The sequence below is a fragment of the Bacillus sp. AFS037270 genome, from assembly GCF_002585305.1.
Window position 1 is genome coordinate 173015 of the sequence record NZ_NUNF01000032.1, and the last position, 40473, is coordinate 213487.

Sequence of the window (40473 nt, forward strand, 5' to 3'; positions counted from 1 at the left end):
TGCTGCCGCTTGGAGAATCTTTTTCGACAGTAACGTGATTTCAAAGTAAGCGGTTAACGCCTCTTTTAATGGAAGTGTTTCTCCTTGCTTATTAATGGTTACTGCGGTTTTTTCATCCCAATGCATTTCTTCTAGAAGTGAAGCTACAAGTTCTGGATCATTCTTTGGGACAACACCAAGGGCATCACCTGGGATATAAGAAAGACCTGACCCTTCCAATGATAGCTCAATATGTCTTGTTTCTTTACTAGAGCCAGCACCATTTAGATTGACGTTTTTAAGAACCTTCGCTTGAAAAGGATTAGTTCTTGAATAAGCGGTCGGAACCTTTTTGTCTCCATTTTTGTTTACAGTAAGTTGCATCATCTTCACCTCATAATTGTAATATTTACTAGTTATTGGCTTGATTAGTTGTGTTTTTTTCTCTTTTACATCTTCCATTATATCTAAATAATATTAAATTTCCCTTAAAAAAGGCTTATAAAATTTTTTAATTATTAAGATAAAATTAAGAATTTAATTTTATCATAAAATCTATCCTGAAAAACAGGAAATTAATAAAATTTTGGAGAGTTTTAGATGAAAAAATTTACAATTGTTGATAGAGAGACATGTATTGCTTGCGGAGCTTGTTTTGTGACCGCTCCGGAGGTTTTTGATTACGATGACAATGGAATTTCATTTGTATATTTTGATAAAAATCAAGGGAATGTCGAAATACCTGGTGAGTTAGTAGACGATGTATTAGAAGCGAATGATGGATGCCCTTCAGGTTCAATAAAAGTATCGAACATGCCTTTTAATGGTAATCCAACAAAATTTGAATAATTTTAATGTTTTTGTCTTAATAAGTAAACTTCGTACAAATAATACAGGTAGAAACTAAATCCGATATCAAAAGCATTTTTGTCCAGAAAATCAGTTCCTTATCACGGAGCTGATTTTTTTATTATTTATTTGTGGTCAATGATTACTCAGTATTTGGTTTGCTCGATCGACAAAGTAGTTATTACATGTGAATTGTGTTTAGTCAATTTAACCAAAATCATTTTTATCTTTAGACAGAATACCAATGACTCGTTTGAATTTTCTCATTATAATAATTTATAAAACATAGAGTCGTGGAGGTAAGGTATGAATGAGCATTGGAATGCCTTTATGGATAACAATTTGAAGATGAGTCCGACTGGTTCTGGTAGTTTAAATGGACGGACATTTGCGGTTAAGGATGTATTTGATCTCAAAAATTATCATTCTAGTGCCGGAAATCCAGATTGGCTGAGAACCCATGATCCTGCAACACAAAATGCGCCCGTGGTGGATCTGTTATTGGAACAGGGGGCATATCTGAGGGGAACGACCCATACAGATGAATTAATGTACAGTTTGAATGGGGAAAATTCCCACTATGGTACACCCATAAATCCGCGTGGAGAGGACCGGATTCCAGGTGGTTCCTCAAGTGGTTCTGCGGTAGCAGTTGCTGCAGGACTAGTCGACTTTGCTCTCGGAACGGATACAGGAGGATCAATTCGCATTCCATCTTCCTATTGCGGGCTATTTGGAATTAGGCCAACACATGGGCTTGTGAATATCAAGGGCGTGATACCACTCGCTAAATCCTTTGATACGGTAGGGTGGATGACCAAAAATCCAGAACTTTTGCTGGCGGTCGGTGAAATTCTTATTAACCAGGAAGAGACATCTGAAAGCTTTGAATTTCTTCTTTTTGAAAAAGAAGCATGGTCTTTTGTAGAAGGAGAAACAAAGGAATGCTTATTACAAGTTGCTTCGATTTTACAAGCGTTATTTACCAACACCAACTCGGACTACATATCAGTGGAAGGGCTGTCAAAATGGGCAGAGCTTTTTCGATCCATCCAAGGCATAGAGATTTGGAAGGAACATGGTGCCTGGATTGAAGCGGTGAAGCCAACCTTTGGACCAGGGATTAGCGAACGATTTGAATGGGCGAGTACCCTGAATGCAGATGAGCTCGGTCCTCTAAATAACAGAAGAGAAAAAATAAAACAAAGTCTGTCGGGTTTATTAAAAACAAATGGATTATTGGTCATTCCAACTGCTCCGGGTGAAGCTCCCTTACGCCAGTTATCAATGGAGGAAATGGAGTTGTATCGTACAAGAACGATGCAGCTTACGTGCATCGCAGGATTAACTGGCTTTCCGCAAGTGACCATTCCTTTGATGAAAAGGAATGGAATCCCAGTCGGCCTGTCGTTTATTGCGAATCAATCTCAAGATATAAAGTTACTAAAATTCATCCAGCGTCTGTCGGCGATATTGGTCGAAACAAATGTGAAAATTGCAAATTAAATAATTTATGGAAGGAGGTAAGGTCATGAATAATCAAGCATTTTGGTCATACCGCCCAACCACTATGGCTCCCAATGTGATGATTACAACTCCACATTATTTGGCCTCGCAAGCCGGTATGAAGGTTTTGCAGGAAGGAGGAAATGCCGTTGAGGCGGCGATTGCGGCAGCGTCAACAATTGGGGTGGTCTATCCCCATATGAATGGAATTGGCGGCGATAATTTTTGGTTAATCTACAATTCTAATGATAAAGAGTTAAAGGGGTTAAATAGCAGCGGCCGATCTGGAGAATACGCAACGATTGACTTTTACAAAAAACAGGGGCTTGGAACAATCCCAGCTCGGGGGCCGCTTGGGGCAAATACCGTTCCCGGGGCCGTCGCCGGTTGGGAAATGGCCTATGACTACTCAGTCGAAAGGATGAAGGGAAATATTACATGGGAGCACTTATTACAATCGTCTATCCATTATGCAAAAGAGGGCTTCCCGGTTACCCCGAGTCAAGAATATTGGACCAATATAAACTTAGATGAAACAAACAATCAGTTTCGAAATTTACAACGATTTTCGGAATTTAAAAAGATTTTCACAAAAACTTCTGGCTTTTCCTATCATTCTGGTGAAATAATGAAACAGAAAGATTTAGCTATTACTCTAGAAGGACTGTCAAAAGAAGGAAGCCGCCTATTTTATCAAGGGGAGGTCGCAAAGGTCATTTCGGAAGATCTCCAATACAATGGAGGCTTATTAACATATGATGATTTTGTTTCCCACCGTTCAGACTGGGTTAAGCCTCTTTCGGTCGACTACCGGGGTTATGGCGTTTACAACTTACCTCCGAATACTCAAGGATTTGCTTCCCTATCCATTTTAAATATATTGAATCAGTTTGATGTCCCGGAGATTGAGGAAGGGTCTGCTGATTATTATCATCTATTGATCGAGGCTACTAAACTAGCATTCGAGGATCGTGATCAGTATTTAACTGATCCTGATGTTTCCCATATTCCTCTAGATGAGCTACTATCTCTAAAAAGAGGAATGGAGTTAGCGGCCCAAATCGACGTTACCAAGCCGATCAATCTTCAAAAACAATTGGATCCAAAAGGAGATACGGTTTGGTTAGGGGTAGTCGACCAGTATGGGAATGCGGTTTCGCTTATCCAAAGTATTTATCATGAGTTTGGGTCTGGGTTCATCCCAAAAGATACAGGGATTGTGCTGCAAAATCGGGGCAGTTTTTTTTCGCTTGACGAGAACCATGTAAATTGTCTGCTGCCTAAAAAACGAACCTATCATACGTTGAATCCTGCGATGATCTTTAAGGGCGGTGAGCCTTATTTGGTGTATGGTACAATGGGAGGAGAGGGGCAGCCGCAAACTCAGGCAGCTCTTGTGACAAGAATACTTGATTACCATATGCCGATCCAGGCAGCGATAGAGGCGCCAAGGTGGTTATATGGCCGAACTTGGGGTGCTGAATCCAATAGCGTTAAAATCGAAGGAAGAGTACCGAATGAGATTACCGAATCGCTCCGAAAAAGAGGACATCAAGTGGAAATTGTCGAAGATTTCACGGATGTGATGGGCCATGCCGGGGTCATCAAAATTGATCCTGATAGCAACATTAAATTTGGCGGTGCAGATCCAAGAGGTGATGGGGCAGCGCTAGGATTCTAGTTTTTTAATCTTGGTTCTGTTTAAAGATATTGGTGCTTTTTATAATCTGTTGATTGGATTGCAATGCGCTCGACTCCTGCGGGAGTACGGGGCCGGGGAGATCCCACAGGTGCTAAAGCGCCGAGGAGGCTCCGCGGCACGCCCGCGGAAAGCGCGCTTCTTTCGCTGCAATCAACAGCCAAAATTATCAGAGCCTTAATCTAAAAAAGGCAAACATGAAAAAAGGTGAATATACGTGAAACTTCAACGAGATTTATTTATTGGATTTTTCAGGTCCGGGCTATTAGGCTTTGGAGGTGGACCATCCGCTATTCCACTCGTACATAAAGAAGTAGTGGGTACGTTTAAATGGATGAATGATCAAGAATTTAGTGATATTTTGGCCCTCGCCAACACGCTGCCCGGACCTATCGCAACAAAGATGGCTGGGTATATCGGCTACCGGCTAGGTGGGATACTAGGCATGATAAATGCTATATTGGCTACTGTTTTACCAACCATTCTAATGATGCTCGTCTTATTAACTTCATTTAATCAGTTTAAGGATAACCCAAGAGTTCAAGGGATGACTGGTGCAGTGGTGCCAATAGTGGGTGTAATGATGGGAACCTTAACATGGGAGTTTTTGAAAAAATCAAAGAATGGCTGGGGCTGGAAGAAAGGGATTCTCCTCTTGGCTGGTAGTTTTGTAGTGATGGAGATTTTCCATGTACATCCAGGTATTGTCGTAGGAATTCTACTGGTTGCGGCATTAGTGATTCCTGATAAAAAAGAAAAGATCGAAATGACCATGAAGGAAAAAAGTGAGAGCCTATGATTTATATTCAAATATTTATCGCATTTTTTATTCCGAGTATTGTTGGATATGGGGGCGGCCCGGCATCTATTCCGTTAATCGAACATGAGGTAGTCAGCCGCTACGGCTGGGTCACTACTGGTGAATTTAGTGAGATTTTGGCGTTAGGAAATGCTTTGCCAGGACCAATCGCCACCAAAATGGCCGGCTACATTGGTTTTGAAGTGGGCGGGGTGTTAGGAGCTGTCATTGCTGAATTTGCAACGATCGCCCCGTCCTTAATCTTAATGATTGTTCTTTTACAGTTAATCTTCAAATATAAAGATTCACCAAGAGTAAAAAGATTGTCCAAGATCGTAGTGCCAACTGTGGCGATTTTAATGGCAGGTCTTACTTATGACTTTATTAAAACATCCTATACCTCTAATGGATTAGTACAAACCATGATAATCGCTATTGTAAGTTTATTATTATTGGAAAAATGGAAGGTACATCCGGCCTTTGTAATTGTAGGCGGCTTGGCCTATGGTGCATTATTTTTAGGGTAGCTCATAAAAAACGTCATTCTATCACAGAAAACAGATAGAATGGCGTTTTTTAATAGTCCCGTTTTTAATAGTCCAGGAAATTATAGAATTACTACTTGTGTACAACTTTTTACAGCTTTAGACACGTCCAGCTCCANNCCTAGCCCCTCGAGGTCTTATGCTTGTCAGGCTGTTCAAGGCGCTTGGGCTTTTGTTCTTAACTTCCCCTGTAGATTTGATAGCCGTAAGGGGAAATAAGCAATGGGACATGATAATGACTGTTTAAGTTTGAAATACCAAACCGAACCGGAACTTGGTCTAAAAAAAGAGGATCCGGGAGCGGCATGTCCTTACTTCGAAAATAATCTCCGATATGGAAGTTAAGTTCATAGGTGCCCATTTTCATTTCTTCTGCTGAAAGAATCGGCCGATATAGTCGTCCGTCAGAATTGGTTATTGCGGTCTTTATTAAATACCATTCCTTGTTTGATAAGTAATATAGCTCAATAGTCACATTTCCCGCAGGCTGACCATGTGTTAAATCGAGAATATGTGTAGTTAAACCAGACATTGCGGCCACTCTCCATTAAGTAAAATAAAAGCACCACCGAGAGCTAGCAGGGGCTAGCTCTCAATGGCAGTTAAATCGGCGATAAATTCCTGCTCTTGGTAATTAAAGTATTCATTAAGAATTTCTTCACGATTATCCAAAAAAAGTTGATCTGCTACGGCTGAAACCAGTTTTGGAATCCCAAATCTCATCCCTGAAAGTGCAGAGGCTAAAATCCCGCAGCTGATTAAAGCGGAGTAGTTGTAAGCAAACAGGCCGTATAAGCGTTTTTTGCCTATCTCATCCCGGCTTTGGAGAGCAAAACCTGGGCTGAGATAGGGGTGCGAATCAATCAAAGGATTGGCTATGTCAATTGGAGCGTTATAACGGTCACTCCAGCGGGCAATGTGTTTTTCAACTAACTTAAGCTCTGGCCGTAAAGCGGGATCCGTCACTAGACCTGTGCTAATAATTAAGAAATCAAAGGAGAATTTTCCTTGAGGTGTTGTCACTACAACCTCATCACTTGCAGCCTCTACTTCGAGCCATGGAGAACCTAAGTGCAGTTGAAAACCAGGCCGCGAGGATGCGCGTTCAAACGTATCATTGGTGGGGGGCTGACTATGTCTAAAGAAATGAGACATCACCTTATATTTATTTTCGTCTGATAAAGTCTGAAAGCGTTCAATCAGTCCAGAACCCTCCATCTGGCGGATGGGGTTAATTCTCTGCATCTCATTACGTCGAACAAAGACATGGGCTTCTGCCACTCCTTCTGATAAAGCAAAATGCGCATTATCAAAGGCGGAAGCACCTCCTCCTAAAATAGCAATCTTTTTACCTTTTAAGGCCGGAAAATCGATTTTCTTTGAAGTGTGCGCATAGAGATGGGCGGGTAGTTTTTCAGAAATTATTTTAGGGACGTGCCACTCACCGCCGCCTTGGATACCTGTAGCTAAAATGACTTTACGGGCTAAAAGTGTTGAGGTCTCAGGGTTATTCAGGTGCAGTTTGTAAATACCCGCTTCTACAGGCTCAAGCAGATTTAGTTTTACCTCATTTCTAACTGGAAGCCTGAGGACCTCCCGATACCAGCGAAGGTAGTTCATCCAGTCGCCGCGTGGAATTTTATCAATGGCTTCCCAGCTCTTTTCGCCAAATTGGGCCTCCCACCAAGAACGAAAGGTGAGGGAGGGGATGCCAAGGTCGATTGAAGTTAGATGTTTTGGTGTTCTTAACGTCACCATCCGGGCATAGGTTTCCCAGGGTCCTTCAAACCCCTCGCGGTTTTCGTCAAGAACAAGGATATTTGTAACACGATCACGCATAAGTCCAAAAGCGGCGGCTAAACCGCTTTGTCCGCCGCCGATAATAACTACATCATATACATGTCCTTCAGGATGTTGGAGAGGGCGCACCCAGCTTGAACCGCCGAATGAAAGATAGGAAAGATCTTTTTTAACTTGTTTATTTAATGCCTCTAGGCTCATAAAATATCATCTCTTTCATTTGTTTATTCTCTTTTTAAAAATAAAGACCCGTTTTTTACATAACAGTAATGTCAGTAATTTTCTCCCCTAAACGAAGTAAGGCAATTTTATAAATCTCAGTAAGGGCTGTTTCAAATTCTATTTCAATTGACTGATGAATCCTTTCTTTCATCACTTCGTAAATCTGCTCCTTGTTTTTTCCGCGGACAGCTAAGATAAAAGGAAAACCGAATTTCTCCATATACTGTTGATTCATTGAGATAAATTGGTTGTATTCCTCAGGTGTAAGGTTCTGTAGACCGGCTCCTTGTTGTTCCTGAACCGAATCAGACGTCATCGCTGCCCGGTCTCCTAAGTTAGGGTGGGCTTTAATCAGGGCTAATTTCTGTTCAAGTGATGAGTTTTCAACAATTTTAACCATTGCTTGATGTAACTGATAAAGAGAACTGAATGGTTTTAGTCGTTCCGCTTGTTCTGCGATCCAAGGTGAATGCTCAAAGATACCGCCTGTAATTTCGATAAATTGTTCATAAGTGGTATCGTTTAAATTCGTAATTGTGTACATAGTGCTCCAATCCTTTCCTTATAAGCCTTTTGCATCGGGTGCTAATGGTGAATCTGGTACAACGTTTAAGGAAGCTTTCGTTCGCTTTGTTAGCACTAAATTTAGAAGGATTGCACATATACTGCCTGTAATTATTCCATCACCTACAAGAATTCTGAGGGTTTCTGGAAGCACTTTAAACAACTCAGGAACCACTGTGGATCCTAGGCCTAATGAAATGGAGCAGGCAATAATTAATAGATTGTTATTATCAGAAAAGTCCACACGGCTCAGCATTTTAATCCCAGAAGACACCACCATGCCAAACATAATAACTGTTGCTCCACCGAGGACGGCAGTAGGAATAATCGTTGCTAAGGCGGCAATCTTAGGAACAAGGCCTAAACCGATTAAAATAATACCTGCTGCAATGGTGACACTTCTATTTTTGATGCCTGAAAGCTGAACAAGACCGACATTTTGTGCAAAAGTACTGTAGGGGAAGGCATTAAATAAACCGCCAAGGGTAAAGGCAATTCCTTCCGTTCGGTAGCCGCGGATAATGTCTTTTTCAGAAAGTTCTTTACCAGTAATTTTACTTAAAGCAAGGAATGCGCCTGTTGATTCAACGAGGATGACGGTTCCGACAATAATTATTGTTAACATAGGGACAATCTCAAAAGTTGGAACACCAAAATAGAATGGAGTCGGGATACGGAACCAAGCAGCATCTACGACAGCTTGCAGGTTCACTTTTCCCATAAAAGCAGCAACAATCGTTCCAGCGATAATTCCGAGCAATACCGAAATGGCACGCATGAAGCCTTGAAAGAAACGATTCATCAATAATATGAAGGCTAAGACACCAAAGGAAAGGATCAAGTTTTCGGAAGAGCCAAATTCAGGGCTTGAAGCGCCGCCGCCCATATTCCTAATCCCAGTAGGTATGAGGGATAGGCCGATAATGATAACCACTGTTCCGGTTACAACAGGCGGGAAGAGTTTTAATAGTTTTCCATATACATTGGCGAATAGAATAATGAATATTCCAGCAGCGATGATCGATCCATAAATGGCTGTAATCCCATAATTGGTGCCAATCGTAATCATTGGAGATACAGCAACAAATGAAGTTCCTAACACAACCGGAAGGCCAACTCCAATATATTTATTGTTGATGGATTGCAGCAAGGTTGCGAGTCCACAAGTCAGCAAGTCAATGGCAATCAGGAATGCTTGCTGATGAGGTGTGAATTTTAATGCGCCTCCAACGATAAGTGGTACAAGAATGGCTCCTGCATACATAGCAAGTACATGCTGTAAACCCAATGAGAAAATTTTTGGCTTTCCGATTTTTTCGTTCATGAGTAAATCCTCCCTTAAATAAGTTTAATCTTTAATGTTATAAAATCTAACATCATATGTAATGATTAGTTACATAATAATCAATTAACCAATAACTGTCATTGTGTAAACTAACTAAAAATTCAGATTTGCACTATACATTTTGTACAATATAAATAAAAAACCCAAGCCGCTCTAATTGACATGTCGGCTTGGGTTTTTATAAAATTCATTAGTTTTCTAATAAAGACTTGATTCTTAAGGCGAGTCTGAGTTGCAGGGTTGTTTCGGAATCCTTTAAGCTTTTCCCTAGAATCTCCTCGCATTTTTCAATTCGATAAACCACTGTATTGCGATGAACAAACAATCTTTTCGCTGTTTCCGAAATCTGACAGTGTGTTTCTAAAAAGACGGATAATGTTTCTAGTAAGGATTGTTCTTCTTCTATCTTTGTCGCGCTAAAACCGTTGAGGGTGAAGGAATAAAAATTTTTTAAGTCCTCAAGAGGGATCTGCCTCAGTAACTCCATAATGTCTTTTGTATGATAGGTTTGTATATATTCTGTTTTCTTTGAAAGTTTACCTTGTGATAGAGCGTCTGCGGCCTCGGTATAGCCGTCTTTAGTGTGTAAGAAATTCTGACATAAAGTACTTACACCAAAAGAAATCGTATTGCCTAAATATTTAGATACCTTTTCTTGAAGTTGTATTAAGCAGGTCTCCACATAAACAATCGGGGAAAGGTCATGATCTTGAACTTCAAATAACAGGATGCAAGAATCACCTTTCTTGAAAAAGTGAATCTTTTGTGTGTAAGCTGATAATTCGCCTTCAATAAAATCAAAAACATCATCCTCCTTCTCATGGCGCTGAGTGTAAGTAGGGTGGAGGAGATTCCCGTCAATTTTGCCGACTGCACAAATATACATCTGGTTATGATGTAATGAAAATTCCTCAGCTCGGCCAATGATTTCCTCCTGGGAGGCGAAGGTACCGTTTAAAAAGTGTAGAAAGAAGTCATTGCGGATACTTCGATCGTGTTGTTTAAGAGCATTTTCCTTCATTAATGCAAAAGAAATAACATTAGCAGCTTGTTCTATTGTTAAAAGGGTTAATTGATCATTTCTTTCTATTTCTCCGATAATCATTAGAAATCCGTTTTTCTTTTCACTGATGTTGACGGGGAATAAGGTACAATTTTGTTTTGTGGATAAGAAAGAAAAAGTAATCGGAAATGAACTGGCTGCAGGAATCGAAATCCCGTCAAATAATGAAGAAAAGTCCATGTTCATGATTGGCTGGGAAATAGGTTTGAAATGCTGGTCGATTAATTGAACTGGCCGCTTGATCATGTGGGATAAATCCTGAAGTAAGGATTGGACTCCTTTTCCCTGCATAATGATATTTGTGAATTGCTTATGGGTTTCGAGCACTAATTTTAACTCCGCAGCTCTTTTATCAAGGATCGTATGAAAGGTTAGATTTACGATTTGTCCAAGAGAGAGATCTAAGGGAAGTTCTATGATTGGTAAGGATAACTCATTAGCAAGGGAAATCACTTCATCTGGGATTTTGTCTAAGAAACGTTTAGTCTTGATGCCCAAACCTGCGCAGCTTTGTTCAGACATTGCTTTTACTAGTTCGGATAGCAGGTGAGGGTGATCTTTGAGATGATAAGCGGTGGTGATTAGAAATTCGTTTTGATTTAAAAATTGAATGATATCAGGTGCATCCATCATATTGACTGATTCCACTTCGTTCTCTTTTCCGGACTCTCCTGCAATGATTTGCATTCCTTCTAAATGAGGAATGGTCAAAAGTTCATATACTTTCATCGAAAGCACTCCTTATGATAGAAAATATAACACTTGAAGTTATGTAATTGGTTTTTATTGTAACAAACTTTTTAGTTATTTTGCATAAAAGATTTAGAAAATTTTTACGAATTAGCTAATGTAGTTCATTTGTTCTGATTGTAAACTATTATTATAACTATATATGTTATTAAATGTAACATTTGAAGGGGAGAAGAAGATGGCCATTCAAGTAAACAAACAGTTTTTAGATAAAGACCAGGTTGGAAACATGATTGAATGGCTTGCTGCATTTGGGCAAACCGAACATGGAGGAGTAACAAGACTTTTGTATTCACGTCCTTGGCTGGAGGCACAGCACGCATTAAAAAATAAAATGGACCAAATGAAATTACAAACGCATTTTGACAGTGTTGGAAATTTATTTGGAAGAATGCCAGGAACGGATACAAGCGAGAAAACCATTCTGACAGGCTCGCATATTGATACTGTCGTAGACGGAGGCAAATATGATGGGGCATATGGTATTATTGCTAGCTTTGTAGCTGTCTTAAGGTTATTTGAAACATATGGATACCCCAAAAAATCCATTGAGGTTGTCTCTTTATGTGAAGAGGAGGGAAGTCGTTTCCCGTTAACCTTTTGGGGATCAAGGAATATTTGTGGGGAATATACTCTTGACCGAGTAAAGGATATAAAGGATGCTGAGGGTATAGAATTTTTAGATGCCATGAAATTTGCTGGCTTTCATCCACATGCCTATACATCCCCAGTTCGGGGAGATATCGAAAGTTTTATTGAGATTCATATCGAACAAGGAATGGTTTTGGAAAAAAATCAGAACCAGGTTGGGATTGTCAGCCATATTGTCGGACAACGCCGCTATACCATCAGTATTAAAGGAGAAAGTAACCACGCTGGTACAACACCCATGCAGTATCGGAAGGATGCGGTGACGGCTGCATCCCGGTTGATTTCTTTTTTAACTGAAAAAACAAACGAAGTGCACTCAGGATTGGTCGCAACGGTTGGCAGGCTGCAGGTTAAACCTAATGTTCCAAATGTAGTGGCTGGTGAGGTGGAGTTCAGCTTGGATATTCGACATCATCAGGAAAGTGTCATTGATCAATATTGCGGTGAGATTTTTGCCGAGTTTGAACGAGTTACAAAAAACCAGGAAATGGAACTTTCGATTTCTCAGTGGATGGATGTGAAGCCGGTTCAGATGGACGTACAGATGGGAGAGCTGGCACGAAAAATAGCGAAAAAAAAAAATATCCGTTATCAACCCATAATCAGCGGTGCAGGACATGATGCCCAAGTTTTCGGTGATGTCTGCCCGACCACTTTATTATTTGTACCAAGTCAGCAGGGAATTAGTCATTCCCCAAGTGAATTTACGAGTCTAGATGATTTAGAAGTAGGAATTGATTTATTAACCGAGGTTTTATATAAATTAGCTTATTAAAGGGAGATGGAAGATATGTTATTTTCGGAGTTACATACACCAAAACGGACGATTATGACCCCCGGGCCGGTTGAAGTGGATCCGCGTGTATTACGTGCGATGAGTACACCTATTTTAGGACAATTTGACCCTGCTTTTACAAATATTATGAACGAAGTCATGGAAATGCTCCGCCAGGTTTTTCAAACGAAGAATCGTTGGGCCTTTCCGATTGACGGGACATCACGTTCTGGTAATGAAGCGATTTTATGCAGTATTATTGAACCGGGTGATAAGGTGCTTGTCCCCATTTATGGCAGGTTTGGACATTTATTAGTAGAAATTTGTGAGCGATATGGTGCCGAGGTGCATACGTTGGAATGTCCTTGGGGAGAGGTTTTTGAACCACAAATTGTGATTGCTGAAATCAAGAAAGTTAACCCAAAAATAGTCGCCATTGTTCATGGTGAAACCTCAACGGGGAGAATACAGCCGCTTGCAGAAATCGGTAAGGCTTGCCGAGAACGTGATATTTTGTTCGTGGTCGATGCGGTTGCCTCTATTGGGGGAGTGGAAGTCAAAACGGATGATTGGTACATTGACGGTTTAATTGGCGGTACACAAAAGTGCTTATCCGTTCCTTCTGGGATGGCGCCCATCACGTATAATGACCGGATTGAAACTATTTTGTTTGCTCGTAAAAAAGTCGAGCGCGGGATTGCGACGGAAGAAGATTTGCGTTTTACCCGCAGTAAACATGCGATTAGCAGCAATTATTTTGATTTAAGTATGCTCCAAGATTATTGGGGTCCTAGAAGACTCAATCATCACACAGAAGCAACTTCGATGATTTATGCTCTACACGAGGGCTTGAGGCTTGTTTTAATAGAAGGGCTTCAGCAGCGATTTGATCGCCATATGCTGCATGAAAAAGCTTTAATTGCTGGACTCGAGGCGATGGGGTTAAGACTATTCGGCGATTCAAAACATAAGCTGCCATGTGTTACTTGTGTTGAAATTCCAAATGGGGTTGATGGTGAATCTGTTCGAAAAATGCTGCTTGATGAATTTAGTATAGAAATAGCCTCCTCATTTGGACCTTTACACGGAAAAATCTGGCGGATTGGGACGATGGGATATAGCTGCCGAAAAGAAAATATCCTTGCAGTATTAGGGGCTTTGGAAGCGGTTTTGATACGTCACGGTGTGAATGTTATTCGCGGAGAAGCATTGCAAGCGGCTCTTGATGAATATAAAGTACCACGTCCAGCAAGCATGGCGGTGGAAAAGTCATCCTAAATTTACCTTCTTGAATAGGGTGATGATACACATACAAGAGAAGCTTCATGAAGATAATACTTTTGTTACAGAAAAACAAAAGGGAGTGTTATCCATGCCATTCGGTGCACATGAAGCAATGGAAGTCCATGAAATATTAACTGAAAAAATAAATATTATTAATCATTTTAATCTGTATGCACAACAAGCGAAAAACCCTCAGTTAAAAGAAATGATTCACCGTCATTTACAGGAAGAGATTAAATCTTATGATGCGATCGTTTCTTATACACATGATTACCAAAATTTCACTCCTATGTCGCCTAATACGAATATTGGTTCTGTTAAACCGAATCAAATCCAATATGGACTTGATAATCCAAGTATGTTAGCTCCTGAGTCTAATACAACCTTCAATGATTATGAAATCGCAAGTGCCTTGCTCATCTGTCATAAAAATGGCGCCGCGAATGGAGTAAAAGCTACTTTAGAAATTGCCGACCCAAATCTTCGTCAAGTTCTTTTAAACGGTGCTGTTAATTGTGTAAATCAGGCATATGAAGTATTTTTATTTATGAATCAGCAGGGGCAATATCAAATCCCAACGATGAGGGATCATACTGCGAAAACATATTTACACACTTTTCAACCTGTCAGTGAATCTTTAAAAGCTCAATACGTTGTAAATCCTATTCAAGCTCAGGGCGCTGACCAAGGGAGGATGTTAAATGCGATGGGTGGTACTCAAATGAACCAGCCAACACATGTTTCAAGATCAGGTCAAAATATAATGCCTATGGGTCAAACGATGCAATCTCTTAGCGGTATGGCAGGTAGTGGGAACATGCAACAGCAACAGCCGCAGCATGTTCAAAACCCAATGTATGGTCAGATGTTGGGAAATCAATCCAATATGCAGCAAGGCACTCAGCATTATAATCATTAAGCATTTATTAGTGGACGTGGATAAAACCATGTCCACTTTTGTTCTAGCAATATTTTCAATCTTAGAGCTTTGTCCCATTCCATTTCTCCGCCAGCGAATATGATTAATTAAGGCAGGTGAGAGAGATGTATTTAGTTGGTTTTTATTCGCCAAAGGCAAAATCAGGGGTTACCGAATTGTCTGTTTCAATTTATCATTGGTTAAAAACAAACACTACTTTATCTGTTGCATTCATTTCCTATGGCTCCTTAGAAAGAGAAAACACATCAAATGAACTAATCCATGAATTTTCTAAGTTGTCGGTTACCGAACAAAAGCGGAAAGTGAAACAAATGAAAAAAGCCCATGACATCACCATTTATGATGCTTCGAGTCAGTTATCAGAAGGGGTATTAAAGCTGTTACCGATCGTTGACCGTTTGTTTGTAGTTGGGGAAGAACATAATGAATTTGCGTACAAGCTTCAGCAAATCATCCAATTTGATAAAATCTTTGATAAAAACGTAAAAAGTTTTATTGCTCATTTACGGGGAAATAAAACGTTTATTCTTCAGGAAAATAAGGACAACCATGTGATCGGATTTAATTATTCCAAGCAGGAGACAAATGATATCGGACAAATGATCTATACTGATTATGTAACACATTACTTAAATGAGAAGTTAATTGATAATAATGAAAAGGTCTTTAGAAAGATCAAGAAGATCCCAAAAGAAGATTTATTTAATGGCCTCTATGAACTAGGGATTGATTTCGAGAAGGCTATGCTTTATGAAAGATACGTAAAATTACGAGAACTCATGGGGCAAGCCTACGAAGACGCGCTAGAAGACCTCTTCCCACACTTCATGCACACCCCCTTCCCACAAATTCTAGACAAACTCCAAGCCGAACTCTATGTGATTTCCAAACTCAATTTCTAACTTTCGGTGCCTGTCACCATTAGTACTGCCAGGATGTTAGAATATGTCTTGGCAGTATTTATCTTAAGTAAGAGAATTAATGGAAAATTTGGCTGCAATAGGTTACCATTTGAGTAAGATGCAAATTATATGTAATGTCTCATTACAAAGTTTAACCATCTATTCGACGACGAAGGGTGATATTTATGAAATACAATTTTGATGAAATTGTTAATCGGAGAGGGACTTATTCCATCAAATGGGATGGAGGTGACATGATTAAAAAGATGGGGCTTACGGAAAGGTATGACGAAGAGACCATTCCGTTGTTTACGGCAGATATGGATTTACCTGTACCTCAACCCTTAATAGATGCCTTACATAAGACGGTTGATCATCGAATTTTCGGTTACTCCATTTTTCCGGATGAATATTTTGAAGCCATCCAACATTGGTTTAAAAAGAGACATGATTGGGACATCAAGAAGGAAGAAATTATATATAGCCCTGGTACTGTCCATGCCTTAAACATAGCAGTCAGAGCATTTACTAATCCAGGTGAAGGAATCATTATTCAACGGCCTGTCTATCCTCCGTTTACGGCAGCGATTAAAGCTAACGGCAGGGAACTCCTAAATAATGCTCTTAAATGTGATGAAGAGGGATATTATCATATTGATTTTCCGGATTTTGAGGAAAAAGCTAAAGATGATAACACAAAAATGTTCATTTTATGTAATCCTCATAACCCAACCGGAAGGATATTTACCGAAGAAGAACTACATAAATTATCCGATATTTGTGCCGCCAATAATGTCCTAATTGTTGCGGATGAAATCCATGGAGATTTAATTCGTCAGAATCAAACTTTCCTGCCAATCGCAAAAATAGTAGATAATGCAGACCATATTATCTCGTTTACAGCTATCAACAAAACGTTTAACCTTGCTGGTCTTCACTGTACCAATGTGATTATCTCAAATCCTAAACATCGAAATACGTTCATTCGTGTAATGGGCAACCATTTACCGTCGCCGTTCACCGTATCAGCCTTAATATCCGTCTATCATGATGGTGAAGAATGGCTCGAGCAGTTAAAAGAATATATCGACGGTACAATGGAATGGGCGGTCCAGTTCTTAGCGGAAAGGATGCCGAAAGTAAAAGTGAGAATACCTGAGGGTACTTATATTTTGTGGATGGATTTTAGCGGATATGGCTTAAACCCAGAAGAGGTTCATGACCGTATCTATAATAAAGCGAATGTCATTCTTGAAGACGGAAAACTGTTTGGTGAAGAAGGACTCCACTATCAAAGAATTTGTATTCCATCTCCTCGTCCAATAATCAAAGAAGCATTTGAGAGGATTGCCAGGGAATTTGAAGGTTTAAGTTAAAGCAGCTAAAAAAATTGTCCGATTATAAAGCAAAAAGCAATGCCATAACCCTAGTTAAAGGGAATGAAGTGCACCCCAAAAGTTAGAGTGAAAATCTAACTTTTGGGGTGTTTTTTATGGCTAAATATAGTGAAGAATTTAAATTAATTCATTTAAAAGAATATCAAGAAGGGAAATTGGGATATAAGCAGTTAGCAAAGAAGCATGGTATGAGAGACAGTACACCAATTTTGAGATGGGTAAAAACTTACGAGAAATTCGGGGAAAAAGGATTAAGAAGGAAGAAAAATAGGGTAACTTATTCTGTTCAATTCAAGCTGGATGTATTAAGCTTTATGAAGAAAACAGGTTCTTCAGAAACGGAAACAGCCCTCATTTTGAGTTAACAAATCCTCCTATGATAGCTTCATGGAAGAAAGCTTTTCATGAGGGGGGTGTTGAAGGCCTGAATAAACATAAAGGGCGGCCTCCTATGTCTAATAAAGATAAGAACAAAAGAAACACGGAAGAAAAGGAAATGACGTACGAACAAAAGTTGGAAAGAGAAAACGAACTCCTACGTTTGGAGGTAGAATACTTAAAAAAGTTGCGAGCTTTTCAAATGGATCCGGAGGGCTATCTCGAAAAGCACAAGCAGCGTTATCATTCGAACTCAAAGAAACCTTCAAATTAAAAGATGTGTTACGCATAGTCGGTATTCCGGAATCTTCCTATCACTATCATATAAAAATGATGAAGAAGGAAAATCCAGATAGCGAACTTGAAACTTGTATTCAATCCATTTTTGATGAATATAACGGCAATTACGGTTATCGTCGTATCCAGCTGGAATTGAAAAACCGTGGTACTAAAGTGAATCATAAAAGTGCAACGCATCATGAATAAAATCGGAATCAAAGGAGAAAAGTTCAGAAGAAAATCACGTAAATACAGTTCTTACAAAGGAACTACAGGAACTGTTGCCAAGAACCGCATAAATCGTCGTTTTCACACAAATGTGTGTCATCAAAAATTAACAACGGATATCACAGAATTTAAGTGTTCAAACAGTCTAAAACTGTATCTGAGTCCCATTATGGACATGTTCAACGGTGAAGTCCTTTCGTATGGGATAAGTATGCGCCCGACCTTAGAATCAGCGCTCACCCTGCTGGAGGAAGCTCTTGAAATTGTGAAAGGTCAAAGTACAGAACCACTATACATTCTGATCAAGGCTGGCATTATCAACATAATAAATGGGTAAAAACACTCGAAGAAAACAAGGTGTTCCAGAGTATGTCACGAAAAGGAAACTGTTTAGATAATTCGCCAATGGAAAACTTTTTCGGTTTAATGAAACAAGAGATGTATTACGGAGAAGCACTGTGCTCATATGAGGAATTAAAAAATAGAATAGAAGATTATATCGATTATTATAATAACAAGCGTATAAAGAAAAAATTAGCAGGTATGAGTCCGGTTCAATACCGGGTCCATACCTGCCAATTAGCTGCTTAAATATAAACTCTAACTTTCGAGGGTCACCTCAGAAGGGCATTGCTTTTTCTATTTTAGGTATAAATGTTACTTCTTTTCTGATAACCATTTAGCGACAACGGTCACATCGTCACCTGAAATAACGCCCGCAGGCATTCCGTTTTTACCGTTTTTAATAATATTTTCTATTTCACTTTGGTCATATTTTGAACCAATTTTATTTAAGGCAGGGCCGGCTCCACCTTGTAATTGATCCCCATGGCAAGTAATACAGTTTTCCCCTACAATATCCTCTGCATTTCCTGAAGCCGAGGCCGTTACGCTTCCTTTTGCAGAAACAGGCTGCGACTGTTTAGGACCTTCGTAAACGAATAGTAAAAATACTAGGCATACGGCCAGAATTATATTAAATCCAGTTATCATATATGTTTTTTTCATATGAATCCCCTACTTATTTAGTTTTAGAAAAAAGAATGCCAATTAAAAACAATCGACCAAACAAAGGTGTTGATTAATAAACCTACGATGAAAAGAGTCCATTGGTTTTTCTTGTCTTCCCAGCATGCGACAATGAGGGCCAGACCCACTGGAATACCGATAAAGGCTAGCCAGGGAAATGCATCGAAAGTTTTAACGCAGTAGATGCCTAAGCTCGCTGTTAACAGTAAAGATAATACGAGTTCACTTAAGAAAGATAATTCAGTTTTTATATGAGTGGTCATGATTTTTCTCCTAATCAAGAAAGTTATTTGATTTTTCGGAATAATTAATTTTGAACATTTTGTGACAAAAAAATTGTCTTTTTTAAATTTATTATCGTATACTAGTAATTGTTTTTTAGGGCAACGAAATAAATTATACAAGTTTTTAATCTATTTAAAAAGGGGTGTTCAGAAATTTATTATGGAACAGGCCAATATTCAACAGGATCAAGAACAACTCCTGATAGCACATCTAACCGAATTAAGGAAGCGCCTCATTATCGTACTAGTAATTTTAACTGTTTCCTTAATAGCAGGATTTATGGCCTCTCCAACAATTTTACAATTTATTAAATCACAGCCATCCGCAGTTAGAATTGAATGGAATGTGTTTGGATTCGCAGATGGAATTGCTATTTATTTTAAATGTGCGCTTGTTGTGGCCTTATTAATATCCTTGCCAGCTGCTTTGCACCAAACTTGGTTGTTTGTAAAGCCAGGATTAACCGATGAGGAAAAAAAGGGTGTATTTGTTTTCATCCCGATCACGTTTTTCTTATTTATTTTGGGAGTATCGTTTAGCTATTTTGTGTTATTCCCGATGATGATTCAATTCTTATCATCAATTAACCAATCCATTGGCGCTACAGAAACGTATGGAATCAATCAATATTTTAAGATGATGTTTGGCATTATTCTACCTGTCAGTCTCATGTTTGAATTACCTGTTATCATTGTATTTCTAACGAAGATTGGTTTGGTTAATCCACAGTTTTTACGAAAGATTAGAAAAGCAGCCTACTTTGTCCTGGTACTATTGGCAATCACGATCACGCCTCCTGATTTTATCTCAGATTTTATATTTAGCGTGCCATTACTGATTCTCTATGAGGTTAGTATTCTATGTTCCAAGTGGATATATAAGAAAAACAGAGGATGAAGTGAAAATGTCATCTATTAAATTAGATCGATCTAGTAAATCGTAAGACACGTTCAGAGTTGGAGCTTCAAGCCATTAACGAACAGATATTTTTTAAAGGGGGAATTGTTTTGTTAAGTTCAATCGGTGTTCCAGGACTTATTATCATTTTAGTATTAGCTTTAATTTTATTTGGTCCATCTAAATTACCTCAACTTGGAAAAGCTGTTGGGGATACACTTCGTGAATTCAAGAAGTCAACTAGAGAGATCGTTGACGATGTGAAAGAACCATTTGAAGTGGACAGTAAAAAGGAGAAGCAAAAATAATTTTTTTGCTTTTTAATTAGATCGATCTATTAGATCGATCTAATTATCAGAAGTTAATCAATTTTTTTCACTTTATTTAATGAAATGGGGGGTTTTCTGTGTCAAATGACGAGAAAAAATCAAATGGGGTTCAGGACAAAACAAGACGAACCTTTATGAAAAATTCAGGATTAACAGTCGGCGGTTTGATTGTTGGTGGAGCTGTCGGAAGTCTATTCGGAATGAAACCATCCTCTAAAGCGGAGCCAGCGTCAGCCCCGGTCCAAGAGATGGCAGCTAATCCAAATGAAGCACTGATGTTTTTTAATCAAAATCAATATCAGACAACGGCAGCCGCGGCTGAACGGATTTTTCCGAAAAATGAAACGGGACCAGGAGCAAAGGACTTAAATGTTGCGATATATATTGACCATCAGCTTGCCAGTCCATGGGGAGTTAATGCGAAGGATTACATGATGGGACCATTTAAAACACCAGATGAAAAACAAGGCGCACAATTACGGATTCTCCGTAAGGATTTATTCCTATTAGGCTTAAATGGATTAGATGAGTATAGTAATAAAAAATATAAAAAGAAATTCACTGAATTAGAAGCAAAAGAACAGGATGATATATTAGTAGATTTTGAGAGTGGAAAGGCTGGTCTTTCTGGTGTTTCGACCACCGCTTTTTTCAAAATGCTTCGTACGTTAACCATTGAAGGTGCTTATGCAGATCCAATGTATGGTGGCAATAAAGACATGTTAGGTTGGAAAATGCGGAAATATCCAGGCGCTCAAATGGGATATACCAAAGAAATACAAAGTGATAAATTCGTAGAAATGACTCCACACAGTTTACATGACCATATGGGTCATTGATGAAAGAAAGGAATGACGATAAATGGCTACAAAACTTCCTAAAGTGCCAGTAGTAATAGTTGGCATGGGTTGGGCAGGCGGAATAATCGCCTCGGAATTAACAAAAGCTGGCGTAAAAGTTGTTGGAATTGAACGAGGAAAAGATCGAACAACAAGCGATTATTTAATGGGACATGATGAACTCCGTTATCAGCATCGGACGGAATTGATGCAGGACTTATCAAAAGAAACGATTACTTCACGTAATAATAAAAACATGACAGCACTTCCGATGCGCAGTTACGGGACTTTTATTGTCGGAGACGGTGTTGGCGGCGCTGGCAGTCACTGGAACGGCCAAACGTATCGTTTCTTGCCATATGATTTTGAAATTAAGACATTAACCGAAAAAAAATATGGTCCTAATAAAGTGAAGCCTGAGTATCTCATTCAAGACTGGGGTATCACGTACGACGAGATTGAACCCTATTACGATAAATTTGAAAAAATGGCAGGTATTTCAGGTGAGACCGTTGAGAAATATGGAAAGCGGACAAACCCATATCCAACTGGTCCAATGCTTAAAACACCTATTATGAAGGAATTTGAAAAGGTAACAAAAAAACTTGGCTACAGCCCTTATGTCATTCCTTCTTCTAATCTATCAGAGTCGTATAAAAATCCTGATGGCATTCAACGTGGTGCCTGTCAATATTGCGCCTACTGTGAAAACTTCGGTTGTGAATATGGCGCAAAAGCAGATCCAGCCGTAACCGTTATCCCTGTTGCCAAACAAACTGGGAACCTTGATTTAAGAACACATTCAAATGTTATTCGGATCTTAAACGATGGGAAAAAAGCTACGGGTGTTCTTTATGTGAATACCATCACTGGTGAAGAATTTGAGCAGCCTGCTGAAGTAGTCGTTGTAGCAAGCTACGTTTTTAATAATGTAAGATTGTTATTGAATTCGGGTCTTGGGAAGCCATATAATCCGGAAACAGGTAAAGGTGTAGTTGGTAAAAACTATTGCTATCAAGTGACGGGAGGAGCCACTACCTTATTCTTTAATGATAAAGAATTTAACTTGTATGGTGGGGCTGGAGCACTAGGAATGGAGATTCCTGATTTCTCAGGGGATAATTTTGACCATACAAATGAAAACTTCATTCATGGAGGCTGTGTTCGTGTAACTCAATATGGAAACCGTCCAATTGCGAATAATACCGTTCCAAAAGGAACTCCTGCATGGGGGGATGAATTTAAGAAACAATCAATTAAATATGCAAACAGCACCTTCCCTGTCAAGGTACAAGCAGCCAGTATGCCGCACAAAGACAATTATCTTGATCTAGATCCTACATATAAAGACGCATATGGTATGCCTTTATTACGGATGACTTATGACTATACAGAACAAGATAAAGAAATGGTCAAATATATGGCAAAAATCACGAAAAAAATTGCCAAAGAGTTCGGCGCTGATATTATGGAAACATCTGAAGAACAGGCGCCTTTTAACGTAAATAAAGATACCAATACGCATAATACAGGGGGAGTTATCATGGGGACAAATCCTGAAACTTCTGCCGTTAATACGTATTTACAAATGTGGGATGCGGAAAATGTATTTGTTGCTGGTTCTTCTGCATTTCCTCATAACAGTAATTTCAATCCAACAGGTACATTAGGTGCTCTATCTTATCGTGCAGCTGAAGGTATTTTAAAATATATTAAACAAGGTGGATTGCTCGTTTAATTCATAAAAAATCAATACCTGTTCCTTTAATGGGGCAGGTAATTTTTTTGTTTCGACGGATTCATATATAATTAAAACAAGTAAGTATTTTTAGGGTGGTTATATGAAACAAAAAAATCGTTTGAGAGTCACATTAAAAGATGTCGCTGAACATGCGGGTGTTTCTCGCGCAACGGCTTCGCTTATCGTGAGGAATAGTCCGAATGTTTCTGAAAAGACACGAAAAAAAGTGTTAGAATCGATGGATGAACTAGGGTATGTATACGACCGTGTTGCGGCTAATCTACGTTCAAAGCGCTCGTCCACAGTAGGTGTAATCTTTACTGATATCGCCAATACATATTTTTCTGATTTGTTAAAAGGAGTAAGTACGACGTTAGAAGCTGAAGGGTATACCGTGCTATTAGGGACTACCTTTGATTCAGAGGAAAAACAGGTTCGCCTTCTCTCCACCATGCTAGAACATCGCGTAGACGGGATTATTTTATGTCCTGTTTCAGGAAGTTCAAAGGAACCGATTGAAAAAATAATTAAGTTGGATATCCCCATTGTTCATGCTGTAAGGGAAATTGCGGATGTCGAGTGTGATTACGTCGGGATTGATTATTTAATCGGGTCACAATTGGCTGTAAATCACTTAATTAACAACGGACATCAACGTATCGCCTTTGTTGGCGGCCGCAGGGAATCCACTGCCAGGCAGCAAAGAGTAGAAGGATTAAAACAGGCGTTTCAATCAGCGGGTATAGAAGTGGAACCTTCGATGCTCATTAGTACAGCCCCCACAAGAGATGGCGGGGCATTAGGTGTTAAGGAGCTGTTCAAACTAGGCTCACAGCCAACGGCAATCTTTTGTTTTAATGATATAGTCGCGCTTGGGGTTATGGAAGGATTAAGGGAGTTAGATATTGTACCTGGAAAGGATATAGCGGTTGTTGGTTTTGATGATATACCTGAAGCTAGTATAACTAATCCACCCTTAACGACTGTATCGTCACGTGCCAATCAAATTGGTTCGAATGCTGCCAGCCTTTTACATAAGAGAATTTTGGAAATTGATCGCCCCAAGGAACATATTATTTTACATCCGGAACTAGTTATTCGAGACTCTACTTTTGAGCTTAGGCAGTAGAGATTTTACATAAACGGTTCCAAACAACAGGTGTTTCTGTACATTTTTTAAGGAGGATTATTTTGAAAAAACAAGGAGTCATTTCACTAGGCGATGCATTTGTCGACTATGTATCAGTCGATTCCACAAATACGAAATTCCAGCCACTGTTGGGAGGGGCAACTGTTAATGTAGCAGTGGGTACTAGCAGGCTTGGAATTCTTACCTATTATTTGTGTAAATTAGGTAAGGATAAAATCAGCACATTTGTCGAGCAAGAATTAACGAAAGAGGGCATTAATACTGATTTCTCTGTTCAAACGGCAAGTAAAAAAGTTTGTGGTGTCTATGTTCATACAAATGAAAGCGGCGAGCGTTATTTTCACTCATACATAAACGAAACACCAGATGAAGTATTAGCAGCAAATGATATTAAGAAAGAAGTTTTTGAACAGGCGAAGGTTTTTTATTTCGGTTCAGGAACTCTTTTCCACGTAAAAGCGAAAGAGGCAACAGAAACTTCATTAATATATGCAAAGGACTGCGGTAATTTGATCGCGTTTGATACGAATATACGCTTAAAACGTTGGGAGAGTGAGGAACAATGCCGCCAAACGATAATTTCCTTTCTTAAAAAAGCCGATCTTGTAAAAATTGCGGAGGATGAGTTATATTTTTTGACTGAAACCAATTCCTTTGAGGCCGGATTAGAAGCATTATCAGTTTGGAAAATTCCTTTCCTATTTGTTACAATGGGGGCTAAAGGTGCTTACGCTGTGATGAATGGTAACAAGGTATTCTTGCCAGCTCCGAAAGTCGAAGCGGTTGATACCACTGGTGCGGGTGATGCTTTTATGTCGGCACTTTTATACTGCTTTCACGAAAAGGGGAAGCCCACTCATCAATCCCAATTAATAAAGTACCTTATGTTTGCCAATCATGTTGGGGCTGCAGCAACAACTATGATTGGTTCTTTGACAGCCAATTTAGATTTTTGTGAATTAAAAAAACAACATCTGTAGGTACCCTTTTTCAATTCTTTATGATATTATTCTAGTATTGAAATTTTATGGTAGAGGTTCTAGTCCCCCTCGTTAAAAAAACTAAGATGAAGCAGTACTTCTATCTTGGGGTGCTGTTTTTTCTATTTGAAAGGAGTTTTCCTTAGTATGTTAAAGGATGAAAAAGCAGTTGTTGTATTCAGTGGCGGCCAAGACAGCACCACTTGTTTATTTTGGGCATTAAAACAATTTAAAGAAGTAGAAGTTGTTACTTTTGATTATAACCAAAGGCATTCTTTCGAAATTGAGTGTGCCAAAAATATAGCGAATGAACTTGGTGTCAGGCACCATATTTTAGATATGTCTTTATTAAACCAATTGGCACCAAACGCATTAACCCGGAATGACATCGAGGTGAAAGAGGGCGAGGATGGCGAGCTTCCTTCAACCTTCGTTCCTGGACGGAATCTTTTATTCATCTCATTTGCAGGTGTTCTGGCGAGCCAGGTTGGAGCTAAACACCTTGTAACCGGTGTGTGTGAAACGGATTTTAGTGGTTACCCAGATTGCCGTGACATTTTTATAAAATCGTTAAACGTGACCCTAAACCTGTCGATGGATAAGGAATTTGTCATTCATACTCCGTTAATGTGGCTGGATAAGGCTGAAACTTGGCAGCTTGCCGATGAACTCGATGCCTTGGATTTTGTAAGAGAAAAAACCCTAACTTGTTACAACGGAATCATTGCCGACGGCTGCGGGGAATGTCCTTCCTGTCTATTACGAAAAAAGGGCCTTGAGAAATATTTATCAACAAGAGAGGCGTTATAAAAAATGTATGGTTTCCGCATTGTCGATAAACTTCAAAAAATTAATGAGGATATCCAGCCGAACCAATTAAAATACCATCACAAAAGGGTAATGGTCAGTAAAGAATTCACTTTTGATGCCGCACACCATTTGCATTGCTATGAAGGAAAATGCAAAAACCTCCATGGTCATACCTATAAAGTAATTTTTGGGTTAAGCGGTTTTGTAGATGAGCGAGGCCTGATGATGGATTTCGGCGATATTAAAGAAATTTGGAAAAATGAAATTGAGATCCACCTTGATCACCGTTATCTAAATGAAACCTTACCCCCGATGAATACAACCGCTGAAAACATGGTGGTATGGATATACGAGAAAATGGCTGAGGCCTTAAAGCAAGCAGAACGACAAGAAAAATATGCAGGGGCAAGGGTAGAGTTTGTCCGTTTATTTGAGACACCAACAAGCTATGCTGAAGCAAGACGGGAGTGGATGGAAAATGAGTAAAATTCCCGTAATGGAAGTATTCGGGCCTACCATTCAAGGTGAAGGGATGGTCATTGGACAAAAAACGATGTTTGTCAGAACCGCTGGATGCGATTATTCTTGCAGCTGGTGTGATTCTGCATTTACATGGGATGGCTCGGGAAAAGATGATATCCGGATGATGGAAGCAGAAGAGATATGGACCGAATTAAAACAAATTGGCGGTAATAATTTCTCTTTTGTTACTATTTCTGGAGGTAATCCTGCTCTTTTAAAAAATCTCGATACATTGATCGATATTTTGAAGGATCATCATATTAAAATTGGGTTGGAAACTCAAGGGAGTAAGTGGCAGGATTGGTTTTATAAGATTGATGAATTAACGATTTCACCGAAACCGCCAAGCTCCAAAATGGTAACTGATTTTCAAGTATTAGATATGATTATTGATAACCTGAAAGAAAGTAATGTGAGCTTAAAAGTAGTCATCTTTGATGATCAAGATTATGAGTATGCAAGAAATATTCACCTCCGCTACCCTGGCGTTCCATTCTTTGTGCAGGTTGGGAATAATGATATCACAACCCCAGACAATAAGGAGCTCCTATTGCACCTATTAAATCAATATGAACGCCTTATTGATAAGGTGATGCTTGACTCAGACCTTAATGATGTAAAAGTTCTACCGCAGCTGCATACGTTATTATGGGGAAATAAAAGAGGAGTTTAACCGAGGTCCGACCCACACAGCTTTTAAGCGTAAAAGTGATGGGTCAGCCCTCGTTTTTATTTTGCTTTATTTTTTCTATTAATTGACATTGTTTGTAAACAAAGAATAACCGAAATAGGAGCCAAGTATGGATGGTTAGAACCTTCTAATTTGGCAATCTCCCATGATAGTGCAGAGGCAGCCCCCATTTTCCAAATCAAAACCGTTTTATTTTCCATTTGCTTTTTTAATTGCTACTTTGATTTCATTGAACATCCTCTTATTTAAATCTAAGTATGTACCACAAGAATAGTTTTACCGAGGTAGATATTATTATTCGATATCAGATTAACAACAAGGTTTCCTACTATTAGCTATTTTTGTTACTATTAAATTTGAAAATACATATTGAAAAAATACTTAAAAGGTGACTTATGAAAAAAATTATAGTAATAGGTGCGGGAATTCTGGGAGCATCAACAGCTTATCATCTTGCCAAGTATGGCGCAGAAGTTGTTTTAATAGACCGGCATGACCCGGGCCAAGCCACCGATGCGGCAGCGGGAATTGTTTGTCCATGGCTCTCACAACGGAGGAATAAAGCCTGGTATCAGATGGCAAAAGGTGGAGCCCGCTATTATCCCGAGTTAGTTGCTCAATTAGAAGCAGATGGAGAAACAAAAACAGGTTATAAGCGTGTCGGCGCAATTAGTCTTCATACTGATCCTGAAAAACTTGAAAAAATGGCTGAGCGAGCAAGAAAACGGCGGGAGGATGCGCCTGAAATTGGCGAAATTACCATTTTGAGTCCTTCTGAAACAAAGAGTTTATTCCCGCCGTTATCGGAAGAATATGGATCTGTATTTGTAAGCGGGGGGGCCCGCGTTGATGGCAGAGCGATCCGTGACGCCTTGATGAGTGCTGCACAAAAAAATGGAACTACATTTATTAAAGGAAACGCTGCTATTGTTTGTGAGGGAAATCGGATTGTTGGGGTTAACATGGAGGGCACCTTTTTGCCTGCCGACCAGGTAATTGTAACTGGAGGGGCTTGGTCTAAAGAGCTGTTACAGCCGTTAGGGGTTGAGTTTTTAGTGAAGCCGCAAAAGGCACAAATCATTCATCTTGAATTGCCAAACGAGGATACTGGTTTATGGCCAGTGGTAATGCCGGTTACAAATCAATATCTCCTTACTTTTGAGGATGGACGTGTCGTCGTGGGTTCCACCCATGAAAATGAGGCTGGCTTTGATAACCGCGTAACCGCAGGCGGCATACATGAGATTTTGAATAAAGCTTTGGAAGTGGCACCAGGCCTTTTAGATGGTACTTATGTTGAAACGCGAGTAGGGTTCCGCCCTTTTACGCCAGGCTTTTTGCCTGTGGTAGGGGCATTGCCTGATTTCGAAGGGATCTATGTCGCAAACGGACTAGGTGCCTCGGGGCTTACGAGCGGTCCGTACATCGGAGCTGAGTTAGCTAAGCATGTCTTAGGGAAGCCAACAGAATTAGATTTTAGTCTTTATGATGTGGCGGGTGCGATTGGAAAATCAGAGTAATTCGTGGCTAGTGTGTTTCACCATGCGGACAAAAAAGATGGGGAATCAGAGGTCTTGTCCTCAAGAAGGTTTCAAGCGGACAAGAAGGTGTAGAACGAGAGACAATTTGTCCTCAATAAAAGGTCAATAAGGAAATCTTTTAAAATAAGAGTAATCTTCCCACATGCTATTGAAATAATAGGAAAAACTAGAGATAAAAAATACCGGAGTGTAATGAATGCTCATCGTTTATGTAGCAATTTTCCTGTTGGCTGCAATTATATGGGGTGATTGGAGAAGATGGCGTCTTTATTATTCAACCATTTTATTTTTTATTGTCGGTGACCTTTTGAAAAACTTTTTATTTTATAACTACTGGTTATGGACTTATCAAGAGACCATGTTTGCAAAAAACAACCTCAAGAATCACACGATTATTAGCATCATGATCATGTTCATTGGCTATCCATCGACGATCTTTCTTTATTTAGGACGTTATCCGCTATCGAAATGGAAACAAGTTGGGTGGGTAACCTTTTGGATTTTTCTTTATTCAATATTAGAGTACATAAATCTACGTTATTTGGATTTAATCAATCATTATCATGGCTGGACAATGACATGGTCAGTTTTATTTGATATTGTTATGTTTATCATGTTTAGAATACACTTTAAAAACCCCCTATTGGCATGGGGGTTATCTATCATTTGGATCTTATTTTTGTTATATATGCATCCAATTCCGATAGAGAAGATGAAATAGAGTATAGTTAACAAACAGTAAACCTAAAAAAGACCTAACTTTTCTGTCAAGAAAAGAAAAGGTCTTTTTCGATGTTAAGCGCCCTTCTTCAAATGATTTTGCTGTTGACCAAATAACTGTTCTAGAATTGGGTTATTTTTAATCCTAGATACAAACATCGGATTAAGCACAACTGTTACAACTACATTGGCCAACAATCCCCAGAATCCTTCATAGATTCCGAAAGACTTTCCAGTCGCATAAACAGTGAAGGTAACTACTAAACCAACTAATAACCCTGCTGTAGTGGCTTCTTTGGTTTGCTTTTTCCAAAAAAGACTAAACACAATTGCTGGGAAGATTTGCACCATACCGGATACCCCTAGTAATTGCAGCGATACGAGTGCGGAAGGGAACACCATTCCAAACACTAATGCTAGTCCAATAACTACAAACACCATACAACGAGTGACTAAAGTAAGTTTTGCCGGCTGGACGTTCGGATTAATTAAATCACGGTAGATGTTATTGGCAAACAGATTCGAAGCCCCGATTGCCATAATGGAACAAGGAATCAGAGAGGCAAGGGCAATCGTTGAATAAGCTAAACCTTGGACGACGCCTCCATAAGAAACCTGAATCAAATTTAATAGAGCAAACCTTGGGTTCGTGCCCTCTGGTAGTACATGAAATGCTACAAAGCCAAGGAAAATCAGCAGGATTAAAACGATATTATATAATGGTAGAAATACAGCATTTTTCCGAAGTGCATCCGCACTTTTTGCAGTAAATACACCAGTGGCCGCATGGGCCCACATAAATAAGGCAAGCCCTGATACTAGTGAAGCCGTTAAAAACCATGGAATGCCTTTAGGACCTGATGTAGGGATAGTTAAGAGCTGTGGTGAATCGGTCGAAACCTTATCAATCATCGCTCCCCAGCTTCCAAAATGAATAATAGGAAGATTGACGACTAGGAATAACATGATAACCCAAACTAAAATGTCTTTAATAACGGCCGTATAGGTTGGACCCTTAATCCCACTGAAAAATGTAAATAGTGCTACTAAAAGGAAAGAAACAATGACGACAACTTTTACATTGATGAAGCCAGTTCCAGCAACCGTTAACGTATCTTGAATCCCTGCTAATTGCAAATCTATGTAAGGAATGAGCATTAACACACCTACAGCAGCGATTAAGAAGGATAAAAACTTACTATTAAAACGCACCTTCGCATAATCGGCTAGAGTTGTGATTTTATGATTCTTTGAAAACTTCCAGAGTTTAGGAAGGAAAAAATAAGAAATAAAGTATGCGATAATGGTATAAGGAATGGCGAAGAAAGCAAGACTTCCGCCAGTATAAGCCGTACTAGTTAAACCTAAAAAGGTATAAGCTGTATAAAGGTCGGCGCCGACTAAAAACCAAACGAGTAAGGTCCCAAACCGTCTTCCGCCAACAGACCATTCTTCGACCGAGCTCCTGTTCGTTTTATCTCTCCCTGATAAAAAACCGATTAAGACAACCCCTAAAACAATGATTCCTGTGATTAACAAAGCTGTAAGATTTCCCTGCATTACTCAGCACTTCTTTCTGATTTTTGTAATTTGTAAATGGTAAAGGTACATAAAGGAGTGATTAGCATTCCGAAAAATAACCAAAACGCCAGGAAAGGTAGTCCAAAAATAATTGGTTGGATTCGGTTAACAAATGGAATTGCCGCTAGCATGAAAATAAACGGTACAATGGATAGTAAAACAATGATGGACTTTTTGCCCATTTTTATAACCCCCTGTCAATAAATTTTTTAACGAAAATAATAGTATCAATAATATCCAATTAAAACAACAAATTTTTAGAAAATAGGTAAAATTCGTTTATATTGAAATACTTATTTTTTCTTGCTTATGACAAAGCGTCATTCTCATTCGTTGACAAGTGACACTTTGTCATATACAATAGTTTCATAGTGACAGTTTGTCATAAAAAATGATTTATTTATAAATTGTGGTTAAGATTGGAGGAGTAGCCTTTGCCCAAAATCACCTTTATTAATTTACCAGAAGAAAAAAAACAGACCCTGATTGCGGCAATGAGAAAAGAGTTTTCAAGAGTTCCGTTATATGATGCTTCTATCTCCAATATCGTGAAATCTGCCAATATTCCACGCGGCAGCTTTTATCAATATTTTGAAGATAAAGAAGATGCCTTTTTCTTTCTATTAAATGATCTAGTCATTCATATTCGGAATAACTTTATTATTTTGCTAAAAAAATATGACGGGGATTTATTTCCAACTATGATTGAGTTCTATCAGCATATTATTATGGAAGAAGAGGATGTTCATTTTTTAAAAAATGCGTTCTTAAACATGACCTATAAAATCGAGTTATCTTTTTCAAAAATCTTTAGGGGCCAAGAACATAGTGGAAATTTAAGTGATTTTCTTACTAATCTTAATATGAATAACTTGAATATTTCCAATCAAAAGGAATTGTTTCATCTCTTGCAAATCGTCTTTACCATCACACTAAGAAATGTCGTTGAAAAGTTTGCCAAGGATCTATCGAATCAAGAAGCTTTGGCTAATTATAAAATGGAAATGAATCTTCTAAAAAGTGGACTAATCCGGAAAGATTCATAATGGAGGAACAAACGTGAAACAAGTAAAACCACCAAAGAAGCCACTGATATTTTATTATGGAATAACAATTGTCATCATACTGCTACTAAATTCATTCATTTTTCCATTGATCACGAACCACTCGGTAAAGGAAGTCGATTATGGTACCTTCTTAACCATGGTGGACCAAGGCAAAGTGAAACAGGTCGAAATTGAAGATAACACGATTACGTTTAAATCCACCGCTTCAAAGCTATATAAAACAGGGACGATTGAAGACCCTCAATTAGTGGATCGTTTGCATAATGCAGATGTCAAATTTACAAAAGTTATTCCAAAAGAAACTTCGCCACTGTTAAATTTCATCCTGTCTTGGATTCTTCCATTCGTCATTTTTATTGCGATTGGACAATGGTTAATGAAGAAAATGCAAGGGAAGATGATGGGCGGAGGCGGCCCTTTATCCTTCGGAAAAAGCAATGCCAAAGTGTATGTTGAAACTGAAACAGGTATCACATTTAAAGATGTCGCTGGGCAGGATGAAGCGAAAGAGGCGCTTCAGGAAATCGTTGACTTCCTTCATAATCCAAAAAAATATAAAGAAATTGGAGCGAATATTCCAAAGGGAGCGCTGTTAGTAGGACCTCCAGGAACAGGTAAAACACTCCTCGCCAAGGCTGTTGCAGGGGAATCTAAGGTTCCATTCTTCTCAATGTCGGGTTCTGAATTTGTCGAGATGTTTGTCGGAATGGGGGCTGCTAGAGTAAGAGATTTATTTAAACAAGCCCAAGAAAAAGCCCCATGTATTGTGTTTATTGATGAAATAGATGCAATCGGGAAAAGCCGTAATTCCGGTATGGCCGGTGGAAACGATGAACGGGAACAAACCTTGAACCAGCTGTTAACAGAAATGGATGGATTTGATGCCGATAAAGGTGTCGTTATTCTAGCCGCAACGAATAGACCGGAAACGCTTGATAAGGCGCTATTAAGACCTGGCCGATTTGATCGAAGAGTACCGGTTGAATTGCCTGACTTAAAAGGTCGTGAATCAATCCTTAACGTTCATGCTGCTAAGGTGAAATTGACTGACGATGTCGATTTTAATGTGATTGCTAGGGCGACATCAGGAGCATCTGGTGCAGATTTAGCTAATATTATCAACGAGGCTGCCTTAAGAGCCGTGAGACTAGGCCGGAATAAGGTAACTCAAAATGATTTGGAAGAGTCTGTTGAAGTGGTCATTGCCGGTTATCAGCGAAAAAATGCAGTTATTTCGATGAAGGATAAATTAACAATTTCTTACCATGAAATCGGACATGCCTTGGTTGCGGCCAAACAGAGTCACTCGGCACCTGTTCATAAAATAACGATTATCCCAAGAACGTCTGGTGCTTTAGGTTATACCATGCAGGTAGATGAGCAGGAAACGGTCTTGATGTCGAAAGAGCAGGCCTTGGATAAAATCACTACTTATATGGGAGGACGTGCCGCTGAGGAAATAATTTTTAAAACGGTCACATCAGGAGCTTCCAATGATATTGAGCAAGCAACCAAGATTGCCAGAGCGATGGTTACTAGATTTGGTATGAGTGATGAGTTTGATATGATGGCACTAGAAACTGTCAATAACCCGTATTTAGGCGGAGACACTTCGTTAATGGTATCAGCGGAAACCGCAGCCAAAGTGGATGCTGAGATCCTTAAGATTATTAAATCTTGTCACCAAAAAGCGATTCAAATTTTAGAGGAAAATAAAGATAAACTGCATGAATTGACTAAATATCTGTTAGAAAAAGAAACCATCACCGGCGACGAATTTATGTCGATATTAACGGCAAAGTCTTGATGGAAATGAGCCAGGGTAGAAACAACTACCTTGGCTTTTTGCGTCTGGAAGCAGGATAAAAAGACTAGCTGAAACTAGTAGTATGTACTTATTTTTATTTGGACCACTGATTTTTAAACTGAATAGTCTGAATTTTGTATATTCAGAAGGAAAAAGTTAGTTGTAAGATAACTATTGGAAGCGCTGCCAGAAAAAAGGAGGTAGATGATTGATTGAGTGAATGCATTAACACTAGTCTTGAAAGGGAGAAAAGGAGGAAACTAGTTGACTATCAAAAGAAATGAAATGAAAAGGATGATGGCCATTATCCTTAGTTTTTTACTGATATTGGCACTTATCCCAGCTGCTGCTCTGCAAGTATCAGCAGCAGAAACCACATTATTGAAAAAGTTTGATTTTGGAACACCTTCTAGTCCAGTGAAAGAAGGTTACATTCAAGTTTCTTCAGAGACTGCCTATTCGGCTGAAAAGGGGTATGGCTTTGCCGATCCCTCTATGGTATCTTCATTCGACAGAAACACAGGGGATGAGGTAAAGTCTGACTTTATTACCACAAAGGAAACGTCATTTAACATCGATCTTCCAAACGGAGATTATACGGTTACTGTTGTTGCAGGAGATGAACAGGAAGGAACGGAAGTCGGGATTAAGGCAGAAAATATTCAAAAGGTTCAAAATGCGACGATGGCAGCCGGCGAATATATGGAACGCAGCTTTGATATTGCTCTCGTGGATGGTCAATTAAACATCGATTTTACAGGAACGAATCCAAAACTAAATGGTTTGACTATTGAAAAACTTCCGGAAAGAACGGCCGGAGAACTTCCAACGGTTTACATAGCGGGGGACTCAACGGTCCAAACCTATGATGAATATTGGAGACCTCAAGCAGGATGGGGACAAATGATTTCCCGTTTTTTCAGCTCTGATATCACATTTAAAAACCATGCCATTGGAGGCCGAAGCACCAAAACCTTCATTAATGAGGGCAGATTGGATACGGTTTTAAGAGAAATCAAACCAAACGATTATTTTTTTATCCAGTTTGGACATAATGATGCGACCATTAGTGTGCCAGAGCGCTATGCATCGGTTCCAGATTATAAAAATTATCTAAAAACTTATATTAACGGTGCTCGGCAGCGCGGTGCGATTCCGATTCTTGTGACGCCTATGGGAAGACGTGACTTTAATCCAGACACTGGTAAGTTTAACGTCAGTTTCCCTGAATATGTACAGGGTATGAAGGAAGTAGCGGAAGAACTGAACGTTGATCTGGTGGATTTAAGTGCTCGAAGCGTAGCGTACTATGATTCCATTGGTCCTGAAGGCTCGCTTTCCGTTTTCCTTCATCTAGATTCAGGGATCTATACTGCATTTCCAAATGGATCTCAAGATAATACGCACTTCCAAGAATATGGAGCCATCCAAATGGCCCGGTTAATTTCGGAAGAAGTGAAAAAACTGGATATTTCTTTATCTTCTTATGTAACCGGGATTGAACCTCCTGCTAATGTACCTGCTAAACCTAGCAAATTGGTTGCAAGTAGCATAAGTAATGCCGGAGCATTGTTAACCTGGAACGCGGTTGAAGATACAGATATTTATAAGGTATATCGCAAGCTATCCACTGCAAGTGAATATTCGTTAATCGGCACTTCCACCATTCCTCGATTAAATGTGACAGGAATGGAAGAAGGAAAAACCTATGATTTAGTTGTATCTGCGGTGAATGGAAAAGGTGAATCGGAAAAATCAGAAGCTGTACAGGTGACTACCAAAACAGCAACATTAAAATACGACTTCGGCTTAGCCGGTAATCCGATTGCGGAAGGTTATACTGGAGTAAACCTTTCTACTAAATATACAAAAGAAAAAGGCTATGGAATCGTCGATCCTACTGGAATGATCGGACGGGACCGAGGTACCGGGGGAGATCTGCTTCGCGATTGGCTAGGCTACTTTAATGTTGGCTGGAAATTTAATGTCGATCTGCCTAACGGGCTTTATGCTGTAAAAGTATATGTGGGAGATTTCTCAGGCAGTGCTAGAACAACTCTTGGGATTGAAGGCCAGGATTATGGTACGATTTCTGCCCCTAAACAAAACTATACGACTAAGATTGTTTCACAGGTATCTGTAAAGGATGGACAGATGAATTTTAGCTTTGGCGGTGCTACAGGAATTGTGAACGGTGTGGATATTACACCGATTTTACTGGCTCCATCAGAACTAAAAGTCGAAGAGCAGTCTTTGGATGTTAACCAGCCGTTTGTAACCCTCTCATGGAAAGGCGCCCAGGATGCGGTAAAATACAATGTTTACCGTAAGATTGCCGGTACAAAGGATTTAGTGTTATTAGGCAGCACTAACAGCAATTCCTATAAAGATACTACGGTTGATGTAGGTATAGAGTATCAATATGCAGCAACAACGATTGACAATGCCAATGTTGAAACAGTCCCTTCCATGCCACTAGATGTAAGAATGATAGATCCATCGCAGCCAGTACCAGCCAAACCTAGCAATCTTAAGGTTGGAAAGGTGAATAAAAATGATTTGACTTTTAGCTGGGATCAAGTTGAGGGTGCGGTTACTTATAATGTATATCGTTCGAAAAAGCAGGACGGCACGTACCAACTAATTGGTAAATCGAAAGGTGTTTCTTATAAAGATGAAACCGTTTTGACGACGATTCCTTATTTTTATAAAGTGGCAGCCGTGAATGCAGGAGGTATCTCGGAACTCTCTGATATTCTTGAAACCCCAGCAGTAACAGTATTAAAGCGGCAAATGGAAGATATCGACCGGGCACCAGTATCAGTTAAAACAGATGATGGAGTCTATGTAAGCTGGAGAATGCTTGGTACTGATCCTGCTGACATTAGCTTTAACGTCTATCGTGACGGTAAAAAATTTAATGACAAGCCAATTACTTCGAGCACCAACTATGTAGATAAAGATGGTAAGGCTGATTCTGTTTATGAGATCCGTGCAATTGTAAATGGTAAGGAAAGAAAATCACAGGAAAAAACTAAGGTTCTGAATAAAAATTATATGGATATCCCGCTTAAAAAACCACAGGATGGTGTCACACCACTCGGTGATCCTTATACCTATCGGGCAAATGATGCGAGTGTAGGGGACTTAGACGGTGATGGTCAATATGAATTAGTTCTAAAATGGGATCCTTCCAATTCAAAGGATAATTCCCAATCAGGCTATACTGGAAATGTATATGTGGATGCGTATGAGATGGATGGTACCTTTAAGTGGCGGATTGATTTAGGGAAAAATATTCGTGCCGGGGCTCACTATTCACCATTCTTAGTGTACGATTTTGATGGAGATGGAAAAGCGGAGGTTGTTTTTAAAACAGCTGATGGAACCATTGATGGAAAAGGAACCGTTATTGGCAGAGCAGACGCGGATCATCGCAATAGCACCGGTTATGTTCTCCAAGGTTCTGAGTATTTGACTGTTTTTGAAGGAGAAACAGGAAAAGCATTGACTACAACTGATTATGATCCGCCGCGTGGTGATGTTTCCTCATGGGGAGATTCCTATGGGAACCGTGTCGACCGCTTCCTGGCTGGAGTCGCTTATTTAGATGGTGAACATCCAAGTATCATAATGGCACGCGGTTATTATACACGAACTGTTCTTGCTGCCTATACTTGGAAAAATGGAAAGCTGACAAAGCAATGGGTTTTCGATTCCAATGATGAAGGTAATGGCGATTATGCCGGTCAGGGATACCATACTTTAAGTGTCGCAGATATTGATAAGGATGGTAAGGATGAAATTGTTTACGGTCAAATGGTCGTTGATGATGATGGAAAGGGCCTATATACAACTGGTTTAGGTCATGGCGACGCACTTCATGTCGGGGATTTCATTCCAAATCGTCCGGGACTTGAAGTTTTCGGAGTCCAAGAACATACAGATGCCCCATATGGCTATGATATGCGTGATGCGGAAACTGGCCAAATCCTTTGGGGAGTCAAAACGGGTCAGGATACAGGCCGTGGTCTAACAGCTGACATCGACCCTAGATATAAAGGTGAAGAGGCATGGGCCATTTCTGGTGAATGGAACAGTCGTGTTGGTGGACTTTATTCGGCAGAAGGTGAAAAAATATCCGAAAACATCCCAACGAGCAACTTCGCCATTTGGTGGGACGGTGACTTACAACGTGAATTAGTGGACCATAAATGGGATGCAGACAAAGGCACGGGTGTGGGTACGATTGATAAATGGGATTATAAGAATAATAAACTAGTAAATCTGCTTACCGCGGATGGAACACTCTCCAATAATTCAACTAAGGGAAATCCTGTGCTTCAGGCAGACTTATTTGGTGACTGGAGAGAAGAGGTTATTTGGAGGACTGAGGATAGCAGCTCATTACGCGTTTATATGACATCGGAAGAAACCGAACATAGAATATACACCTTGATGCATGACCCACAATATAGACTATCCGTTGCATGGCAAAATATCGGTTATAACCAGCCGCCGCATGCTAGCTTCTTCATCGGCGAAGGTATGGCGCCACCGTCGGTTCCAAGTATTGATGTGGTCGAAAGAAAAGATGCTACAGCCCCGGAAACTGAGCATGAAGTGGTTGGCGAAGAAAAGGACGGCTGGTACAATAATCCTGTAACCGTCAATCTGTCTGCTGACGACTATGAGTTCGGTTCTGGAGTTGGCGCAACTTATTACTCACTAAATGGTGCGGCACAACAGAGTGGTACAACTGCAAAAATTGAAAAAGACGGCAAGCATGTTTTACAGTACTGGAGTATTGATAAGGCAGGAAACATCGAGACGAAGAAATCGGTAAGCATTAATTTGGATCAAACTGGACCTGAAATCAACTTCTCCGTGAAAGACGGCACCGAGTTTGGAGTTGACCAGCAAGTCACGGTTAAATGTGAAGCATTAGATCCTTTATCCGGTATTGCAACTTCTACCTGTAAGGATGTATCCGCCCCTTCTTATGAACTGGGATTAGGAAATCATTCCTTTATTGCAGAGGCTGCTGATAAGGCTGGTAACGAGTCTAGCAAATCCATTAATATTACTGTTTTTGTTAGCTATGATAATTTAGGAAACTTAACAGACCAGTTCCTAACTGAAGCAGGCGGAAATACCGATATTGTCACTTCTTTAAAAACAAAACTTGCTGCTGCCAAAGCATCAGAGGAAAAAGGAAATAACGTTGCTAGAAATGGACAGATGCAAACTTTTATCAATGAGGTGAAAGCGAAAGGAGAAAAAGATTTCACAGAGAAACAAGTTCAAATCCTAGCGGAATTAGCAGTGTCTTTAATGAAATAAACTTAGTTTGTTTTGCCCAAGGGTGCTGTCTTTTTTCAGTGCCCTTGGTTTTTTCTATTTTTTTTAAGTACAAAATCTACCCTGATTTCATTTCTTCATGTAGAATAGGATAATGGACATGCGTTAATATTGAATCAATAAACATATTTTGGGGGATCAAAGGTGACATATCAACTGAAGAAGAGCTTTAAAATGTTTTCATTAAATTCGAATCGTGAGTTAGCTAATGAGATGGCTAAGCTTTTGGGCTGTGAACTAGGAAAGAGCTCTAGCACTCAATTTAGTGATGGTGAAATTCAAGTTAATATTGAAGAAAGTGTTAGGGGTAATGATGTATTTTTGGTGCAATCAACTTCACAACCCATTAATGACAATATTATGGAGCTTCTGGTAATGGTGGATGCTTTGAAAAGAGCTTCAGCCGGTATGATCAACGTTGTTATACCTTACTATGGCTATGCTCGTCAAGACCGTACAGCTAGACCGCGTGAGCCTATTACAGCGAAATTAGTTGCAAGACTTTTAGAAACAGCCGGTACTACTAGAGTCCTGACAATGGACCTTCATGCGCCGCAAGTACAGGGGTTTTTTGACATCCCGGTTGATCACCTTATAGCCAATCCAATCCTAGGAAATTATTTTGAGAAAAAAGGCTTAGAGGATGTTGTTGTAGTTGCTCCTCATAATGGTGCCGTTATTCGAGCTAGAAAATTAGCGAGTATTTTAGATGCTCCAATTGCCTTAATTGATCGAAGACAGGAAGAATCTGGGGAATCTGAGATCATGAATGTTATTGGGAATATCGAGGGTAAAAATGCGATTATTGTCGATGATTTAATTAATACGGGTGGAACTATTACTTTGGCTGCTAATGCTCTAATGGAGAGAGGAGCAGAGACGGTTTATGCATGCTGTACTCATCCTGTATTCTCTGCGGATGCGATTAGTAAGATTGAGTCTTCTCCAATTAAAGAATTAGTCGTAACCAATACGATTCAAATGCCGGAGGAGCAGCGAATCGATAAAATCACCACTTTATCCGTTGCCCCATTGTTAGCGGAAGCTGTTGAACGGATTCATAATGAAAAAGCAGTAAGTCCGTTATTTGAATAAGAAAAATCCCTCTGTGCGTGTGCGACAGAGGGATTTTTCTTATTTAAAAGTTGGTATAAATTTCGACTTCGAG

At 39.5% G+C, this 40473-nt stretch carries 40 protein-coding genes and 1 pseudogene (1 of these 41 running past the window's edge); 30 read left to right on the plus strand and 11 right to left on the minus strand.

The window, feature by feature from the left end; genetic code table 11:
- Positions 1 to 363 carry the beginning of a sulfite reductase subunit alpha gene (locus tag COD92_RS16545; RefSeq protein ID WP_098531553.1) on the minus strand. 810 nt of this gene lie to the left of the window's left edge, so 363 of the gene's 1173 nt are visible here — the first part of the coding sequence; its start codon is at positions 361 to 363; its stop codon lies off the left edge, out of view.
- Positions 364 to 579: 216 nt separating this feature from the next.
- Between COD92_RS16545 and COD92_RS16550 the strand changes: the two genes are divergently transcribed.
- The 5 genes from COD92_RS16550 (at position 580) to COD92_RS16570 (ending at position 5359) form a co-directional block, all read left to right on the plus strand.
- Positions 580 to 828, plus strand: coding sequence for a ferredoxin (locus tag COD92_RS16550; protein WP_098533825.1), 249 nt, complete (start codon positions 580 to 582; stop codon positions 826 to 828).
- 306 nt (positions 829 to 1134) lie between these two features.
- The gene (locus tag COD92_RS16555; RefSeq protein WP_098533823.1) at positions 1135 to 2334 is read left to right on the plus strand and encodes an amidase; all 1200 of its coding nucleotides are present in this window, start codon (positions 1135 to 1137) and stop codon (positions 2332 to 2334) included.
- Between the two features lie 25 nt (positions 2335 to 2359).
- Positions 2360 to 4015 (plus strand): gamma-glutamyltransferase, encoded by a 1656-nt coding sequence (ggt, locus tag COD92_RS16560; RefSeq protein ID WP_098533821.1) that lies wholly within the window; start codon positions 2360 to 2362, stop codon positions 4013 to 4015.
- 235 nt (positions 4016 to 4250) lie between these two features.
- On the plus strand, positions 4251 to 4832 hold the full coding sequence (locus COD92_RS16565) for a chromate transporter (RefSeq protein ID WP_098533819.1): 582 nt from the start codon (positions 4251 to 4253) through the stop codon (positions 4830 to 4832).
- Positions 4829 to 5359, plus strand: coding sequence for a chromate transporter (locus COD92_RS16570; RefSeq protein ID WP_098533818.1), 531 nt, complete (start codon positions 4829 to 4831; stop codon positions 5357 to 5359). The genes COD92_RS16565 and COD92_RS16570 overlap by 4 nt, the downstream gene beginning before the upstream one ends.
- 196 nt (positions 5360 to 5555) lie before the next feature.
- Here the strand turns inward: COD92_RS16570 and uraH are convergent, their stop codons facing one another.
- From uraH to COD92_RS16595, 5 genes are all read right to left on the minus strand, one after another.
- A complete protein-coding gene (uraH, locus tag COD92_RS16575) occupies positions 5556 to 5909 on the minus strand; it encodes a hydroxyisourate hydrolase (RefSeq protein WP_098533816.1) in 354 nt (117 codons plus the stop codon).
- Positions 5910 to 5962: 53 nt separating this feature from the next.
- Positions 5963 to 7378, minus strand: coding sequence for an NAD(P)-binding domain-containing protein (locus COD92_RS16580; RefSeq protein ID WP_098533814.1), 1416 nt, complete (start codon positions 7376 to 7378; stop codon positions 5963 to 5965).
- Between the two features lie 55 nt (positions 7379 to 7433).
- Complete coding sequence (gene uraD / locus COD92_RS16585) at positions 7434 to 7943, minus strand: 2-oxo-4-hydroxy-4-carboxy-5-ureidoimidazoline decarboxylase (RefSeq protein WP_098533812.1); 510 nt, start codon at positions 7941 to 7943, stop codon at positions 7434 to 7436.
- 18 nt (positions 7944 to 7961) lie between these two features.
- Positions 7962 to 9287: a nucleobase:cation symporter-2 family protein gene (locus COD92_RS16590; protein ID WP_098533810.1), complete on the minus strand. Its 1326-nt coding sequence runs from the start codon at positions 9285 to 9287 to the stop codon at positions 7962 to 7964.
- A 211-nt stretch (positions 9288 to 9498) separates the two neighbouring features.
- Positions 9499 to 11100: a PucR family transcriptional regulator gene (locus COD92_RS16595; protein ID WP_098533808.1), complete on the minus strand. Its 1602-nt coding sequence runs from the start codon at positions 11098 to 11100 to the stop codon at positions 9499 to 9501.
- Positions 11101 to 11299: 199 nt separating this feature from the next.
- Between COD92_RS16595 and allC the strand changes: the two genes are divergently transcribed.
- From allC to COD92_RS16645, 10 genes are all read left to right on the plus strand, one after another.
- Complete coding sequence (gene allC, locus COD92_RS16600) at positions 11300 to 12547, plus strand: allantoate deiminase (protein ID WP_098533806.1); 1248 nt, start codon at positions 11300 to 11302, stop codon at positions 12545 to 12547.
- 15 nt (positions 12548 to 12562) lie between these two features.
- Positions 12563 to 13825: a pyridoxal-phosphate-dependent aminotransferase family protein gene (locus tag COD92_RS16605; RefSeq protein WP_098533805.1), complete on the plus strand. Its 1263-nt coding sequence runs from the start codon at positions 12563 to 12565 to the stop codon at positions 13823 to 13825.
- Between the two features lie 94 nt (positions 13826 to 13919).
- Entirely contained in the window at positions 13920 to 14750 is an 831-nt protein-coding gene (locus COD92_RS16610) for a spore coat protein (RefSeq protein WP_098533803.1), read from the plus strand.
- 125 nt (positions 14751 to 14875) lie between these two features.
- Complete coding sequence (locus tag COD92_RS16615; RefSeq protein ID WP_098533801.1) at positions 14876 to 15673, plus strand: hypothetical protein; 798 nt, start codon at positions 14876 to 14878, stop codon at positions 15671 to 15673.
- Positions 15674 to 15858: 185 nt separating this feature from the next.
- Positions 15859 to 17049: a MalY/PatB family protein gene (locus COD92_RS16620; RefSeq protein WP_098533799.1), complete on the plus strand. Its 1191-nt coding sequence runs from the start codon at positions 15859 to 15861 to the stop codon at positions 17047 to 17049.
- Between the two features lie 116 nt (positions 17050 to 17165).
- Positions 17166 to 17435: a transposase gene (locus COD92_RS16625; RefSeq protein WP_098533797.1), complete on the plus strand. Its 270-nt coding sequence runs from the start codon at positions 17166 to 17168 to the stop codon at positions 17433 to 17435.
- An 86-nt stretch (positions 17436 to 17521) separates the two neighbouring features.
- Positions 17522 to 17722: a hypothetical protein gene (locus tag COD92_RS16630; RefSeq protein WP_141561114.1), complete on the plus strand. Its 201-nt coding sequence runs from the start codon at positions 17522 to 17524 to the stop codon at positions 17720 to 17722.
- 5 nt (positions 17723 to 17727) lie between these two features.
- Complete coding sequence (locus COD92_RS16635; protein ID WP_141561115.1) at positions 17728 to 17934, plus strand: IS3 family transposase; 207 nt, start codon at positions 17728 to 17730, stop codon at positions 17932 to 17934.
- A complete protein-coding gene (locus tag COD92_RS16640) occupies positions 17927 to 18292 on the plus strand; it encodes a hypothetical protein (RefSeq protein WP_098533790.1) in 366 nt (121 codons plus the stop codon). The genes COD92_RS16635 and COD92_RS16640 overlap by 8 nt, the downstream gene beginning before the upstream one ends.
- 32 nt (positions 18293 to 18324) lie before the next feature.
- The gene (locus tag COD92_RS16645) at positions 18325 to 18546 is read left to right on the plus strand and encodes an IS3 family transposase (RefSeq protein WP_176541475.1); all 222 of its coding nucleotides are present in this window, start codon (positions 18325 to 18327) and stop codon (positions 18544 to 18546) included.
- 66 nt (positions 18547 to 18612) lie between these two features.
- Here the strand turns inward: COD92_RS16645 and COD92_RS16650 are convergent, their stop codons facing one another.
- The gene (locus tag COD92_RS16650; RefSeq protein WP_098533786.1) at positions 18613 to 18963 is read right to left on the minus strand and encodes a c-type cytochrome; all 351 of its coding nucleotides are present in this window, start codon (positions 18961 to 18963) and stop codon (positions 18613 to 18615) included.
- Between the two features lie 23 nt (positions 18964 to 18986).
- Positions 18987 to 19247 carry a hypothetical protein gene (locus COD92_RS16655; protein WP_098533784.1) on the minus strand — a complete coding sequence of 87 codons (261 nt, stop codon included), beginning with the start codon at positions 19245 to 19247 and terminating at the stop codon, positions 18987 to 18989.
- A 181-nt stretch (positions 19248 to 19428) separates the two neighbouring features.
- Here COD92_RS16655 and tatC point away from each other — a divergent pair, with 181 nt between their 5' ends.
- The 9 genes from tatC to queE all read left to right on the plus strand — a co-directional run bounded on the left by tatC (position 19429) and on the right by queE (position 27210).
- Positions 19429 to 20166, plus strand: a complete 738-nt coding sequence (tatC, locus tag COD92_RS16660) for a twin-arginine translocase subunit TatC (RefSeq protein ID WP_255286860.1) — start codon at positions 19429 to 19431, stop codon at positions 20164 to 20166.
- A gap of 110 nt (positions 20167 to 20276) precedes the next feature.
- Positions 20277 to 20474 (plus strand): twin-arginine translocase TatA/TatE family subunit, encoded by a 198-nt coding sequence (tatA, locus tag COD92_RS16665; protein WP_098533782.1) that lies wholly within the window; start codon positions 20277 to 20279, stop codon positions 20472 to 20474.
- Positions 20475 to 20572: 98 nt separating this feature from the next.
- Complete coding sequence (locus COD92_RS16670; RefSeq protein ID WP_255286859.1) at positions 20573 to 21334, plus strand: gluconate 2-dehydrogenase subunit 3 family protein; 762 nt, start codon at positions 20573 to 20575, stop codon at positions 21332 to 21334.
- 22 nt (positions 21335 to 21356) lie between these two features.
- Positions 21357 to 23072 (plus strand): GMC family oxidoreductase, encoded by a 1716-nt coding sequence (locus COD92_RS16675; RefSeq protein WP_098533780.1) that lies wholly within the window; start codon positions 21357 to 21359, stop codon positions 23070 to 23072.
- A gap of 103 nt (positions 23073 to 23175) precedes the next feature.
- Entirely contained in the window at positions 23176 to 24204 is a 1029-nt protein-coding gene (locus COD92_RS16680; protein ID WP_098533778.1) for a LacI family DNA-binding transcriptional regulator, read from the plus strand.
- Between the two features lie 62 nt (positions 24205 to 24266).
- The gene (locus tag COD92_RS16685; RefSeq protein ID WP_176541474.1) at positions 24267 to 25205 is read left to right on the plus strand and encodes a carbohydrate kinase family protein; all 939 of its coding nucleotides are present in this window, start codon (positions 24267 to 24269) and stop codon (positions 25203 to 25205) included.
- Between the two features lie 147 nt (positions 25206 to 25352).
- Entirely contained in the window at positions 25353 to 26015 is a 663-nt protein-coding gene (gene queC / locus COD92_RS16690; RefSeq protein WP_098533774.1) for a 7-cyano-7-deazaguanine synthase QueC, read from the plus strand.
- 3 nt (positions 26016 to 26018) lie between these two features.
- Positions 26019 to 26501, plus strand: a complete 483-nt coding sequence (gene queD / locus COD92_RS16695) for a 6-carboxytetrahydropterin synthase QueD (RefSeq protein ID WP_098533772.1) — start codon at positions 26019 to 26021, stop codon at positions 26499 to 26501.
- Entirely contained in the window at positions 26494 to 27210 is a 717-nt protein-coding gene (gene queE / locus COD92_RS16700; protein WP_098533770.1) for a 7-carboxy-7-deazaguanine synthase QueE, read from the plus strand. The genes queD and queE overlap by 8 nt, the downstream gene beginning before the upstream one ends.
- Positions 27211 to 27302: 92 nt before the next feature.
- Here the strand turns inward: queE and COD92_RS32860 are convergent.
- Positions 27303 to 27428, minus strand: a pseudogene (locus COD92_RS32860) (FUSC family protein); the annotation flags it as partial.
- Between the two features lie 195 nt (positions 27429 to 27623).
- Between COD92_RS32860 and COD92_RS16705 the strand changes: the two are divergent.
- A complete protein-coding gene (locus COD92_RS16705) occupies positions 27624 to 28748 on the plus strand; it encodes an NAD(P)/FAD-dependent oxidoreductase (RefSeq protein ID WP_098533769.1) in 1125 nt (374 codons plus the stop codon).
- 217 nt (positions 28749 to 28965) lie between these two features.
- Entirely contained in the window at positions 28966 to 29490 is a 525-nt protein-coding gene (locus COD92_RS16710) for a CBO0543 family protein (protein ID WP_098533767.1), read from the plus strand.
- 74 nt (positions 29491 to 29564) lie between these two features.
- Here COD92_RS16710 and COD92_RS16715 read toward each other — a convergent pair whose 3' ends face one another.
- Both COD92_RS16715 and COD92_RS16720 read right to left on the minus strand, forming a co-directional pair.
- Positions 29565 to 31049, minus strand: coding sequence for a sodium:solute symporter family protein (locus tag COD92_RS16715; protein WP_098533765.1), 1485 nt, complete (start codon positions 31047 to 31049; stop codon positions 29565 to 29567).
- Positions 31049 to 31252, minus strand: coding sequence for a DUF3311 domain-containing protein (locus COD92_RS16720; RefSeq protein WP_098533763.1), 204 nt, complete (start codon positions 31250 to 31252; stop codon positions 31049 to 31051). Before COD92_RS16720 ends, COD92_RS16715 begins: the two co-directional genes overlap by 1 nt.
- Positions 31253 to 31504: 252 nt before the next feature.
- Here COD92_RS16720 and COD92_RS16725 point away from each other — a divergent pair, with 252 nt between their 5' ends.
- The 4 genes from COD92_RS16725 to COD92_RS16740 all read left to right on the plus strand — a co-directional run bounded on the left by COD92_RS16725 (position 31505) and on the right by COD92_RS16740 (position 40400).
- Entirely contained in the window at positions 31505 to 32116 is a 612-nt protein-coding gene (locus COD92_RS16725; RefSeq protein WP_098533761.1) for a TetR/AcrR family transcriptional regulator, read from the plus strand.
- Between the two features lie 13 nt (positions 32117 to 32129).
- Positions 32130 to 33944 (plus strand): ATP-dependent zinc metalloprotease FtsH, encoded by a 1815-nt coding sequence (gene ftsH, locus COD92_RS16730; RefSeq protein WP_098533759.1) that lies wholly within the window; start codon positions 32130 to 32132, stop codon positions 33942 to 33944.
- Positions 33945 to 34208: 264 nt separating this feature from the next.
- Positions 34209 to 39287 (plus strand): rhamnogalacturonan lyase family protein, encoded by a 5079-nt coding sequence (locus tag COD92_RS33175; RefSeq protein ID WP_480253480.1) that lies wholly within the window; start codon positions 34209 to 34211, stop codon positions 39285 to 39287.
- A 162-nt stretch (positions 39288 to 39449) separates the two neighbouring features.
- Positions 39450 to 40400 (plus strand): ribose-phosphate diphosphokinase, encoded by a 951-nt coding sequence (locus COD92_RS16740; RefSeq protein ID WP_255295281.1) that lies wholly within the window; start codon positions 39450 to 39452, stop codon positions 40398 to 40400.
- Positions 40401 to 40473: the final 73 nt, after the last annotated feature.

Coding starts and splice junctions, on each gene's coding strand:
- COD92_RS16655 (WP_098533784.1), bottom strand. CDS start 19,247: ATGACCACTCATATAAAAACTGAATTATCTTTCTTAAGTGAACTCGTA.
- COD92_RS16550 (WP_098533825.1), top strand. CDS start 580: ATGAAAAAATTTACAATTGTTGATAGAGAGACATGTATTGCTTGCGGA.
- COD92_RS16555 (WP_098533823.1), top strand. CDS start 1,135: ATGAATGAGCATTGGAATGCCTTTATGGATAACAATTTGAAGATGAGT.
- queE (WP_098533770.1), top strand. CDS start 26,494: ATGAGTAAAATTCCCGTAATGGAAGTATTCGGGCCTACCATTCAAGGT.
- COD92_RS16705 (WP_098533769.1), top strand. CDS start 27,624: ATGAAAAAAATTATAGTAATAGGTGCGGGAATTCTGGGAGCATCAACA.
- queD (WP_098533772.1), top strand. CDS start 26,019: ATGTATGGTTTCCGCATTGTCGATAAACTTCAAAAAATTAATGAGGAT.
- COD92_RS16675 (WP_098533780.1), top strand. CDS start 21,357: ATGGCTACAAAACTTCCTAAAGTGCCAGTAGTAATAGTTGGCATGGGT.
- ggt (WP_098533821.1), top strand. CDS start 2,360: ATGAATAATCAAGCATTTTGGTCATACCGCCCAACCACTATGGCTCCC.
- COD92_RS16650 (WP_098533786.1), bottom strand. CDS start 18,963: ATGAAAAAAACATATATGATAACTGGATTTAATATAATTCTGGCCGTA.
- COD92_RS16630 (WP_141561114.1), top strand. CDS start 17,522: ATGTCTAATAAAGATAAGAACAAAAGAAACACGGAAGAAAAGGAAATG.
- COD92_RS16590 (WP_098533810.1), bottom strand. CDS start 9,287: ATGAACGAAAAAATCGGAAAGCCAAAAATTTTCTCATTGGGTTTACAG.
- queC (WP_098533774.1), top strand. CDS start 25,353: ATGTTAAAGGATGAAAAAGCAGTTGTTGTATTCAGTGGCGGCCAAGAC.
- tatC (WP_255286860.1), top strand. CDS start 19,429: ATGGAACAGGCCAATATTCAACAGGATCAAGAACAACTCCTGATAGCA.
- COD92_RS16680 (WP_098533778.1), top strand. CDS start 23,176: ATGAAACAAAAAAATCGTTTGAGAGTCACATTAAAAGATGTCGCTGAA.
- COD92_RS16605 (WP_098533805.1), top strand. CDS start 12,563: ATGTTATTTTCGGAGTTACATACACCAAAACGGACGATTATGACCCCC.
- uraH (WP_098533816.1), bottom strand. CDS start 5,909: ATGTCTGGTTTAACTACACATATTCTCGATTTAACACATGGTCAGCCT.
- COD92_RS16580 (WP_098533814.1), bottom strand. CDS start 7,378: ATGAGCCTAGAGGCATTAAATAAACAAGTTAAAAAAGATCTTTCCTAT.
- COD92_RS16715 (WP_098533765.1), bottom strand. CDS start 31,049: ATGCAGGGAAATCTTACAGCTTTGTTAATCACAGGAATCATTGTTTTA.
- COD92_RS16615 (WP_098533801.1), top strand. CDS start 14,876: ATGTATTTAGTTGGTTTTTATTCGCCAAAGGCAAAATCAGGGGTTACC.
- uraD (WP_098533812.1), bottom strand. CDS start 7,943: ATGTACACAATTACGAATTTAAACGATACCACTTATGAACAATTTATC.
- COD92_RS16570 (WP_098533818.1), top strand. CDS start 4,829: ATGATTTATATTCAAATATTTATCGCATTTTTTATTCCGAGTATTGTT.
- COD92_RS16610 (WP_098533803.1), top strand. CDS start 13,920: ATGCCATTCGGTGCACATGAAGCAATGGAAGTCCATGAAATATTAACT.
- COD92_RS16720 (WP_098533763.1), bottom strand. CDS start 31,252: ATGGGCAAAAAGTCCATCATTGTTTTACTATCCATTGTACCGTTTATT.
- COD92_RS16620 (WP_098533799.1), top strand. CDS start 15,859: ATGAAATACAATTTTGATGAAATTGTTAATCGGAGAGGGACTTATTCC.
- COD92_RS16625 (WP_098533797.1), top strand. CDS start 17,166: ATGGCTAAATATAGTGAAGAATTTAAATTAATTCATTTAAAAGAATAT.
- COD92_RS16710 (WP_098533767.1), top strand. CDS start 28,966: ATGCTCATCGTTTATGTAGCAATTTTCCTGTTGGCTGCAATTATATGG.
- allC (WP_098533806.1), top strand. CDS start 11,300: ATGGCCATTCAAGTAAACAAACAGTTTTTAGATAAAGACCAGGTTGGA.
- COD92_RS16645 (WP_176541475.1), top strand. CDS start 18,325: ATGTCACGAAAAGGAAACTGTTTAGATAATTCGCCAATGGAAAACTTT.
- COD92_RS16640 (WP_098533790.1), top strand. CDS start 17,927: ATGAATAAAATCGGAATCAAAGGAGAAAAGTTCAGAAGAAAATCACGT.
- COD92_RS16595 (WP_098533808.1), bottom strand. CDS start 11,100: ATGAAAGTATATGAACTTTTGACCATTCCTCATTTAGAAGGAATGCAA.